The organism is Nonomuraea sp. NPDC051941 (assembly GCF_044593615.1).
Window position 1 is genome coordinate 1 of record NZ_JBIUCF010000028.1, and the last position, 55,389, is coordinate 55,389.

Consider the following 55,389-nt stretch of genomic DNA (forward strand, 5'->3'; position numbering starts at 1 on the left):
GCCCCCCCCCCCCCCCCCCCCCCCCCCCCCCCCCCCCCCCACCCCCCCCCCCCCCCCCCCCCCCCCCCCGCCCCCCCCCCCCCGGCCGCCCCGCCCGCGGGCGCCCCCCCCCCCCCCCCCCCCCCACCCCTCATCACGAGATCACCCGAAGATCAGTTGAAAAGGCCGGAAGGCATCCAGCCAGGCGTTCCGGGCAGCGGGGAGACGGGCTCCCTGAACGTCTGGACCTCGGCAGGTGGGACAGCTGGGCAACGGGTCCCCGGCGCCGGGAGGGTCCGCGAGATCAGGTAGGTGTCGACGGCCCCCGTGGTGCAGGCTCCACGCCCGTAGGCGATGTGGCCCCAGCCCTCGTACGTGAGCAGCCGGCCCGACCGGCCCAGCTGCTGGGTCGTGCTGAGCGCCCACGGATAGACGGTGGCCGGGTCGTGCAGGGAGTTGAGGACCAGCAGCGGCGTGTTCGTCCGCACCTTCAGGCGGTGCTGCGGGTTGGGGATCGGGTCCGGCTGGCCGAGGCACGAGATGACCGGACCGATCGCCAGGGGGCTGTAACGCATGTCGGGCGCGATCTTCGCCAGGCGGCGCAGGTGCTTGCTGAACTCCCGGTAGTCGCGTACGGGCAGCCGGAAGTCCAGGCAGAAGACCTGGAACGGGTTGGGGCTGACCTCCTGCGCCCGGTCGATCGCCAAGGGGAACGCGCCCGGGCGCGGGGTCTCGCCGGCCTCCAGATCGGCGAGCAGCTGGGAGAGCGGCTGCCAGTTGGCCGGATCGTAGAAGGCGCCCAGGGCGTTGTCGATCAGCATGAGCGCGGTCACCTTGGTGTCCGGCTCTCCCGGGACGGGCAGTTCGCCGCGGTCGGCGCGCTCCAGCAGCCCCTTCCAGATCGATCTGACGTCCTTGCCGTGCTGGACGCAGCGGTTGTCGCGGTCGCACCAGGCCACGAACTCGTTGAAGGCGTCCTGCGCGCCCCAGGTCTCCGTGTCCATGAAACCCCGCGTGTCCAGGCTGTGGTCCATCGTGCTGTCAAGCACGAAGGCGCGGACCCGCGACGGGTAACGCTCGGCGTACAGCTGGCCGAGGAGGGTGCCGTAGGAGCCGCCCCAGAAGGTCAGCTTGTCCTCGCCGAGCGCGGCGCGGAAGGCGTCGAGGTCCGCCGCGGTGCTGAGCGAGTCGACGTGGTCGAAGAGCGGGCCGGTACGGGCCCGGCAGTCGGCACGCAGGCGGTCGTTGTAGGCCAGCATCCTGTCGAAGTCGGCCTGGCTCTTCAGGAGCGGATCCGGGGCCTGCATCATCACGTCCGTGGAGCAGACCACGGGGTGGCTGCGGTTGGTGCCCCGCGGGTCGAGGCCGACGATGTCGAAGCGGCGCAGGATCTCGGGACTGAACGTGTGCGGGCTGCCGAAGACCAGCCGCACCCCGGATCCTCCCGGGCCGCCCGCTCCCAGCACGAGCGCGCCGATCCTGGCGGCGGGATCGGTGGCCTTGCGGCGCGCCACACCCACCTCGAACGTGCCGCTCGACGGCTGGTTCCAGTCGATGGGCACGGTGAGCGTTCCGCACTCGACGGCCGGCTCTTCCGGGCACGGCGCCCACGAGATCGTGTCCCGTGGCTGCGTGTCCTGCGTGGTGGCGGCCGAGACCGGCGTGAGTAAGGCCAGCGGCGAGACGAGTCCTAACAACAATGCGGTGAGTCTTCGCATGCTCTGATCTTCAACGGCCTCCGGACGACTGTGAATCGGGCGCAAGTATGGACCGGCGGCTCCTTCGCGAGGACGACGGCACTGGGTCTTTGGTCCCATGCACCGGTTTCCATTCATTCCGGAGGTATCGATTCTCATCAAAGGTCGGGCGCCTGGCGCCTGGCAGCGGACTCGCCCAGGCTGTGCGTTTCCACCCGGGCCAGTAGCTTCTCCCACGTTGTAGCGGGCACGCCGCGATACGCTCGCGGCGTGTCCGACGATGCCACCGCGCAACCTCCGTTACCGGAGCTCACCCGGATCCTGATCGGTCCGCCTGGCAAGGTGCTGCTTCCCCTGGTCGTCCTGCTCGCGCTGATCATCCTGAACCACTGGAGCCTGCCGGGCGGCGGTCCCTTCCCGCTGGTGTTGATGGGCTTGCTGCTGGGGCTCGCCACGGTCGTCGTCTGGACCGCGCGGTTCCTGGTGGGCCTGCTGCGTTCGGACGGCCGCGCCGGGCTGCGACGGCACTGGCTGCGCTGGGCGTGCGCGCCGGTCATCGGGGTGGCCGTGGCCGGCCTGGTGTATACCGACCTGCCGTTCGCTGCCCGGTTCGCGTTATCGGAGGCGAGCCTGGAGCAGCTCGCCCGGACGGTCGCCTCGGGGGACGAGTCCGCCGAGCACAACGATCAATGGGCGGGGCTCTATCCGCTGACGTCGATCGAGCGGATCGAGGGCGGGGCGCGGTTCCTGGTGAGCGACTCCGGGTTCCTCGACCGCTATGGCTTCGCGTGGAGCCCCGGTGGTGAGCCGCCGGACGAGTCCCACACCGGATACACGCATATCCGGGGCCCCTGGTACGTATGGGAGAGCCGGTTTTGAGAGTCCCCGGAACGCCCGGCTTCTGGGTCTACCTGGCTGCCGCGCAGCTGATTCCCGCCTGGTACGTCTCCGGGGAGATCGGCTGGCTCGTCGCGCCCGCCGTCGCGCTGCTCGCCATGATCGCCGCCGTGGTCCGGGCGTACCAGGACGCGGCGCACCTGCGAACCGCGGAGGATTCACCGCCGGACGAGCAGTAGGGGTGCCGTTGACCAACGTCTCCTGGCAGTACTCGGCGTGCGGGTCGTCGGAGTGGCGCCAGAGATCGAACAACCGGTCGCCACGTTCTGCGTGCCTACTCGGGGACGGGGAGCCGCGGCGCCGGGAACAGATCGCCGACCAGCAGCGTCGCCGCTTGCGTGGCGATGGCGAGGATGTCGTCGTCCGTGGCTTCGGTGCCCTGGGCGGCCAGCACGGCGTTGTGCACACTGAGCAGGGCCATCCGGACGCGCAGCCGGTCGGTCAGCGGCGCGTCGGGGCCGAGGAGGAGCTGTGTGGCCCTGCCTATCCGTTCCAGCGGGCCGCCGTCCCGCAGTGGCATCACCTTGCGCAGGGTGGCATGGTTGGCGGCGGCGAACCGCATGACCCGCAGCCCACGTATGCCGCTCAGAGCGATCCAGCGGCCCAGGAATTCGGAGGACAGCTCCGGGGTGAGCGCCTGGCCCGCGGCCCAGTCCAGGAGGTCGTCGAGGGCACGCATGTTGTCTTGGAAGAGGCTGAGGATGATCGCCTCTTTGCTGTCGAAATGGTAGTAGAGCGCCGCCTTGGTGATGCCGATCTGTTCGGCGATCTCGCGCATCGAGGTGGCGTCGTAGCCGCGCTCGGTGAACAGCGACAGCGCGGCCTGCTGGATCTCGGCCCGCGTCTGGCTGCCCTTGCGCCGCGGGGCCGTGGCCTGTTCCGTCTTTGACATCGCTCTTCTTGCTCCCAGGCTCAGCTCTCCGGAAAGTCTACACCCACTTGCTTACCGGCCGGTCAGCAAGTAGCTTGCTAACCGGCCGGTAGGTAATCACCTCCGGGGCGGAGCTTGGGCGTTCGATGGCCTGGCCTGGGATCGCCGTGGTCGAGGAAGGAAGGGCTGGCATGAGTTTGCGAGTTGTGGGAGCAGGATTTCCGCGTACGGGGACGACGTCGCTGAAGGCGGCGTTGGAACGGCTGCTCGGGGCGCCCTGCTACCACATGCAGGAGCTGTTCGGGCGGCCGGACGACGCCGCGGTCTGGCGCGACGCCTGCGCGGGTGTCATGCCTGACTGGCAGCGATTCCTCGCAGGATACGCCGCCGGGGTGGACTGGCCGATCTCGTGGTTCTGGCGGGAACTGTCCGCCGAGTTCCCGGACGCGCTGGTGCTGCTGTCCCGGCGGGAAAGTGCCGAGCGCTGGTACCAGAGCATGGACCGGACGGTGCTGGAAGGGGCGCGCCGCCTGACGCGCGGCGACTTCGCCGGCGCGCGGCCGCCGATGGACGCCCTCGGCACCCCCGAGCAGGCCCGCGCCATGGAGGAGATGATCCGGGCCCTGTTCGGCGGCGCGTTCGGCGACCCCCACGACCGCGACAAGGTCATCGCGGCCTACGAGCGGCACCTCGCTGAGGTCCGCGCCACCGTGCCGGCGCACCGGCTGCTGGAATGGCAGCCGGCCGACGGCTGGCAGCCCTTGTGCGCCGCACTCGACCTCCCGGTTCCCGACGAGCCGTTCCCGCACGAGAACACCACGGCCGACATGCGGGCCCGGATGGGCGACCTCGGCGGGCAATGACCTCGGCGACGCGTCAGATGCCGGCGAGGGGGACGGCCGTGCAATTGCTTACCGGCCGGTTAGCAAGTAAGCTTGCCGACCGACCGGTAAGTTCTATTGCATCGATGGGAGCGCAATGATGGCAGGAGACAGCGCGACGAGTCCCCCGGTGGCGGGGCAGCAGGCCGGACTGGGGTTCAGCCATCGCCAGATCCTCGTGACCATGAGCGGCCTGGTCATCGCCATGATGCTGGCGATGCTGGACAACATGATCGTCGCCCCTGCGCTGCCGACCATCGTCGGTGATCTGGGCGGCCTGAACCACCTGGCGTGGGTGACCACCGGCTACGTCCTGGCCTCCACCGTGGCCACGCCGATCTGGGGCAAGCTCGGCGACCTGTACGGCCGGCGCATCGTCTTCGTCGCCGCCGTGGCGCTCTTCCTGCTCGGCTCGGTCTTGTGCGGGATGTCACAGGACATGGCGCAGCTGATCGGCTTCCGCGCGCTGCAGGGCCTGGGAGCGGGCGGCCTGATGGTCGGCGTACTGTCGATCATCGGTGAGATGATCCCGCCGCGGGACCGCAGCAAGTACCAGGGCGTGATGATGGCCGCCATGCCGGTGGCGATGATCGGTGGCCCGCTCATCGGCGGCTTCATCACCGACAACCTGAGCTGGCGCTGGGCCTTCTACGTCAACCTGCCGCTCGGCGCCGTCACCCTGGTCCTGTGCTGGATCACCCTGGCCAAGCTGCCCAAGGGCACCGGCAAGGCCGTGATCGACTGGTGGGGCACCGCGCTGCTGACAGTGTGGATCACCGCGCTGGTGCTCATCACCAGCTGGGGCGGCACCCAGTATGACTGGAGCTCGCCGCAGATCCTTGGCCTGGCGGCGCTGGCAGTGGCCGGGTTCGTCGCCTTCGTGATCGTCCAGCGGCGGGCAGCCGAGCCGATCATGCCGCTGCGAGTCTTCAAGAGCCGCAACTTCTCCCTCGCCGGCGCCGTCGCCTTCATCTCGGGTTTCGCCATGTTCGGCGCCACGGGCTTCCTGCCGCAGTTCCAGCAGTTCGTCCAGGGCTCCTCAGCCACCAACAGCGGCCTGCTGCTCATGCCCATGATGATCGCCGCGATGATCGTCAGCCTGGCCGGTGGCTCACTGATCAGCAAGACCGGGCACTACAAATCGCTGCCCATCATCGGCTCCATCCTCGTCACCGTCGGCCTGGCACTGTTCGCCACCGTGGGCCTCGACACCACCACCACGATGACGGCCCTCTACATGGTGGTCCTGGGCGCCGGCATGGGCGCGCTGATGCAGACCAGCACCCTCATCGCCCAGAACAGCCTCGACCTGCGCGACATGGGCGCAGGCACCGGGGTGTCGACCTTCCTGCGCAACATGGGCAGCTCGCTCGGCGTCTCCCTGCTCGGCGCCGTCTACACCAGCCAACTGGCCGACTCCCTGGCAGCCGCCGGGCCGGCCGGGCAGGGCGTGGCCGCCTCCGCCGTCTCGATGACCCCGCAAGCGCTGCGTGCCCTGCCCGAAGCAGCCCGGCACCTGTTCCAGCAAGCCGTCACCGACGGCATCACCACCCTGTTCACCTGGGGCGCGGCGGTGACCGCCGTCGGCGTCATCCTGGCCCTGTTCATCCGCCAGGTCCCACTGCGCAGCGCCGCCGCACCGGCTGCCAGCCCCGACGCCGAGCCGGTCGCGGCCGGTAGGTGAGGCCATCCGCCGGCACCAGGCAAGGCCCACGACAGCGAGGCGATACGGCACCCGGTAGTCGTGCGGCCTTAGCGGTGCTAAATTTGCCTTAGCGACGCTAAGGGGGTGGCTGATGATCAGCGTGATGACGGCCGACGGGACCGAGGCGCGGGCTATCGATGAGGGGCAGGGGCCGATCGTTCTCGTTCTCCATCCCGGCCTCGACGACGGCTCGTCCTGGCGGGAGGTGGCCGCGCGGCTCGCCGCGCGCCATCGGGTCGTGCGGCTGCACCGGCGGCGGTACCGGCTCGATCTCGACGGCGCCTCCTGCACGGTCGCTCAGGAGGTCGAGCACGTCCTGGCCGTGGTGGCGGCACTGGGTGGCGGGCCGATGGTGCTCGTCGGGCATTCCTCGGGTGCCGTGATCGCGCTGGAGGCCCTGGTGGCCGACCCGTCGGCGTTCGCGGGGGCGGTCCTGTACGAGCCGCCCACGGTGATCGGGGTGCCGCTCGGCGGGCCGCACGGTGAGGTGCACGCGCGGGCTCGGGCGGCGATCGCGGCCGGTCGGCCGGGGAAGGCGTTGAGGGTTTTCCTGCGGCGTTCCGTGCGGGTTCCCGCGTGGGTGGCGTTACTGGCCGGGGTGTTCGTGACGGTGGTGCCGAGGATGCGGGCGCTCGTTCCGTCGCAGATCGAGGACAACGTGGGCATGGACTCGCTCGGCGTGCGGCTCGACGCCTACTCGGGGATCGAGGTGCCCACCGTGCTGCTCGGCGGTGATCGCAGTCCGGCGCATCTCGGGGAGCGGCTCGACGCGCTGGAGCGGGTGATGCCGCGGGTGGAGCGGGTGGTGATGCGCGGGCAGGGGCACGCCGCCCACGCCAGGGCTCCCGGTGAGGTCGCCGCCGTCATCGATGCCTTCGCCGCCAAGGTGCTCGGCCGACCCGGTCGCTGAGGTGCCGGAGTCGCGGAAGGTCCCGGCCGGTAGTCGAGGCTCAAGGGTCGCCGAGGTCTCGGCGGGCCGCTGCGATGGCTCCGTCAGCCCCGGCGGGTGCCGCGGTGGAGCCGGAGCAGGGCGCGCAGGGCCGCCAGGCTGGGGCGGGTGAGGCGGGTGTCCCCGTGGGTGGCGGTCCAGCCTGAACGATCCCGCTGGAACGACCACCCGGGGAACTCCCGCGTTGCCTCCTGAAGCAGTCGTTCCATGACGAACTCGGCACTCGGCGCTGTGGTCATGAACACAGCGTGTCACCCACAACCCGCTCCGTGACGAACTCCGGCCGCAGAACTCCCCGTTCATCCGGCCCGAACTCTCAGTTCGCGATGCCGTGGCGCTCGGCCAGGTAGCGGACCTCCGGCGCCCACGACGGCCGCGCGCGCCGCGCCAGGGACCGCACCATCTCCCTCAGCAGCAGCTTGTGGTCCAGCTCCTCCGGGCATTCGCGCTCGATCCGCAGGAGGTGGAGCAGGCTGGCGGCGTCGTCGCCCACGTCCTCGCAGGCGCGGGCGACCTGGCTGAGGTGGGTGGCGCGCCGCTCGATGGACGGCGTGTGCCGCAGGTCGATGTCGTCGGCGATCTGCAGCACCGCCTCCGGCCGCCCCAGGTCGTTCTCGATGCTGGCCATGTGGATGGCGACGTTGGTCGGCCCGAAGAAGGCCAGGTCGTAGACGTCGGCCCCGTCCTCGACGCGCTGAGCGAGCCGCGCCGCGGGCCCGCGGACGATCTCCCTGGCCTCGTCGTCGTCGCCCCCGCGCGCCGCGCCGATCGCGGTCAGCAGGTGCAGCGCGCCGAGCGCCTTGACGTGGCGGTCGTCGCCGTCGGCGACGTGGGGTTCCAGCATCTCGATGCCGCGACGGCCGATGTCGTACGCGATCTGGTGCATGTCGTCCGACAACATCGACTGCCCCAGGCTCCAGTACGCCCACGCCCGGATCAGCGGATCCCCCGACTCCTCCGCGAACCGCATGGCCCGGTCCGCGGCCAGATGCGCGAGATCGACCCGCCGCAGGTGCTTGAGCACCCCCCTGGCCAGCATGTACGCGTCGGACGCGACGCGGTGGGCCTGCGGCGTGTCCGCGAGCGCGAGGTTCTCGGCGTCGGAGATCAGGGACGGCAGGGACGCCATCAGGATCGAGTAGCGGTGCGCCGAGGTGAACCAGGCGCTGCGGGCCGCCGCCACCCGTTCGGAGAGCTGTTCGGCGTCGGGCGGCTCGATGTCGGGCTCCAGCGAGCGCCACGTGAACAACGCCCGCTCGATGTCGCTGATCTGCGGCCGGCTGGGCTCGTGCGAGTCGCGCGGGGTCTCCCCCAAGAGCACGGCGGTGCGTACGCCCAGCACTTTGGCGATCTCCCGCAGCAGGGGGAGCGAGGGAGTTCGTTTGCCGTGCTCGATCAGCTCGATGTGCCTGGGGGTGCAGCCGGACTGGGTCGCCAGCGCGGTGGTGCTCATGCCCCTTCGTTCGCGCTGGAGCCTGATCATCTGCCCGGTGGCTATTTCGGACATGGACGTGCGGCCTCCTGGGTGGGTCCCGACATCCCACAGGCTAGGGCTCCAGGAGATCGCCTGTCCTGGATTCAGCCCTGCTCAGAGGAGCTGCCGGGGCGCGCGTGATGCTCCAGGAGGCGGGTCAGCAGACCTGACAACTGCTCGCGTTCCGGTTGGCTCAAAGGCGCGAACAGCTCGTCCTGAAGGCTCGCGATGAGCGTGTGCAGCCGTCGTACCTGCTGGATCCCCTCGGGGGTGAGGGTGATGACGTTGCGGCGGCGGTCGGCGGGGTCGGGGGCGCGCTCGACGAAACCGCGCTCCGCGAGCTCGTTGATGACGGCGACCATGTCGCTGCGGTAGATGCCGGTGCGCCTGCTCAGCTCGGCCTGGCTCACCGGGCCCGCCTCGCGGAGCGCGACGAGCGCCGCGTAGTGCCACTTTCGGGCGTCGACGGCGGCCAGGCCCTCGTTGACCAGCCGGTCGGCGTGCATCGCGACCAGCGACAGCGTCCGGCTCGGCAGGAGCCGCAGCGCTGCGGGGGTGGCCCTGAGGTCGTCCGTCATGCTCCCGATGATAGTCCCTTGCGTTAGTGGCACTAACGATGTACGTTCGTTAGTGTCATAAACGTTAGTCGCACTTACGAAATGAGAACCGTCATGCCGACGATCGACGTGCTCGACTCGACCATGTACTTCGAGGACTCCGGCGGCTCCGGCCTGCCCTTCGTGTTCCTGCACGGGAACCCGGCCTCGTCCCATGCGTGGCGGAAGGTGCTGCAAGGGTTGGACGGCCGCCTGCTCGCCCCCGACCTCATCGGCATGGGGCGCTCGGGGAAGCCGGACATTCCCTACCGGTTCGGCGACCACGCCCGTTACCTCGACGCGTGGTTCGACGCGCTCGGGCTGGAGGAGGTGGTGCTCGTCGGGCATGACTGGGGTGGCGCGCTCGCGTTCGACTGGGCCGCCCGTCACCCCGAGCGGGTCCGGGGAGTGGCGTTCATGGAGAGCATCGTCCGCACGATGAGCTGGAGCGACCTGGGCGAGGCCCCGCGTGCCCGCGCCGAGATGCTGCGGAGCGCCCAGGGGGAGGCCCTGGCGCTCGACCAGAACTTCCTCGTGGAGACGGCGTTCTCGGGCGGCGTGCTGACGAGCCTGAGCGAGGAGGAGAAGGAGCCGTACCGGGCGCCGTACCCCACCAGGGAGAGCAGGCGGCCGCTGCTGGAGTGGGCGCGGTCCCTGCCGCTGGACGGCGAGCCCGCCGACGTGGCCGAGCGGGTCGAAGGTTACGGGAAGTGGCTCGCGGCCAGCTCTGACGTGCCCAAGCTGCTGCTGACCTTCGACTCCTCCCCGACGCTGCTGATCGGGCCCGAGGCGGCCGCCTGGTGCGCCGCGAACATGGCCGCCTTGGAGGTCGAGCACTGCGGCCCGGCCGGCCACCACGCCTCCGAGGACCAGCCGGAGGCCATCGCCACCGCGATCGCCGGCTGGGCGGCCCGCCACGGGTGGCGCGCGGGCACGTCCTGAGCGGGGGTCAGCGGAAGCGGCGGCGGCCGAGGCGGGAGAGGACCTCGCGCAGCGCGTCGGCCGCCTCGCGCACGACCTCGTCCGGGATCCCGCCCGCCACCTCCTCGGTGGCCCGCCCCGAGGCCACCAGCGCGGCCTCCGCCACGCGCTGCCCCTCTTCGGTGAGCTGCACCCAGCGGCTGCGCGCGTCGCCCGCGTCGGCCTCGCGCTCGACGTATCCCGCCGCCGCCAGCCGCTGCAGCACGTTGCTGATCCCGCCCGACGTCAGGAACAGCGCCTTCGACAGTTCGCTCGGCTTCATCCGGTACGCCGGCGCCCGGCTGAGCGCGGCCAGCACGTCGAACTCGGCATACGTCAGCCCCAGCTCGGCCAGCTCGGCCTTGATCACCTGATCGAACAGCAGATGGAGCCGCGCCGTCCGCTTGCTGAGCTCCAGGGCGGCGATGAGCGACGGCGACAGGCCCGCGTCCTTCCAGCGGGGGACCAGCGCGTCGACCTCATCGTGTGTCACGCCATCGAGGATACCTGTCACAATATTGCTTTCTGAAAAGCTTCTCACTAAGCTTTCGGTCATGACATCTACGATCTTGATCAGGAACGGCGTCGTCGTGGACAGCGAGCCCGAGCCCGTCGTGCTGGGTCAGGTGGACGTGCGGATCGAGGACGGCCTCATCGCCGAGGTGGGCCCCGGCCTGCCGGACGTCCCGGGTGCGGAGGTGATCGACGCGACCGGGCGGATCGTGCTCCCCGGCTTCGTCGACACCCACCGCCACACCTGGCAGGCGGGCATCAGGGCCGTCGCGCCCGACATCACGTTCGACACCTACCTGCGGCGGGTCCTCACCGAGCTCGCACCCCGCCACCGCCCCCAGGACGTCTACGCGGGCAACCTCGCGGGCGCGCTGGAGTGCCTGGACGCGGGCATCACCACGCTGCTCGACTGGTCGCACGTCCAGTTCAGCCCGGAGCACACCGACGCGGCCGTGCGGGGGCTGGGCGAGTCGGGCATCCGGGCCGTGTTCGGCTACTGCTACGGCGGCGATTCCGATGAACTGACCAAGGAGACCCGGCGGGTCCACGACTCGCTCTTCTGCTCGTCCGGGCTGGTCACGATGGTGGTCGCGGCGCTCGGCCCGGAGATCGTGGGGGAGGAGCGCTCGCTGGAGGAGTGGCGCGTGGCGGCCGAGCTCGGCCTTCCCGTCACCGCGCACCTGGGCGGCCACGGCCCGGAGAGCGCCGAGCGCGGGCTCGCGTTCCTGGAGGCCAACGGCCTCCTGGCCACCCCCACGACCTTCGTGCACGCGCTGCACTACACCGACGATGCGCTCCGGCGCATCGCGGCCGCCGGCGGCACCGCCTCGCTCGCCCCCGTGGACGAGATGAACCTGGGCCTCGGCTACCCCGCCACCGGCCGGCTGAGGGCGGCGGGGATCCCGACCGGCCTCGGCGCGGACACCGTGGTCTGCGCGCCGGGGGACCTGTTCAGCCTGATGCGGGCGGTCCACCTGCTCGAACGCGGCCGCCCCGACGGCGCCGGGATGGGTTTCACCACCCGCGACGCGCTGCGCATGGCCACCATCGAGGGCGCCCAGGTGCTGGGCCTCGCCGACGTCATCGGCTCGCTGCGGCCGGGCAAGCAGGCCGACCTCGTGCTGCTGCGTACGGACACGTTCGGCATGGCAGCGGCGCACGACCCGATCGGCGCCGTCGTGCTCAACGCCGACACCAGCGCCGTGGACACGGTGCTGGTCGGGGGCCGGGTGGTCAAGCGTGACGGGCGGCTGCTCCACCACGACGTGGCGGCGGTCCTCTCCACACTGATCGAATCCGCGGATATGGTGGCGAACCCCTGATCGTCGCCCCGGCGCCGGGGTAGTGGGTCCCCAGGAGGCGCGTCATGGCGAGCGTGATGAAGCGGATCGAGGCGGTCAAGGCCCGGGGCCGCCGCAAGGTGACACGCTGGCGGGAACGGCGTCCGGCGCTGGACCACGCGATCAGGGCGGTGCGGCGTTACCAGCACCAGTCCGGCGACACGCTGGCGGGCGCCGTCACCTACTACGCGTTCCTGTCGTTCTTCCCGCTCGTGGCGCTCTCGTACGCGGTGCTCGGGTTCGTGGTGGCGACCAGCGAGGCCACCAGGGACGCGCTGGAGAAGGCGATCGTCGAACGGCTGCCCGGCATCGCCACCCAGCTCAACCTCGACGCCATCGCCACGGCCAGGCAGACGGCCGGGGTCATCGGTCTGCTCGGTCTGCTCTACGCCGGGCTCGGCGCGCTGGACGCGCTGCGCGGGGCCCTGCGCGAGATGTCGATGACCACCGCGCCGCCGCTCGGCTTCCTCGTCGGCAAGCTGCGCGACCTGGCCTCGATCCTCCTGATCGGGGTCACGATGATCGCGTCCGTGCTGGTCGCCGGGTTCGCCACCACGGCCACGGACAAGGTCATGCAGTTCGTCTTCGGGAGCGAGTCGGAGCTGGCCACCTGGGGGCTGCGGCTCGCGGCCGTGGTGGCGAGCGTGGGGGCCGACTGGCTGCTGTTCCTGATCCTGCTCGGATGGGTGGACCGGCCGACCCGGCCGTTCCGGCTGATCGCCAGGGGGGCGCTGCTGGGCGCGATCGGGTTCGGGGTGCTCAAGCAGGCGGCGACGCTGCTGCTCGGGCAGACGCTGAGCAACCCGATCTACGGGACGTTCGCCGTCATCGTCGGGCTGCTCGTCTGGATCAACTTCTCGGCCAGGCTCGTGCTCTACGTCGCCGCCTGGACGGCCACCGCCGGCCGCTGCCCGCCGCCTTCTCCGACCCCGGTCCCGTCCTGGAACCCGGACGGCTGGGCCGTGCGCGAGGGTACGTCAGGAGCCTGAGCGGCCGCGCCGGCGGCGGATGCCGAACCCGAGCCAGACCAGCCCGAACAGCAGCCCCCCGCCGATCACCACGGATCCGATCGTCTTCGTGGAGTCGGTCTGCTTGGAGGCGGCCGTGTCCAGCAGCGGCGGCTGGGCCGCGGGCGTGACCTTGGAGGCCGGCGGAGCGGAGGAGCGCGGGGCGGCCTGGACCGCCGGGAGCGGGTCGACGAGCCGGCCGACCGGCTGGACCTTACCCCTGACCGAGAAGCCCCAGTCGAGCAGTTTGGCCACCTCCTCCCAGAAGTACCCCTCATGCCGCATGATGCTCACGACGATCGTGTGCCCGTCGCGGGTGGCCGCGCCGACGAAGCTGCCCAGGGCCTTCGAGGTCCAGCCGTTCTTGATGCCGATCATGCCCTTGTAGCGCCAGAGCAGCTTGTTGTGGTTGCTGATCTCGTAGTAGCCCTTGGGCGCGGGGAACTTGGACGTCTTCGTACTGATATATCCGCGGAAAGCGGGATTGGCGAGGCCGGCGCGGGCGATCAGCGCCAGATCGTACGCCGAGCTGCTCTGCCCCGGCTTGTCCAGCCCGCTGGGCGTCTTGGCCACGGTGTCGTACGCCTGCAACTGCTTGGCCGTGGCGTTCATGTCGCTCATGGTCTTGGCGACGCCGCCGTTCGTCTCGGCCAGGGCCATGGCCGCGTCGTTCCCCGACGACATCATCAGCGCCCTGAACAGGTCGTCGATCTTGTACGTCGCCTTGACCGACAGGCCGACCGCCGTGCCCTCCTGGTTGCAGGCGTTCTCGCTGGGCCGGATCCTGCGGTCCTTGTCGAGCTTGGGAATGAGCGTGAGCGCGGTCAGCGTCTTGAGCGTGCTGGCCGGCAGGTAGCGCCCGTGAGGGTCCTTGGCCGCGAGCACTTCACCCGTGTCCACGTCCGCGACGACGTACGACGTAGCCTGGGTTTTGGGCGGTTCCTTGACGCCCTCGGGCGTCACCAGGCCGCGGCTGCCCAGCGCCTCACCCCCGACCGGTGTCGTCGGAGCGGCATATGCGGTCCCGCCGGTGAGCGAGACCGAGGCGATGAGTGCCGTGACCGGCACGAGTTTCGTCCACATGGCGGTCTCAGCGTAGCTTCGAGTGAATGCCCATGTGGCGACACATCCCCCGTTGATCCACCTTCGATACTAGAGAGGCGCTCATGTCACGAAAGATCGCCGGATTCCTCATCATCCTCGGCGCATTCATGATCTTCGAGTGGGTGAACCTCGGGTTTAACTTGGCCGACGGGCATCCGACCAGCTTCTACGTGGTGCACGGAATCCTGATCGCGGTGAACATCATCCTCGCCATCGTGCTGGGGATCATCGGCTGGCGGGGGTTGCGCGGGAGTCGCGAGAAGGGGGTCACGGGCCGCACAGGAGACGCCGGGTGAGGGCGTGCAGCTCGTCCGCCTCCTCCCGGGAGTCGCCGATCGTGGTGAAGCCCAGCTTCCCGTGCTCGGGCACGGCGCCGAGCAGGTGGAAGACGTTCCCGGTACGCCGTTCCGCGTCGAACCCGACCCCGAGCCGATCGGCCATGCGCACGACCTCGCCGGGGCTGCGCCCGCGCAGGCAGGTCGATGAGCAGTTGTCGGTCGCGGTGTAGAACTTCGGCTGATTTCCGGACATGAGGAGGCCGGTGGCCGGATCGTACGTGGCCCCGGTCGTCAGCACGGCGGCGCCGAACGGATGCGTGGTGCCGCCGATCCGCAGGTTGATCTCGCACAGCAGCGCCGCGTACCCGGCGTCGGCCTTCAGCGCGAAGAAGTCCATGCCGAATATCCCCACCACGCCCCGATCGGCCAGCACCTGGGCGATCCGCGCGGCGGACGAACCCACCTCGGCCCGGTACTCGAGCGCCGCGGGGAACGTGCAGCCCTGGTAGACGTGGCCGTTGGGCCCGCCGAGGATCTGGTCGTGCGTGGCCAGCACCTGCGCGGTGCCGCCCGGCGTGATGCAGGCCAGCGCGCTCGGGTAGTACAGCGGCCGGTGCTCGATGAACTCCTCGACCACCGCCCCCCGGTCCCTGATCTTCGCGGTGAAATTGGCCCAGGTCTCGCCGGAGGCCGAGAAGCTGGTCAGCGACCGGTCGGCCTTGGTGACGATCGCGTTGCCGAGCCCGGAGTAGCTGTCGTTCAGCTTGACGATCACCCGCTCGCCCGGCAGAGCCTCGATCGCCTCCTCGATCTCCAGCACGTGCCGGACGTCGCCGAAGCCCCGCGCCATCGGTACGCCCGCCTCGTGGCCGACCTCGCGCGCCCCGCTCTTGGAGCCGTAATAGGCCAGGGCGGTGGCCGGTCCGTAGAGGGGGACGTTGAGTAACGAGGCGAGCTCCTCCTCGAGCTCGCTCAGGACGAACGGCACCAGCCAGGCGTCGCCCTCGATGGCCGCGCGCACTTGCTCCAGCGCGTCCGGGCGGGCGAGCAGGGCCTTGGTCAGCGGCTGAGACCAAGGGTCGTCGAGGCTGATCAGCGTGAGCCGTTTGGCCGCGTCATCCGGATCCGGCAGGAACGCGAAGTAGTAGTCGATGATGTCGGGATCGATGGGCGCGGAGGAGAGGTAGACCACCTTGACCCCGGGCTCGCGGAGCGTGAGCAGCAGGAACAGCAGCCGCTCCTCGTAGGATCTGGCCCCTGTGATCCGGCGGAGCTCATCCTGAGGAAGGGAGAGCGAGGGTACGACCACCAGGGTCCCCTCGCTCGGCTTGAAGATGCTCAACCCAGCATACTTCTCCCCGAACGGGATATTAGTGATCATATTGCGAGTGAAACACGCATTCTTCTCAAATGCAGCCATCGTCGAAGTGTGATGACCATGACAGAAGGTGACAGGATTCGGAATCGCTGACCACGTTTGAACTGGCAGCATCGGGTCATGATCTACTGATCCGTTGTGACCATTTCCGGATCACCTGAACGTTCACGGACCGTGACCACCTGGGGTTACGGACATGCTCACAGGAACTTTTGGAGTATCTGTCACCGCGAACTTGCGCCGGGGCGATAAAGTCGAAGCATCGCCATCGGGCTCACGGCCGACCGCTGTGCTCCCGGGCTGCAGCGGCGCTCGCGACTGACGAACGCAAAGCCCATGCTGACGATCTCGCGCACCCTAACCAATGGGTGTGTTTTTTGATCCGCCGAGTGTGCCGCTCGACCGGGAGGCCACGGCGGGATGACGAGCTTTCACAGCGGATGAGCCGCGGTGGTCAGACATATTGGTGCGCGCGGCATGGACGGGACGGTGACATATGCGGGGACGTGAGCTTCGGGGGGAACTCGACGCGTTCCTGGCGGAGACCGAGCAGGATCTCGTGGCGTTCCGCCGCGACCTGCACATGCACCCTGAGTTGGCCTTCGCGGAATATCGCACGACGCAGCGGATCGCCGAGCGGCTCATCGCCGCCGGGTTGACCCCCTCGGTGCTCCCGCGCGGCACCGGGCTGATCTGCGACGTGGGCAGCGGCGACGGGCCGACCGTCGCGCTGCGCGCCGACATCGACGCGCTGCCGCTGCAGGACGAGAAGGACGTGTCCTACCGCTCCACCGCGGCCGGTGTCTGCCACGCGTGCGGTCATGACGTGCACACCACGGTCCTGCTCGGCACCTCGCTCTTCCTCGCCCAGCAGGCCGCCGCCGGCCTGCTGCCCGGCCGGGTGCGGCTGATCTTCCAGCCCGCCGAGGAGCTGCCCGGCGGCGCGCTCGAGGTCATGGCCCAGGGCGGCATCAGCGGCGTCGACCGCATCTTCGGCCTCCACTGCGACCCGCGCGTGGACGTCGGCCAGGTCGGGCTCAAGGCCGGCCCGATCACCTCGGCCTGCGACAAGCTGGTCGTCAGGGTGTCGGGCCCCGGTGGGCACACCGCCCGCCCCCACCTGACCGCCGACCTGGTCTTCGCCCTGGCCAAGATCCTCACCGAGCTGCCCGCCGCCCTGTCGCGCCGGGTCGACCCGCGCTCCTCGCTGAGCCTGGTCTGGGGCAAGGTCGAGGCCGGCACGGCGGCCAACGCGATCCCCGACGACGGCCTGGCCGCCGGGACGGTCCGCTGCCTCGACGAGGGCGCCTGGCACGCCGCCCCCGACCTGATCAAGTCGCTGCTGGAGTCGGTGGCCGGCGCCTACGGCGTGGAGGCCGAGATGGACTACACGCGCGGCGTGCCGCCGGTCGTCAACGACGAGGTCAGCGTCGAGATGCTGGCCGAGGCCGCCGAGCGCGTGCTGGGCGCGGGCGCGGTGGTCCCGACCCAGCAGTCACTCGGCGGCGAGGACTTCGCCTGGTACCTCGAGTCGATCCCCGGCGCGTTCGCCCGCCTGGGCACGCGCTCGCCCGACGGCGTGACGTACGACATCCACCAGGGCACCTTCGACGTCGACGAGAAGGCGATCGCGATGGGTGTGCGCGTCATGGCCGCCACGGCGCTGACCGCGCTGTGGGAGGTCGGCCCGCTCGACACGGTCACCACCACCGCGATGGCCTAGTCCCTACAGCAGCTTGCCGAAGACCACGGGCAGTCGCAGCGACGACTGCCCGGGCGAGACCGTGACCTTCGTGCCCGGCGGGTACCGCAGGGTGTAGTCGACGTCGGTCGAGATGATCACGAGGCCCAGCCGGTGGCCCTTCTTGAACAGGTAGTCCGTCGGCTGGAAGTCCCACGTGAACGTGTACTCCTTGCCCGGGCGCAGGGCCTCGGTCCGGTCCGCGCGGTGCCGGTTGCGGACGTCCAGCCAGCCCCTGGTGACGATCTTGTACGGGGTGGTGGCGGTGCCGAGCGTCCTGAGCGTCGTGCAGCCCGTGTCACCCGGGACGCCCTCGCCGTAGCAGTAGGACTGGCCGGTCGAGACCAGGGAGCCGTTGGCGCGCACGTCCGTGCCGTAGTCCACCAGCAGGGCCGTCAGGTACGGCGAGGAGCCGTCCTTCAGCGAGGCCCGCACCGACACCGTCGGGGTGCCGGAGATCCGCACGTCGGCGGGCAGGTCGCCGGTCACGTACGCCAGCCGGTTCGGATCGGAGCCCGTGGCCTCCACCAGTTGCTCGGCAGTCCTGGACTTCTGGTCCACGAACGACTCCCTGGCCGAGCGCGGGCTGGGCAGCAGGCCCAGCTTCGAGCCCGAGCCCGTCCAGAGCGGCACCGTGGCCGCGCCGGGCAGCGGCCATGAGGCGTGCTGGGCCCACTGGCCGGGCGCGATCTCCACGTCGGCCTGCGGCTCGCGCATGATCCCCGAGTCGATCCCGTACAGCCAGTAGTCGAACCAGCCGTGCAGCTGGCGCAGCCACTCGACCGTGCGCAGGTTGAAGGGGTTCATGTGGGTGCCCTGGTGCAGCCAGATCTTGCGCGGCACGTGCCGCTTGGCCAGGGCGTACCACCACTGGGCGAACTGCTTGGTCTTGACGTTCCAGTCGTTGAGCCCGTGCACGAGGAAGACGCTGGCCTTGACCTTGCCGACGTCGTTCAGGTAGTTGCGGGCGTCCCACATCTGGCTGTAGTCGCCGGTGATCCGGTCCTGGGCCGTGGTGATCCCGTCGATCAGGGCGCCGCAGGCGGCCTGGCCGTCCTGCCTGGTCAGCACGTACTTGGCGAGCACGTCCAGGTCCTCGCCCTGGAAGCCGCCGGGCGCCAGCACGCCGCCGTTGGCCCGGTAGTAGTCGTACCAGCTGGAGATCGAGGCGATCGGCACGATCGTCTTCAGGCCCTCGACGCCGGTCGTGGCGACCGCGTTGGGCAGCGTGCCGTTGTACGAGACGCCGATCATGCCGACCTTGCCCGTCGACCAGGTGGCCTCGACCGGGTTGCCGGCGGCGTCGAAGCCCTTGGCGCGGCCGTTCAGCCAGTCGATCGCGGCCTTCGGGCCGGCCGTCTCGTTGCGGTCGCCGGAGGTGGGGCAGCCGGTGGCGCGGCCGCTGCCGAGGTTCTCCACCAGCGCGATGGCGTACCCGCGGGGCAGGAAGTAGTTGTCGTAGTAGCCGTCGAAGGGTTCGGCGGCCAGCTTGTTCCTGGCGGCGGCGAGGGCGGGCAGCGGGTTGCCGTTCGCGTCAACGTCCACGGGGTGGTTGGGAACGTCGTTGCCGCCGGCGTAGTACGGGCTGGCCTCCATGATGACCGGGACCTTCAGCCCCTGGTCGGTCTCCTTGGGGCGCAGGATGTCGACGGCGACCCGGTCGGGCTTGCCGTCGTTGTCGCTGTCGGTGCCCTCGACCTCGACGAACACCGTCTGCTTGACGGCGTCCGCGCGGGAGAAGACGGGCTGGGTGGCGTTGTTCTCGATCTTGACGGCCGGTGCGTCGGCCGTCGCGGGCGTGTTTCCACTCAGGGCCACGACGAGCAGTGTGGCCAGCGGCACTGTCAGGACCTTCCAAGGATGCATACGGGGCTCCGAGATCAGGTTTCCACCGTCTGTCGGAATCTCCGTCATGATCCGCGCCGGCACAAGGGGTCAAAGTTGGGCAAAACCTTCCGTGCGTCACGGATTGCTCCCGATTCGTCCTTCAGGTCACGGACGCGAGTGATGTCGATAACGGAGCGGTTGCGACCCTGTGCGCTGGTTTGGTTCGCCCTGGTCAAGCAACTATCTTCCGTGCAGGTGCCGTACGTGCTTCGCGCGCGCGATGAAGTATCGGCAGCGGCGAAGACGACGGGGAAAGGGAAGGGGTCGCCTTGCTCGGCAAGCGATTCAACAGGATGGCGATCGGCTCGGTAGCCGGGGTAATGCTCATGGCAGCGGCCGCCTGTGGCGGCAGTGGCGGGGGCACCACGGCCAGCGAGGCGCCGAGCAGCGCCGGCGCGAGCAGTGAGGCGTCGAAGGGCGGGCTGAAGGTCGGACTGGCGTTCGACGTCGGCGGCCGGGGCGACAAGTCCTTCAACGACGCGGCCTACGCCGGTCTGGAGAAGGCCAAGACGGACCTCAGCGCGGACATCAAGGAGCTGAGCCCGGCGGCCGACGGCTCCAACCGTGGCGACCTGCTGCGCCAGCTCGCCGACGCGGGTTACAACCCGATCATCGGCGTCGGCTTCGCGTACGGCGACGACATCAAGAAGACGGCGGCCGAGTACCCCGACATCCAGTTCGCGGTGGTCGACTCCGCCTCCAACGGGCCCAACGTGACCGGCCTGCTGTTCGCCGAGGAGCAGGGCTCCTACCTGGCGGGCGTCGCGGCGGCCACCAAGTCCAAGTCCAACCACGTGGGCTTCGTCGGCGGCGTCGAGAACGACCTGATCAAGAAGTTCGAGGCGGGCTTCGTGGCCGGCGTGAAGTCGGTCAAGCCGGACGCCAAGATCGACATCAAGTACCTCACCCCCGACGGTGACTTCTCCGGCTTCAAGGCCCCCGACAAGGGCAAGGTCGCGGCCGAGAAGATGTACCAGGACGGCGCCGACATCGTCTACCACGCCTCCGGCGACTCCGGCCTGGGCGTGTTCCAGGCGGCGGCCGCGGCCAAGAAGAAGGCCATCGGCGTCGACTCCGACCAGCGCCAGACGGTCAAGGAGACCGACCTGCAGAGCGTCATCATGACCTCGATGCTCAAGCGGGTCGACGTCGGCGTGTTCGAGTTCATCAAGGCCTTCCAGGGCGGCGCCAAGGGCGGCTCCAACATCACGTACGACCTCAAGGTCGATGGCGTGGGCCTGTCCACCACCGGCGGCGAGATCGACGACATCAAGGACAAGCTCGACGCGGCCAAGAAGGACATCGTCGACGGCAAAATCACGGTTCCGTCGAAGCCGTAATCGGGGTAGGAGTGACAGCTGAGGGCCCGGAGTCCCCACTTCGGGCCTTCTGTCTATCCCCCGCCCCCCGCTAGGAGAGGCGAAATGAGTGCTGACACCCTGGCCACGGCGAAACCCGCTGTAGAGCTGGAGGGCATCACCAAGCGTTTCCCCGGTGTCGTCGCGAACCACGACATCCGCATCACCGTCGAACCAGGGACGGTGCACGCCATCGTCGGGGAGAACGGCGCGGGCAAGTCAACGCTGATGAAGATCCTGTACGGCATGCAGAAGCCGGACGAGGGCACCATCAGGATCAACGGCGCCGAGGTCAGCTTCCGTACGCCGAGCGACGCCATCGGCGTCGGCATCGGCATGGTCCACCAGCACTTCATGCTGGCCGACAACCTCACCGTGCTGGAGAACGTCGTCCTCGGGGCCGAGCCGAAGAAGGCCGGCATGCTCGACATGGCCTCCGCCCGGAAACGCATAACCGAGCTGGCCGAGAGCCACGGCCTGCGGGTCGACCCCGACAAGCTCGTGGAGGACCTCGGCGTCGGCGACCGCCAGCGCGTCGAGATCCTCAAGGTCCTCTACCGAGGCGCGCGCATCCTCATCCTCGACGAGCCGACGGCCGTGCTCGTGCCGCAGGAGGTCGAGGAGCTCTTCCAGAACCTGCGCGAGCTCAAGGCCGAGGGCCTGACCGTCATCTTCATCTCCCACAAGCTCGACGAGGTGCTCGGCATCGCCGACGCGATCACCGTGATCCGGCGCGGCACCACGGTGGCGAGCGTGGACCCCCGCGAGGTCACGGCGCGCCAGCTCGCCGAGCTGATGGTGGGCAGCGAGCTGCCCACGCCCGAGACCCGCGAGTCCACGGTGACCGACGTCGTGACGCTGCGGGTCGCCCAGGTCACCATGGAGGCCGACGGCTACCACGCCGCCGCCGACCCGGCCAAGCTGCGCGAAGAAGGCAAACGGCTGCTCCTCGACGACGTGTCGTTCGAGATCCACCGGGGCGAGATCCTCGGCATCGCCGGTGTCGAGGGCAACGGCCAGTCCGAGCTGATCGAGGCGATCATGGGCATCCGGCCCGCGCACGGCAGCATCGAGCTGGACGGCCAGGACATCAGCCAATGGTCCACGCTCAAGCGCAGAGAGTCCGGCATCGGCTACATCCCGGAGGACCGGCACCGGCAGGGCCTGCTGCTGGAGGCCTCGCTGTGGGAGAACCGCGTGCTCGGCCACCAGACCAGGAAGCCCGCGCGCAGCGGCATCTGGATCAACCGGCGGGCCTCGAAGGCCGACACCGAGCGCATCGTCAAGGACTACGACGTACGCACGCCCGGCGTCGACACGCTGGCCCTGGCCCTGTCGGGCGGCAACCAGCAGAAGCTGATCGTGGGCCGCGAGATGAGCGGCGAGCCGAAGTTTCTCATCGCCGCCCACCCCACCAGAGGCGTGGACGTCGGCGCGCAGGCCGCCATCTGGGACCACCTGCGCAACGCCAGAGCCGCCGGGCTGGCCGTGCTGCTCATCTCCGCCGACCTCGACGAGCTGATCGGCCTGTCCGACACGCTCCAGGTGATCTACCGCGGGCGGCTCGTGGCCACGCTCGACCCTTCCGACATCACGCCCGAGCGGCTGGGCGGCTACATGACCGGCGCCATCGCCGGCACTGAGGAGACGTGATGCCCGCCGGGCTCAACCGGGCGCTGCTCACCGTGGCGGGCGCCGTCGTCGCCATCGTCCTCGCGATCGCGATCTCCAGCGTGGCGATCATCGCGGCGGGTGCCAGCCCGCTCGACGCGTTCGCCGCCTTCTTCGACTTCGGCGCGAGGCCGCAGGCCGTCTCCAACGGCATCGCGGCCTTCCTCAACCGGGCCGTGCCCCTGTTCATCGCCGGTCTCGCGGTGGCCGTCGGCTTCCGCATGAACCTCTTCAACATCGGCGTTGAGGGCCAGTACCGGCTCGCGGCCATCGTCGCCGCGTACGTGGGCTCGACGTTCGAGGCGCCCGCCCCGATCCAGATCGCGGTGATCATCGTGGTCGCCGCGGCCGTCGGCGGCCTCTACGCGCTGATCCCCGCGGTCATGAAGGTGACCAGGGGCGTGAACGAGGTCATCGCCACGATCATGCTGAACTACGTCGCGATCAACATCGCGTCCTACCTCGTACGCGGTCCCTTCGCGGGTCAGCGCGCCGCGGGCCAGCTCACCACGACCACGCCGCAACTGCCCGAGTCGGCCATGTTCCCCAGCCTGAACTTCCTGTTCGAGGGGTTCGGCCTGCTCCCGCCCACGCGCGGCGGTGGCCTGTGGGGCTTCCTGATCGTGGCGATCGTGCTCGGCGTGGTGATCTGGGTGGTGCTGGAGCGGACCCGGTTCGGCTTCAACGTCAAGGCCAGCGGCCTCAACGGCCCGGCCGCGCTCGCCTCCGGCGTGAACCCCAAGACCATGGTCATCGCGGCGATGGTGCTGTCCGGCGCCATCGCCGGGCTCATCGGCCTGCCCGAGATCCTCGGCGACAAGGGCGCGTTCAACTCCAACTTCACCGCCGGTCTGGGCTTCCTCGGCATCGCGGTGGCGCTGCTCGGCAGGAACAAGCCCGTCGGCATCGCGGTCGCCGCGTTGCTGTTCGCCTTCCTCGACCGGGCGCAGGGCCCCCTGCAGATCGCGAACGTCCCGCCGTCCGTCATCACGATCATCCAGGGCGTCACCGTCCTGCTGGTCGTCGTGGCCAACGAGGTGACGACCCGCCTCGCGCTCAGACTCGAGGAGCGCCGGGCCGCCCAGCAGCTCAGCAGCAAGACCCCGGTTGAGGTGGCAGCATGACCAGGCTAAGCAAGTACCACCTGGCGCTCATCGGAGTCGCCGCGCTCATCCTGCTGATGTCGCTGGTACGCGTCGTGTCCGGCCAGAACGACATCACCTCGTCCGGCATGTTCGCCGCCGCCCTGATGCTGGCGGTGCCGATCGCCCTGGCCGGCCTCGGCGGCCTGTGGGCCGAGCGGGCCGGCGTGGTCAACATCGGCCTCGAAGGCATGATGGTGCTCGGCACCTGGTTCGCCGGCTGGGCCGGATACCAGTGGGGCGCCTGGGCCGCGCTGCTGGCCGGGCTGCTCGGCGGCGCGCTCGGCGGCCTCATCCACGCCATCGCGACCGTGACGTTCGGCGTCGACCACATCATCAGCGGCGTCGCGATCAACCTGCTCGGCCCCGGCATCACCCGCTTCCTGTCCGAGGTGTTCTACAAGGACGGCACCGCCGCGGCGGACGCGGGCGCGGGCTTCACCGGCTCACCGGCGATCACCTCGCCCGCGCCGACGCCCAGCCTGCCGCTGCTCTCCGACGGGCCGGACCTCCTGGGCAAGCTGGAAGGGACTCACTGGTTCCTCCTCTCGGACCTGGCGGGCATCCTGCGCGGGCTCACGCACGAAGTGAACGTGCTGGTCATCCTGGCGGTCCTGCTGCTGCCCCTGACGTTCTTCGTGCTCTGGCACACCCCGTTCGGGTTGCGCCTGCGCTCGGTGGGCGAGAACCCGTGGGCGGCCGAGTCGCTGGGCGTGAACGTCTACCGGATCAAGTACTTCGCGGTCGTCATGTCCGGCGCGTTCGCCGGGCTCGGGGGCGTGTTCCTGGTCTTCGTCTCCTCCAAGTACGTCGAGGGCCAGACGCAAGGGCGCGGCTTCATCGGCCTGGCCGCCATGATCTTCGGCAACTGGCGCCCGGGCGGACTCGCCATCGGCTCCTCGCTGTTCGGCTACGCCAGCGGGCTCCAGCTGCGCAGCACCACTGGGGCGATCACCTCGTTCTTCCTGTTCGGCGCCATGCTGCTGCTCATCTACCTGATCGTCAGGGTCCGCCGGATGTTGTCACCCGGCCGGCCCGCCGAGCTCGAGGCCAGGAGCGCCAGGGAATATACGCTGATGGCGGTCGCCGCCGCGGGCATGGTCGTGCTCTTCTGGCTCTGGCGGACCGTCGACCAGCTGCCGAGCGAGTTCGTCTTCATCACACCACACGTGCTCACGCTGATCGTGCTCCTGGTGGCTTCGCAGCGACTGCGAATGCCCAAGGCCGACGGCGTGCGCTACCGCCGGGGAGAACAACATTGAGCACCATCAACTGGGATGGCCTGCGTTTCGAGGCCACGCAGGCCATGCACAACGCGTACGCGCCGTACTCGAAGTTCCCCGTGGGGGCGGCGGCGCTGGTGGACGACGGGCGGATCGTCACGGGCTGCAACGTCGAGAACGCCTCCTACGGCGTGGGCCTGTGCGCCGAGTGCGGCCTGGTGTCGGCGCTGCAGGCGACGGGCGGCGGCCGGCTGGTGGCCTTCACCTGCGTGGACGGGCACGGTGAGCTGCTGATGCCGTGCGGGCGCTGCCGTCAGCTGCTGTACGAGTTCGGCGGTGAGGACCTGCTGGTCGAGACCGTGGACGGGCCGAAGCGGATGGCGGAGATCCTGCCGTACGCGTTCGGCCCCCAGGACCTCAGCCGGAGCGCCTGAATGGACGCGATCGAGGTCATCCGCGCCAAGCGTGACGGCGGCGAGCTGACCACGGCCCAGATCGACTGGGTGATCGACTCCTACACGCGCGGCGGCGTGGCCGACGAGCAGATGTCCGCGCTGGCCATGGCCATCCTCCTGAACGGCATGAACCGCCGCGAGATCGCCGACTGGACCCAGGCCATGATCCGCTCGGGCGAGCGCATGGACTGGTCCGCGCTCGACCGGCCCACCGCCGACAAGCACTCGACCGGCGGCGTCGGCGACAAGATCACGCTGCCGCTGGCGCCCCTGGTGGCGGCGTGCGGGGCGTACGTGCCGCAGCTCTCGGGCCGCGGCCTCGGGCACACCGGCGGCACGCTCGACAAGCTCGAGTCGATCCCCGGCTGGCGGGCCTCGCTCTCCAACGGCGAGATGCTGCAGGTCCTGCGCTCGGCGGGCGCGGTCGTGTGCGCGGCCGGGTCGGGGCTGGCACCCGCCGACAAGAAGCTGTACGCGCTGCGCGACGTCACCGGCACCGTCGAGTCGATCCCGCTGATCGCCTCGTCGATCATGTCCAAGAAGATCGCCGAAGGCACCGGCTCGCTCGTCCTCGACGTGAAGGTGGGCTCGGGGGCGTTCATGAAGACCCCCGAGACGGCTCGGGAACTGGCCGAGACCATGGTGGCCCTCGGGACGGACGCCGGGGTGCGCACCGTGGCCCTGCTGACCGCGATGGACCGGCCGCTGGGCCTGGCCGTGGGGAACGCGCTGGAGGTCGCGGAGTCGGTCGAGGTGCTCGCCGGAGGCGGGCCCGCCGACGTGGTGGAGCTGACGGTACGGCTGGCGCGCGAGATGCTGGAGGCGGCCGGGGTGTCGTCCGGCAAGGACCCCGCCAAGGCCCTCGCCGACGGGTCGGCCATGGACGCGTGGCGGCGGATGATCCTGGCGCAGGGCGGCGATCCGGACGCCCTGCTTCCCCAGGCGGCCGAGACCCTGACCGTGGAGGCGCCCGCGTCCGGGGTGGTGACCCGGCTGGACGCGTACGCCGTGGGCCTGGCCGCCTGGCGCCTGGGCGCCGGACGGGCGCGCAAGGAGGACCCGGTGTCGCTCGGGGCCGGGATCACCCTGCACGCCAAGCCCGGGGACCTGGTGCGGGAAGGGCAGCCGCTGATGACGCTGCACGCGGACGAGACGGCTCGGTTCGAGCGCGCTCTGGAGGCGCTGGAGGGCGGCTACGCGGTGGGCTCGGCGGGCGAGGAACACCTCCCCTTGGTCATCGACCGCATCACCGCCTCCTGACCTCCCCACCCCCGGCGGCCGCCGCGCCGCGCATCCAACCCCCGAAGGACGCCGGCCACGATCGGCGGGGTCGTCCATGAGGTCCTTCCCGGGGGGAAGGCGTCGGGTGTCAGCGGGCCAGGGCCGGGGCGTCGGCGAAGATCTCCGCGAGGACCGCGCGCTGTGTCGGGAGGGCCTCGGCGTGGCGGGCGCGGCCCTCGTCCGTGATGCACACGAACACACCCCGCCGGTCCGCGTCGCAGACCCCGCGTGACACGAGCGCGGCCTTCTCCAGGCGGGCCACCACCCGGGACAGGGCGCTCTGGCTCAGGTGGACCTCGTCGCAGAGCTCCTGGATGCGCAGCTTCCGGTCATGATGGACGATCCGGTCGAGCACCTCGAACTCGCTGGGCCCCAGCCCATGTCGATCCCCCAGCTCGCGCTCCAGGGCGCACATGCCCTTGGCGTGCTTGGCCAGGACGTAATGCCAGGTGTCGACCACGAACTCCTCGTCCATGTCGCGGAGGTTACCACTTCGCTAAAACTTATGCAACGGCATTAAATGCGTTTGCATTAGATGCATCCGCATGTATCGTTCTGTCCCATGTCCTCTTCCTCATCCCGTTGGGGCGCGCTCGCCGTGCTCTGCGCAGTGATCTTCCTTGACGCCCTTGACGTCTCGATGGTCGGTGTCGCCCTGCCTGCCATTCAGCACGATCTGGGCCTGAGTACGTCATCTCTGCAGTGGGTGGTCAGCGGCTACGTGCTCGGCTACGGCGGTCTTCTGTTGCTCGGGGGCAGGACCGCCGACCTGCTCGGGCGGCGCAGGGTGTTCCTGGTCGCTTTGGGTGTCTTCGCCGTCGCGTCGTTGCTTGGTGGCATTGTGGACGACGGCGGGCTGCTGATCGCGGCCCGGTTCGTCAAGGGTGTGGCCGCCGCGTTCACCGCCCCCGCGGCCTTGTCGATCATCACGACGACTTTTCCTGAGGGGCCCGAGCGCAACAAGGCGTTGAGCATCTTCACCGCCTGCGGCGCGAGCGGTTACTCGCTCGGCCTCGTGCTGTCCGGCCTGCTCACCGAGATCGGCTGGCGCTGGACGCTGCTGATGCCGGTCCCCGTGGCGATCCTCGCCCTGCTGGTCGCGCCGAGGGTGCTGCGCGGCCGCGACGAGCGGGCCGAGGGCGGTCACGACCTGATCGGCGCTGCGCTGATCACCGCGTCCATGCTGCTGCTGGTGTTCACGGTCGTGCAGGCGCCGGAGGCCGGGTGGGCCTCGCTGCAGACCATCGGCTCGCTGGTGGCGGTGGCCGTGCTGCTCGGCCTGTTCGTCTTCACCGAGCGGCGGATGCGGCACCCGCTGGTGCGCCTCGGCATCCTGCGCTCCGGCCACATCGTCCGCGCCAACCTGGGGCTGCTCATCCTCATGGGCTCGTACGTGGCCTTCCAGTTCGTGGCGATGCAGTACTTCCAGAACCTCCTCGGCTGGTCGGCCCTGGGCACCGCCCTGGCGTTCCTGCCCGCCGGCCTGCTGGTCGCGCTCACCTCGACCAAGATGGGCGACTTCGCCGACAGGTTCGGCACCGGCAAGCTGATCGTCATCGGCTCCGCCGCGCTGGCCGGCGGGTACGCGATGTTCCTCGGCATCGACCGCACCCCCAGCCTGGGCGGCATGGTGATCCCGGGCATGCTCCTGATGGGCATCGCGTTCGCGCTGTCGTTCCCCTCGCTGAACATCCAGGCCACCACCGGCGTGGACGACGACGAGCAGGGGCTGGCCTCCGGGCTGCTCAACACCTCCGGCCAGGTGGGCGGCGCGATCGTGCTGGCCGTGGTCACCGCCGTGCTCACCTCGGGCGGCGGTGAGACGCTCTCGATCGGCTCGCTGCGCTCGGCGATCGTGGTCTCGCTGGTGCTGGCCCTGGTCGGGCTGGCGATCTCGGCGACCGGGCTGCGCGCCCGCAAGGCCCAGGCCGTCGAGAGCGAGAGCGTCAAGGCCTACGAGACCGTCTGATCAGCGGCGTTTGTCACAGAAAGGGCTCCGTCGTCCCGGCGGGGCCCTTTCTCGTCATTTCAGCGCGCCGATAGGGGAGTCGTAGCCGATCCACTCCTCGCCCCCGAAGTCGGCGCTCTTGCCCGACCGGACGTTCACCTTGGTCAGGTAGGCGTCCTCGTCGTCCTCGTCGGGCTGGCGTACCAGGACCTCGTCGGCGCTGAGCCAGCGCTCGACCGCGATCACCCCGTAGTCGTCGAGCGCCGTGCGGGAGCCGAAGACGCGGCCGGTGCGGGCGTTCATGGTGACGAGCCGCTCGTCGGCCGACACCAGGGCCAGCGTGCGGCCGTCCGGGGAGAGCGCGGCACCGTACTCGAGGAGGCCGGGGTCGACGCGGTAACCGCCCGCGCGGCCCCTCGCGCCCTGCAGCCTGAGGGTGGCGACCGACGCGTGGCCCGGTACGTCGTCCACGTCCATCTCGTCGCTGACCACCCGCGTGCCGTCGTTCCCCACGGCCAGGATCTTGATCTTGGTTCCGCTGACGTGCCGGGTCGCGCCGGTGTCGAAGTCGAGCATCGCACCGTCGGCCGCGCCGAAGTCGAGGGCGAAGTACCGGCCGTTGGGCGAGGAGGTGATGTGAGGGAGCGTCTCCTCGTGCTTGATGTCGATCTTCTTGACGACGCCCGTCGGCAGGTCGTGCACGACGTACGAGCCGTCGCGGTGCCGGTAGGCCAGGCGGTGGCCGTCCTGGCTGATGGCGAGGGGCAGGGCGACGAGCGTGTCCTCGTCGTAGCCGGCCCGCGCGGCCTGCAGCCGCCACTCCTTGCCCGACAGGGTCGTCAGCCGCCACTGGCCGCAGGGTTGCGGGTCGCCGGGGTCGGAGGAGGCGCCCTCGCAGTAGTCCGTGTACGCGTACCGGACGGCGTCGCCCAGCTTGTCCGGCATCGCCATGGGGACCTCGTCCTGCGGCGTGAGGGCGGTGCTGCCGTCGTCGGCCGCCTTCTCCAGGTTGCCCGCCAGGGTGCTCGCCGCGATCACGACCAGGGCCGCGAACGCGCCGACGGCGCCTGCCGACGCGGCCGCCCACAGGGTGACGCGGAGCCTGCGCCGCCTGCCGATGCGGGTCAGGACGGGCTCGGAGAGGTTGGTGTGCGGCATGCCGGCCGCGATCCGGACCAGGGCGGCACGCAGGCCTGGCTCGTCGGTGTCCGACCCCTGGGTGGGGACTGCCCACGGGGTGGCTTCCGTCTCATGAGCGGTGCCCGGCGGATCCTCCGGGGCGACCCACGGCGCCTGGTCCGCCGCCTCCCGCACGTCACCGTCCGGCTCCGAGGGCGCGTCCTCGTCCGGCTCCGAGGGTGCGTCACCATCCGGCTTCGGGGGCGGGGCGTCACCTGGCTCCGAGGGCTCCGAGGGCTCCGGCGTTTCGTCGCGCGTGAAGAGGTCGGGGTGCGCGGCCCGGAGGAGGACGAGGGCCTGGTGTGCCTCCTCGTCCAGGGCGGCGGTCCACAGGCCCGTCACCATGGCCACCTGCTCCGGCGGCAGCGCGTCGTGGTAGCGCGCCACGAGCACGGCTCGCGCCGTGGGCGGCAGCGTGGCCAGCGCGTGGTCCTCGGGTGCGGGCGGTGGCGCGGCGGCCAGGAAGCGCGCGTACAACTCACGCAGCACCTCCACGGCCGGCTGGCCCCAGCGGATGGTGGACCAGCGGCGGCACGCCGTGACCAGCGCCTCGACCGCCAGTTCGCGGGCCCGGTCCGCGTCACCCGTCAGCAGGTACGCGGTCCGCGCGAACGACGGCGAGTAGTTGGTCAGAAAGATCGGTAAATCGCCAGACTTTTTCACGTATATAACTCCTCGTGGGGTGATCAGGGTACTCGGCAGGGCGGGAAGCCCGGTCGCATGCGGGACCGCAGGCCGGGCATCTTGGAGGTATGCGCCCGTCATCCCCGCGAGCGGGCTCCCGGCTTCTCGCCTCGCTCGCCTGCCTGGCCCTGCTCACCGCCTGCGGCCAGGCCGTCCAGACCGCCCTGCCGCAGCAGCAGCCCGCCGCCACCCGGACGGACCGGCCGGGGCCCGACACGCCGACGAGCACGGCCGAGGTGGACGTCCAGCGCGACGGGATCGAGCCCGCCGTCGTCACGGGCGTCCGGTTCGCCGGTCACGACACGTACGACCGCCTGGTCATCGACCTCAAGGGCAAGGTCCCGGGCTACAGCGTCGAGTGGGTGGACGAATTCGTCGAGGACGGCTCGGGCAAGCCCATGGACGTGAACGGCGGCGCGTACCTTCAGGTCACGCTCGTCCCCGCGAACGCCCACGACACGAAGGGCAAGCCCACCTGGAAGGGCGGCCCCGTCTTCCCCACCGGTCTGCTCAACCTCACCGACGTCGTCAGGACCGGCGACTTCGAGGGACACGTCGGCATCGGCCTGGTGCTGGCCAGGAAGGCCGCGTTCCAGGTCAAGGAGCAGGGCGGTCCCAGCCGCCTGATCATCGACGTGGCACACTGACGTCGTGGTGAGAAAGATCGAGGGCCCGGCCCGCATACCCGTACCCGGCGGCAAGCTCATCGACGAGCACATCGGCCGCGTCAGCAGCGGCGACGACGGGATCTCCATAGCGCACATGACCGCCCCTCCCGGCTGGGAGGAGCCGCCTCAGCGGCCGCAGTTCATCGAATACACGGTGGTGCTGCGCGGCCTGGTGATGGTGGAGCACGCCGAGGGCACGACCGAGGTCGCGGCCGGGCAGTCGGTGGTGACGTCGCCGGGGGAGAGGGTCCGTTACAGCGCAGGTCCCGAGGGTGCCGAGTACATCGCGGTGTGCCTGCCGGCCTTCTCCGCCGAGAGCGCAGGGCGCGACTGAGCCGTACGCGAGGGACGCCCTATCATGGCCAGATGAGTCCCACGCTTGACGAGATCCGGCGGGCTCCCAAGGTGCTGCTGCACGATCACCTCGACGGCGGGCTCCGCGCCGAGACGATCGTCGAGCTGGCCAGGGAGACCGGCTACGATCGGCTGCCCACCGACGACCCCGACCGCCTGCGCCACTGGTTCGAGGAGGCGGCCGACTCCGGCTCGCTCGAGCGCTACCTGGAGACGTTCGCCCACACCGTGGGGGTCATGCAGACGCGCGAGTCGCTCGTCCGCGTGGCCGCCGAGTGCGCTCAGGACCTCGCGGCCGACGGCGTGGTCTACGCCGAGGTGCGGTACGCGCCCGAGCAGCACACCACGCGCGGGCTGAGCCTCGACCAGGTGGTCGAGGCGGTGCTCGAAGGGTTCAAGCAGGGCTCGGAGGGGCGCGGGATCCGGGTCGGCACGCTCCTGACGGCCATGCGGCACCAGGCGCGGTCCATGGAGATCGCCGAGCTGGCCGTGCGCTACCGCGACGTGGGCGTGGTGGGGTTCGACATCGCGGGGGCCGAGGCGGGCTACCCGCCCACGCGGCATCTCGACGCGTTCGAATACCTCCAGCGGGAGAACGCCCACTTCACCATCCACGCGGGCGAGGCGTTCGGGCTGCCGTCGATCTGGCAGGCGATCCAGTGGTGCGGCGCCGACCGGCTCGGCCACGGCGTACGGATCATCGACGACATCTCCGTGTCCGAGGACGGCTCCGCCAAGCTGGGACGGCTGGCCGCGTACGTGCGTGACAAGCGCATCCCGCTGGAGATGTGTCCCACCTCCAACCTGCAGACCGGGGCCGCCCCGTCGATCGCCCAGCACCCCATCGGGCTGCTGCGGCGGCTGCACTTCAGGGTCACGGTCAACACCGACAACCGGCTGATGAGCTCGACGAGCGTGTCGCAGGAGTTCGCCAAGCTGGTGGAGGCGTTCGGCTACGGCTGGGACGACCTGCAGTGGTTCACGGTCAACGCGATGAAGTCGGCGTTCCTGCCGTTCGACGAGCGGCTGGCGCTGATCAACGGGGTTATCAAGCCGGGGTTCGCGCAGCTCAAGTGGCAGCCGTGAAACAGACCTACCGGTCCAAGACCGCGTTCGTGCTCGCCTGGGTGTGGCTGGCCTTCGTCGCGTTCAACGTCTGGGACCTGATCGCCCACTACACCGGTAAGTCGTCGCTGGTGGCGCTGGCCGTGCTCGGCGCGCTGACCGCGCTGGTCTACGTGATCGCGATGCGCCCCGCCACCGTGTTCACGGAGGCGGGGCTGATCGGGCGCAACCCGCTGCGCACGACGTTCCTGCCGTGGGCCTCGATCGAGGACGTGACGGTGTCCCACTCGATCAACGTCGAGTACGGCGAGGAGCGGGTGCTGCGGTTGTGGACGCCGATGAGCAGCGCGCGGGAGCGGGCCAGGGCGCAGCGGCGCGGGGCGCCCAGGCAGCAGCGCGGACGCTTCAGCACCGAGCCCACGCTGTCGAAGGCCGAGCAGGCGGCCGTGGAGGCGTTCGCGGGGAAGACGCACGCCGACTGGGTGGGCGACCAGATCCGCGACCGCGCCGAGTCGGCCAGGCGCCGCGAGGAAGAGGCGGCGCCGGCCCGGGTCACGTGGTCCTACGACTCCATCGCGGTGCTGGCGGCGGCCGTGGTCCTGCTGGTGGTGGCGATCGTCATCGCCTAGCCCGGTTGACGAAGCGGGACATGCCCTCCTGGGCGATGCCCGACTCCTCGACCTGCTCGGCGGCCTCCGTCTCCCTCTCGAAGGCGCGCTCGACCTCGTCCCGGGACGGCCTGAGAAGTGCCAGGTGGACCGCCGTGGCCGTGCCCGGCCGGGTCCAGTGGCGTACGCGTTCGATCGCCGCATCCAGCAGCCGCTCCTGGGGGACGATCTCGTCCAGCAGGCCCGTGGCCAGGGCCTGCTCGGCGGTCATCCGGGTCGAGTCGAGCACCAGCTTCAGCGCCCTGGCGCCCACCAGGCGGGGGAGCAGGTAGCTGGCGGCGTTCGAGACGGACAGGCCGATGTGGTTCTCCGGCAGGAAGTACTCGGTCGCCGGGGTGCCGATGCGGGTGTCGAAGCACAGCGTCCACTCGGCGGCCCCGCCCACGGCCAGGCCGTTGACCGCCGCCACGACCGGGACCCGCGTCTCCAGCACCGCCCTGGTCATGTCGTGGAAGAGCTCCACCTCCTCGACCAGCGACTTGCCGGCGGCCTCGTGGATGTCCTCCCCGGCCGAGAACGCCCGGCCGGTGCCGGTGACCACGACGCCCCTGACGTCCTCGCCGCACGCGCGGATCGCGGCCGCGAGGTCGCGGCGCATGCCCGCGGTGAGGGCGTTGAGCTTCTCGGGGCGCGCGAGCGTGATGAGGGCCACCCCGTCGCGTTCGGTCACTTCGATCATGCTCTCTCCTTGGGGATCGCGATGGCGGGGGCGGCGCGCTGGTCTCTTTTTGGATCGAGGAGGTGGCGCTTCTCGATGCGGGACGACGGGGTGAGCGTGAACTCCGCCACGAACTCCACGTACTCCGGGATCTTGAAGCGGGCCAGCCGCTCCCTGGCGTGGCCGATGATGCTCCCGGCCGTCCCGGCGTCGGGGACGTGTCCCGGGCGGAGCTGGATGAACGCCTTGGGCAGCTCGCCGAACAGGTCGTCCGGAACGGGCACCAGCGCGGCCTGGAGGACCGCGGGGTGCTCGGTGAGCACGCCCTCCACCTCGGCGCACGAGATGTTCTCGCCACCCCTGCGCACCATGTCCTTCAACCGCCCGGAATGGTGGATGTAGCCGTGCTCGTCGCGGAAGCCGAGGTCGCCCGTGTGGTACCAGCCGCCCCTGAACGCGTGGGCGGTGGCCTCCGGGTGGTTCCAGTAGCCGTTCATCATGGGCGTGCCTCTGACCAGGATCTCGCCGGTCTCGTCGTCCAGCGTGACCTCCTTGCCCGGGTACGCGAGCCCCATGGCGCCGGTGCCGACCGTCTCCACGGCGTCGATGGGCACCCCCAGGTCGGGGCCGCTCTCCGTGGATCCGTACAGCTCGCGCCATGGCGCGCCCCAGCGCTCCTCGAACGCCCGGTGCAGGTCCGGCCGGATGCCCGAGCAGAGCACGAGGCGCATCCGGTTGTCGCGGTCGTGGGGATGGGGCGGCTGCTTGTGCAGGAGGAGGGGCATCGAGCCGAGTACGTACGTGAGCGTCGCCCCGTGCTCCCGGACCGAGGCCCAGAAGCCGGAGGCGGAGAAGCGGGGGAGCACGACGAGGGGGATGCCGCCGACGAGGCAGAAGAGGGTGGCCCACTGGGGGTCCATGTACGAGTACGGCTGGGCGATCAGCATGACGTCGTCGTCGCGCAGGCGGACCTGGTCGGCGATGAGCCGGGCGGTCCTGAGCCAGTAGGCGTGGGTGAGCATGCAGGCCTTGGGGAAGCCGGTGGTCCCCGACGTGTACTGAAAATTCGCGATTTCGTGGGTCAAAGCCTGGCGCTTGCCACAGTGCTCCCCACGGTGCTCCCCACGGTGCTCCGCACGGTGCTCGGCGTCGAGGACGTAGACCGTACCCGGGATGTGCGGGGCGTGCTCGTCGGTGGTCAGGGTGGCCACGGCGCCCGAGTCGCGCAGGACGTGCTCCAGGTCGGCGGCCCGGTAGCGGACGTTCACCGGCACGGTGACCGCGCCCGCCTTGAGCACGGCCAGCCAGCTCAGCGGCCAGCCGGGGACGTTGTCCATCATGATCGCCACCCGGTCGCCCGGCCGGACGCCCTTGTCGATCAGCGCGGCGGCCAGGCCGTCGGACCGGGCGTCGGCCTCGGCGAAGGTGAGCGAGGTGTCGGGGAAGCGGAGGAACTCGCGCGTGCCGTACGTGCTAGCGGCGTGCCTCATCAGGTCGGGGATCGTTGCGTGCATCCGGCGGCTCCCAGGGGAAGTCGGGCAGCAGGGAGAGGTCGAGGGTGGCCCCGGCCGGGGCGGGCGCGCGGACGGCGGCCAGGCCGATCGTGACGAACTCGGCGCACACCTGCTCCAGCGTGGAGTCCCCGTCGGGGCGGTACCACTCGCTGGTGCCGGTGCACATGGACATCAGGGCGAGGCGGGTCAGCTTCTGGTCGGCGACGCGGAACACACCCTGGGCGACGCCGTCCGCGAGGGCGTCCTTCCAGTGGGCCTCGTACGCGTCGCGCAGGGCGATGATCTCGTCGTGGGCGGCGGAGCCGGGGGTGAGGGAGCGGAGTTCGCCGTCCATGACGCGGCTGGTCATGGGGCTGAGCGCGTGGACGGAGGTGAGGGAGCCGATCAGCAGGGCCAGGCGGTCGGTGGGGTTGTGGACGTTTTCCAGCATGCGTTCCGTGGCGTCGATCAGCCCTTGCTGGCCGACGCGCATGAGATCGGCGAGCAGGGACTCCTTGCTCGTCACGTGGTGATATATCCCGGCATTGGTCATGCTGACCGCTTTGGCCAGGTCGCGGATGCTCGTGGCCGCATAACCCTGCCGGGCGAACAGCAGCACCGCCGCCGTCCTGATCCGCCGGTTCGCATCCTCGCTGGCAGTCCTACCGAACGTTCGGTCGACCATGATGGGAAAAATACCCCATGTCTTACGAAATCGCCATAGGTTGACCCTGACACCGTGTCAGGCCGTAGACCTGGAGCCGTCATGTTCAGCATCGGAGATTTCGCCAGGCTCGGACTGGTCTCGGTACGCATGTTGCGTCACTACGACGCCATCGGCCTGTTGCGCCCCGCGCACGTGGACCCCGTCAGCGGCTACCGGTCCTACCAGGCCGCGCAGCTGTCCCGGCTCAACCGCATCGTCGCGATCAAGGACCTCGGCTTCACGCTGGAGCAGGTCAGCGCCATCCTCGACGAGAAGGTGAGCACGGAGGAGCTGCACGGCATGGTACGGCTGCGCCGCGCCCAGCTCGAAGCCCAGATCAGCGCCGACCTGGCCAGGCTCCGAGGCGTCGAGGCGCGACTGCGCACCATCGCGACGGAAGGGCACATGAGGACAGCCGAAGTCGTGCTCAAGAGGGTGGACCCGGTCCGGGTCGCCGAGCTCAGCGCCAGGGCGGCCAGCTACGAGGGGGAGGACATCGGCCCGGTCATCAAGCCGCTGTTCCGGGAGATCTGCCGCCGGGTGGAGGCCGCCGGGGTGAGCGTCGTGGCTCCCGGCCTGGCCTATTACGTGCCGGACGACGACGGCTCCGTCATGGTGCACACGTGCCTGCCGGTTTCCGTACCGCCCGGCCCCTACGACTTCGAGATCGTCGACCTGCCTCCCATCGAGACCGCGGCCGCGATCATCCACGAGGGGCCGATGGAGGCGGTGGGGCCGACGTTCCAGGCGCTGGCCCACTGGATCGAGGAGAACGGCTATCGCTCCCTGGGCCTGGCCAGGGAGATCTCTCTGCACTGCCCGGAAGACCTGGATGAGTGGGTCACCGAGCTCCAGATCGAAGTGACGTCGGCGTAGCCGATGAGTTTCGACCGCGCGCCCGGTCTGAAGGACGAAGGAGGAACACGACATGCCACAGATCGTCGAATTTCCCGAGCGCCCCTACATCGGGATCCGCAAGACCATCACCATGACCAGCTTCGGCCTGGTCGGGGACCGCATCGGTGGGCTCATCGGCTGGCTCGCCGAGCGCGGGGTGTCCCCGGCCGACGCCCCGTTCTTCAGGTACGACAGCATCAACATGCCGGAGGACCGGCTGGTGGTGCAGGCGGGAGTGCCCGTTCCGGCGCCGGTGGCGGGTGAGGGCGAGATCTTCGCCGACGTCCTGCCCGCGGGCCGCTACGTCACCACCTCCCACCACGGCCACCCGGACCAGCTGATGGGCGTCACCGCCGGGATGCTGAAGTGGGCCGAGGAGCAGGCCCTGACCTGGGACATGACCGAGAAGGACGGGACGGAGCACTGGGGCTGCCGCCTGGAGTTCTACAAGACCAACCCCATGGTCGAGCCCGACCTGAACAACTGGGACACCGACCTCCAGTTCCGCCTGGCCTGACCTTCGAGGGAGAGCGGGGTCCGGAGCGGACCCCGTGCTGCGATCAGTCGTCGATGGCCTGGTAGAGCGTGGTCCAGAAGTCGTTCATCACCCGCGCCGGGTCCGGGACGGTGTATCCGACCTGGGTGAGCAGGATTCCGGTGAGCCGCTTGGCCGGGTCGGCGTAGGTCGAGGTGCCGCTTCCGCCGTCCCAGCCGAACTGGCCGACGGAGGCGTAGTCGCCCCGGTACGTGCGCACCGCCATCCCCAGGCCCCAGCCGCCCTGCTGCCCCTGGCCGAAGGACACGTGGACGCTGTTGACCGCCAGCGCGTGCCGGGCGGCCTGCTGCTCGGCCGTGAGCCGGTTGGTGGTCATCAGCTCCACCGCGGGCCGCGACAGGATCCGCTCGCCGCCGTGCATGCCGCCGTTGAGCAGCATCCGGAAGTAGGCGTGGTAGTCGTCGGCGGTGGAGACCAGCCCACCGCCGCCGCCCTGGAACGCCGGAGCCTGGTTCCACCGTCCGCCCTTGGCCTCGTCCCACACGAGGAACTCGCCGGTCTGCGGGTCGGGGGCGTACAGGTCCGGCAGCCGGTCGATCTTGTCGTCGGGCACGTGGAAGCCGGTGTCGGTCATCCCCAGCGGCTCGAAGATGCGCTCGCGCAGGAACTCCTCGAACGACCGGCCCGTGACCCGGGAGACCAGCACACCGACCAGATCGCTGCTGATCTGGTACTGCCAGCACTCGCCGGGCTGATGCATCAGCGGCAGCTCGCCCAGGCGGCGCATCCACTCATCCTGCTCGGGCACCGGCACCGGCAGATTGGGCGTGAGACCCCGCTCGAAGATCGCGTTCAGGATCGGCGTGCCCAGCGCCGTCATGTCCATGCCGAGCCCGAACGTGGAGGTCAGCACGTCTCGCACGGTGATCGGCCGGCGCGCCGGCACGGTGTCGTCCAGCGGCCCGTCGATCCGCTTGAGCACCTGGTGGTCGGCCAGCTCCGGCAGCCACGCGTCCACCACGTCGTCCAGCCGCAACCGGCACTCGTCCAGGAGTACCATCGCCGCCGCGATCGAGACCGGCTTGGACGTGGAGGCCATCCGGAAGATCGTGTCCCGGCGCATCGGCGCGCCGCCGTCATGACGCATCGTCCCGATCGCCTCGACGTGCGTCTCATCGCCCCGGCTGACCAGGGCGACCAGCCCGGGGATCTTCCCGGACTCGACATGCCGCGTCAGCACCTCACGCAGCCTGCGCAGCCCCGCTTCGGAGAAGCCGCTGTTGCTGTGTTCCATCATGAATCTCCTTGCGCACATTGTTCGGGAATCTCTGAACGACTGCGACACTACATTGCGTTCACTGATCGGTCAATACGCAAAGATGGACTGTTTGCCTGGCTAGAGCGGTCAATCTGGATCTGCTTTGCAATGACAATGGAGCTGAACGCAAAAGGTGATCAAGATGTGGATTGCAATGAGAATCCGCGCGAATGCATACTGTGCAGGCGGGGCCGCACGGCGAGCGACAGGAGACGAGCACCGATGCCCGGAGGCAGACTCACCAACGAGGACCGTCAGCACATCGCCGCGGGGCTGGCCGAGGGGCTCGGATACGCGGAGATCGGCCGGCGTCTGGAGCGGCCCGCCTCGACCATCATGCGGGAGGTCACCCGCAACGGCGGACCCGACGATTACGGGGCGGAGCGGGCGCACGAGGCCACCCGGCATCGCGCGCGCCGTAACAAGCAGGCTCAGCCTCCGGCGTCGCCGATCCCCGACGGCGGCCACGGGCGTGACCCGCAAGAGGTGCGGGACTTCACGGAGTCCTTCACCGCCCTCCTCGTCCAGCAGGGGCTGCCCCAGATGATGGCGAGGGTGCTGGCCTGCCTGTACACCACCGACTCCGGCACCCTCACCGCCGCCGACCTGGTCCAGCGGCTACGCGTCAGCCCGGCGTCGGTCTCGCACGCCGTCGCCTTCCTCGAACAGCAGGGAATGCTCAGGCGGGAACGGGTCCCCGGCAGGCGGCGCGAACGCTATGTCATCGACGACGAGATCTGGCTCCGGTCCATGCTCGCCGGCCTGCAGATGAACGAGGCACTGGCGGCCGCGTCGCGGCGCGGAGCCGAGGTTCTCGGGGCGGCGACCCCGGCGGGCGTCCGCTTCGAGTCCTCCGCCGAGCTCCTTCACCTCGTGAGCGAGGCCTTCCGGCAGGTCATGGAGCAGTGGCGGCAGGGCCAGGCCGCCCGGCACCCGGGCACCCTGACCCCACAGGACGAAACTCCTCCAGGTCCGCGGTAGCTTCAGAGACCCAGGCAGGCGGCCAGGTCGGCCTTCAGAGCTGCGAGATCGCGAGCCGCCTGCTCGCGGGCCTGCGCGACCTCCCCCGTCACCGGCACCACGACCTCCAGATAGCACTTCAGCTTGGGCTCCGTGCCCGAAGGGCGGACGACCACGCGGCCGTCCCCCGACAGCAGGTATCGCAGCCCGTCCGTGGGCGGCAGGCCGCCGTCGCCCTTCGCCAGGTCGTCCGTACGCGTCACCGCCCGGCCGCCCAGCGCGGTGGGAGGGTGGGCGCGCAGGCGGGTCATGGCGTCGGCGATCAGCGACAGGTCGGACACCCGGAAGGAGAGCTGGGACGTCGCGTGCAGCCCGTAGCGGCGGGCCTGGTCGTCCAGGAGGTCCAGCAGCGTACGGCCGGAGCGCTTGGCCGCCGCGGCGACGGCCGCGACCGTGAGGGCCGCGCCTATCCCGTCCTTGTCCCGGACCGGCAGGCCCGCGTCGGAGCCGACGCTGTAGCCGATGGCCTCCTCGTAGCCGAAGACCAGCCCCGGACCCGCCTTGATGATCCACTTGAAGCCCGTCAGCGTCTCGCCGTAGCGGACCCCGTGCGCCCGGGCGATCTTGCCCAGCAGGGTCGAGGAGACGATGGTGGTGGCCACCATGCGGTCGCCGACGGTCTGCGTGATCACGTGCTCGGCCAGCAGGCCGCCGACCTCGTCGCCGGTCAGCATGCGGCACGTCCCGTCCGGCAGCGGGACCCCCACCGCGCACCTGTCGGCGTCGGGGTCGTTGGCCAGGACCAGGTCGGCGTCCAGCTTGGCGGCCAGCGCGATGGCCAGGTCCATCGCGCCGGGCTCCTCCGGATTGGGGAAGGAGACCGTCGGGAAGTCGGGGTCGGGGTCGCGCTGCTCCTCGACGGCCACCGGGGTCTCGAAGCCGGCGGCCAGGAACGCGCCGGTGAGCGTGGCGGCGCCCACGCCGTGCAGGGGCGTGTACGCCACGCGCAGGTCGCGGGCCTCACCCAGGGGCAGGGCGGTCACGGCGGCGAGGTAGTCGTCGACGATGCCCTCGCCGAGCTCCGTCAGCGTGCCGGGACCGTTCAGCGGGAGCCGGTCCACCCGGCCGACGGCGTCGATGGCCGCCGAGATCTCGCCGTCGACCGGGGGCACGATCTGGGAGCCGTCGCCCCAGTAGACCTTGTAGCCGTTGTCGCGCGGCGGGTTGTGGCTGGCGGTGACCGTGACCCCGGCGTCCGCGTCGAGGTGGCGTACGGCGAAGGCCAGCACGGGCGTGGGCAGCGGACCCGGCAGGAGGGACGCGTGCAGTCCGGCGCCCGTCAGGACGGCGGCCGTGTCACGGGCGAACACGTCGGACTTGTGGCGGGCGTCGTAGCCGACGACCACGTGCTTGCCCGGCCCGAGGACCCGGGCCAGGCCCGCGGCGGCGCGCATAACGGTGACGCGGTTCATCCGGTTGGGGCCCGCCCCCAGCTCTCCCCGCAGGCCCGCCGTGCCGAACTCCAGCTTGGCCCCGAACCGGTCGCGCAGGGCCTCCAGGTCGCCGCCGTCCAGGAGCCGGGAGAGCTCGTCGCGGGTCTCCGGGTCCGGGTCCTGGGCCAGCCACTCCCGCGCCGCAAGCACCAGATCCTCGCTCACAGCCGGTCCACCACCTTGGCCAGCAGGACGCCCATGCGGGCCGCCGTGGACCGGCCGACCTCCAGGACCTCCTCGTGGTTGAGCGGCTCGCCCGCCAGCCCCGCGCCGGGGTTGGTGACCAGGGAGACGCCGAGCACCTCCAGCTTCGCCTCCCGGGCGGCGATGGCCTCCAGGACGGTGGACATGCCCACCATGTCGCCGCCCAGCGTGCGCAGCATGCGGATCTCGGCCGGCGTCTCGTACGTGGGCCCGCGGAAGGCCACGTAGACCCCTTCGGAGAGGCTCGGGTCGACCTCGCGCACCAGCTCGCGCAGGCGGCGCGAGTAGACCTCGGTGAGGTCGATGAACGTGGTGCCGGTGATCGGGTTGGCCCCGGTCAGGTTGATGTGGTCGCTGATCAGGACCGGGTCGCCGACGTTCTGCGTCTCGGGGCGCAGGCCGCCGGCGGCGTTGGTGAGCACGAGCGTGCGTACGCCGGCCGCGGCCGCCGTACGCACTCCGTGGACGACCGCGTCCACCCCGAGCCCTTCGTAGAGGTGCGTGCGCCCGAGGAACACCAGCGCGTGCCGTCCCGCCGAGGTGCGCACGACGCGGATCTTCCCGCCGTGCCCCGCCACGGCGGGCGCGCGGAAACCGGGCAAATCGGTGAACGGGACCTCGCTCACCGTCTCGCCGATGGCATCGGCGGCGGGCACCCACCCCGACCCCATGACGAGAGCCACGTCGAAGGTGCCGAGGCCGGTCGCGCTCTTGAGAGCCGCGGCGGCCTCATCTGCCAGGGTGTATGCGTCGTTGGTCACAACTCAGTAGTTTAGGAGGAGCCTGTCCAGCACCCGCACCCCGAACTGCAGGGCGTCCACCGGCACCCGCTCGTCCACGCCGTGGAACATCGAGGCGAAGTCCATGTCGGCGGGCAGCCGCAGCGGCACGAAGCCGAACCCGCGCACCCCCAGGTCCGCGAAGAACGTCTTGTTGTCGGTGCCGCCCGACATGCAGTACGGGATCGCCCGCGCCGCCGGATCCTCGGCCTTGAGCGCCGCGATCATCGACTCGACCAGCGCCCCGTCGAACGTGGTCTCCAGCGCGATGTCGTGGTGCACGAACTCGCGCCGGATCTTCGGCCCGAGCAGCGAGTCGACGGTCTTGAAGAAGTCCTCCTCGAACCCGGGCAGGAAGCGCCCGTCGACCACCGCCGTGGCCTGGCCGGGGATGACGTTCGACTTGTAACCGGCGTCGAGCTGGGTCGGGTTGGTGGTGTTGCGCAGCGTCGCGCCGACGAAGCGGACGAGCGGCCCGATCTTGTCCAGGATCGGCTGCGGGTCGTCCTCGTCGAACGGGATCCCGAACGCGTCCGCGACCTCGGTGAGGAACTGCCGCACGGTCGGCGTGTACGTGAGCGGCCAGTCGTGGTCGCCGATCCTGGCCACGGCCTTGGCGATCTCGGTCACGGCGTTGTCGGAGTTGAGCATCGAGCCGTGCCCGGCCGTGCCGTCGGCGATGAGCTTCATCCAGGCCAGGCCCTTCTGGGCCGTCTCGATCAGGTAGAGCCGCAGGGACGGGTCCACCTCCAGCGAGTAGCCGCCGACCTCGCTGATCGACTCGGTGACGCCCTCGAACAGCTCGGGGTGGTTCGCGGTGAGGTACTTGGCGCCGTACACGCCGCCGGCCTCCTCGTCGGCCACCCACGCGAACACGAGGTCGCGGCGCGGCCGGCGCCCGTCGCGCTTGAGCTGGCGCAGCACGGCCAGCATCATCGCGTCCATGTCCTTCATGTCCACGGCGCCGCGGCCCCAGATGTAGCCGTCGCGCACCTCGCCGCCGAAGGGGTCGACGGACCAGTCGGCCGCGTTGGCGGGCACGACGTCCAGGTGCCCGTGCACGAGCAGGGCGGGCAGGGACGGGTCGGTGCCCTCGACCCGGGTGATCACGTTGCCGCGGCCGGGCTCGCTCTCGATGTACTTCGAGTCGATCCCGACCTCGGCCAGCCTGGCCATGACGACCTCGGCCGCGGCCCGCTCGCCGGGGCCCGTGCCGTCCCCGTAGTTGCTGCTGTCCACGCGGATCAGCTCTGCGCAAAGGTCGGCGACTTCGTTCTCGGCAGGTGTCATGGCGTCTTCTCCCAACGATGATCCAACGTGAGCAATCCGGACTTGTGGAGGTGGCCGCGCTTGTAGGCGCGGGTGATCAGGGTGAGGTCGCTGTCGGCGATCTCGTCATACTGCCCGACGACGCCGGTCATGAAGCGGTAGAGGTCGGCCTCGTGCGCGGCCACGACCTGCACGATGAGGGAATGGGTGCCCGAGGTGGCGGCGCAGTAACGCACGCTCGGGTGCCCGGCCAGCCGCTGCCCGACCAGGTCCAGCCCGTACGGCCGGACCTTCAGCCACAGCATGGCCTCGACCTCGAGCCCGAGCAGCGCGGGCTCCACCTCGGCCCGCGGCAGCAGCAGCCGCCGTTCGATCAGCGAGGTCACCCGCCTGCGCGCGGTCGGCACGGAGACGTCGAGGCGCTCGGCGACGGTGGTGAAGGCGATCCTGCCGTCGGCGGCGAGCAGCCGGGCGATCTCCTCCTCCAGAGGCGACAGGCCCTCCTCGTCGGGCAGGCACTCGGGGGGCGGCGCGGGTCGCAGTTCGAGCACCTCCTCCTCGCTGAGGTACGGCGCGTGCCACTCGGCCACGGTCCTGAACGTGTGGAGCACGACCTGAGCCTGCGTCTGCCGCACGCCGTAGATTTCGGACATCTGCGTGGACAGTACGTGATGCAGATCCTCGCGGGACGGGGAGACCAGCTCACAGCCGATGTCGGCGGCGCCGGTCAGCGCGTAGACCGAGCGCGTGTCGGGCCGGTCGGCCAGCGCCTCGGCCACCTTGCCCGCCGTGCCGGGGCGCACCTGGACGTGCAGGTGGACGGGCCGCCCGTGACCGGTGCGCAGGTCGTCGTAGATGGCCGTGACCCGGACGATCCCCTCGGAGATCAGGCGCTGCAGCCTCCTGGCGACCGTACGTTCGTGCTCGCCGACGACCCTGCCGATCTCGCCCCACGAGGCGCGCGGGCTGACCTGGAGCGCGGCGACGAGGCGCCGGTCGAGAACGTCCACCTGCAACCTGTTCTATGTCGGGTTTGTAAATATCTGGCCAGAGATTTGACTGTTTCGGTCGTCCAACTGCACAGTAAGCCATCTCCGCACTTTGCAGCAAAGGAGCCCCCCGTGGCGACCTCCCCCGTGGCGCATTCGCCAGTCGGCATTCCCAAGAGTCGTGTCCGCCAGCTGACGGCGGCCAGCATCGGCAACGTCGTGGAATGGTACGACTGGTACGCCTACACCGCCCTCGCGACCGTCTTCTCCGTCCAGGTCTTCCCGAAGGACGCCGGGGGCCTGGTGCCCTTGCTGAGCACGTACGGTGTCTTCGCCGTCGGCTTCTTCATGCGCCCGCTGGGCGGCCTGCTGGTCGGCTCGTTCGCCGACAGGTTCGGGCGCAAGGCCGCGATGACGTTCACGATCGTGCTTATGGGCGCCGGTTCGCTGCTGGTGGGCGTGACTCCGACGTACGAGGCCGTGGGCCTGCTGGCGCCGGTCCTCCTCACCCTGGCCCGCCTCATCCAGGGGCTGTCGGTGGGCGGCGAGTTCGCCGCCGCGACCACGTTCCTGGTGGAGTCGGCTCCGACCGGCCGCCGTGGCCTGTTCTCGAGCTTCCAGTACGTCAGCACCACCATCGGTCAGCTGCTGGCCCTCGGGCTGTCCGCACTGCTGGCCGCCAACCTGGACAAGGCCGACCTGTCCTCCTATGGCTGGCGCATCCCGTTCATCGTGGGCGCCGTGCTCAGCCTCGTCGGCCTGTGGATCCGCAAGGGCGCGGACGAGACCTCGGCCGTCGCGGAGGAGATCCAGCGCGGTGAGGTCAAGCGGCCGAAGCTGTTCGAGTTCCTGGTGGGCTACCCGAAGGAGGCCGCCACGATCGTCGGCATCACCGTCGCGGGCACCGTGGCGTACTACACCTGGACGACCTTCCTGCCGACCTACGCGCAGATCACGGTCGGCTTCGACGTGGCGGAGTCGCTCGAGATCGGCACGATCTCGCTGCTGTTCTTCATGGTGCTGCAGCCGCTGCTCGGCATGCTGTCGGACCGCATCGGGCGCAAGCCCATGCTGATCACCTTCGGCGCCGCCTTCGTGATCCTGCCGGTGCCGCTGCTCAGCATGCTGGGCAACTCGTTCGGGAGCCTGTTGACCGTGCAGCTGATCGGCATGCTGTTCCTCGGCTGCTTCACCTCGATCTCGGCTGCGGTGAACTCCGAGCTCTTCCCGACGAGGGTGCGCGCGGCCGGCGCGGGCTTCCCGTACTCGCTGACCGTGGCGCTCTTCGGCGGCACCGCCCCGCTCATCGGCACCGCGCTCAAGGACGCCGGGAACGTCGGGGTGTTCCCCTATTACATGTCAGCGCTGGCGCTGATCTCGACGCTGGTCTACATCTTCGTGCTGAAGGAGACCAAGGACCAGCCGCTGCGTTAACCGCCGTACGAGGTGCAGGGGCGCTCCCGCAACTCCTTGACGTAGTCGTCGGGGGCGCCCGCCCGCTCCGCCGCCTCGGCCAGGCTGCCGAGGTAGCGGGCCGACGGCAGGCCGCCCTCGTAGCCGTCGAGCACGTAGAACCAGGCCACGACCTCCCCGTCGAGGGTCTGCACCCGCAGCCGCACCTTGTGGTACGCCCCGCGCAGCGCGCCCTCCCACTGGTCGAGCGAGGTCTCCTCCCAGTCGGGCACGTCGTACAGCACCACGAACACGTGCTCGTCGGGATCCTCGACGATCGTGGCGATCGCGCCCTCCCAGGTGGGGTCGCTGCCGCCGAAGGTCAGCCGCCAGCCCGTCAGCCAGCCGACGCCCCAGATGGGGGAGTGCGGCGCGCGCATGGCCATCTGCTCCGGGTCCATGTTCGAGCCGTACGCGGCATAAAGCCTGGGCTCATTCGGCTTTCCTGCAGGACCTGAAAGCCACGCCACGGTCCACCCCTCTCGGCGGGTGCTGCACGTCATCCAGCTACCGCGCCATCCTGCCACGCTGGGCGGCCGAGTCGGTCCATCACTACGGATGTGGGGACGACGTGTCACCCCTCCGTCACCGAGCGGCATGATACCAGCCATCATGATCTTGAACCTTTTATCAGGCGTGTGCGGGTGGCAACGGCCCAGTTGCAGCCTTACCGAGACCATGCGGGACAATGGGTTACGTGACGAGGATCGTGATCATCGGTGGCGGACCAGGCGGCTACGAAGCGGCGCTGGTGGCCGCGCAGCTAGGCGCGCAAGTCACCATGATCGAGCAGGACGGCCCGGGCGGCGCGTGCGTGCTGACCGACTGCGTGCCGTCCAAGACGCTGATCGCGACCTCGGTCCGCAAGCAGGCGCTGCTCGACGCGCCGTCCCTGGGCGTGGCGTTCTCCGGCGGGCCCGACGGTGACGCGGGCGTGGTCGGGGTCGATCTGCCGCTGGTCAACAAGCGCGTGAAGGAGCTGGCCCAGGCCCAGTCCGCCGACATCGCCACCCGGGTCGAGGCCGAGGGCGTCGAGATCATCAGAGCGCGCGGGCGGCTGGTCGACCCGCAGGTGGTCCGGGCGGGCGACCGTACGATCAAGGCCGAGGTCGTGATCGTGGCCACCGGCGCGACGCCGCGCGTGCTGCCCGGCGCCGAGCCCGACGGCGAGCGCATCCTCACCTGGCGCCAGCTCTACGACCTGGAGGAGCTGCCCGAGCACCTGATCGTGGTCGGCTCGGGCGTGACGGGCGCGGAGTTCGCGGGCGCGTACCGCTCGCTCGGCTCGGAGGTCACGCTGGTCTCCAGCCGCGACCGGATGATGCCCAACGAGGACGCCGACGGCGCCGAGGTCCTCGAAGAGGTCTACCGCCGCCGCGGCATGAACGTCATGGGCCGCTCGCGCGCCGCCTCCGTCAAGCGCACGGCCGACGGCGTGGTCGTGACCCTGGAGGACGGCCGCACGGCCGAGGGGACCCACGCGCTGATGACGGTCGGCATGATCCCCAACACCGCCGGCATCGGCCTGGAGGAGGCCGGGATCCAGCTCGACAAGGGCGGCTTCATCAAGGTCGACAAGGTCTCGCGCACGTCCGCGCCCGGCGTCTACGCGGCCGGCGACTGCACGGGCGTGCTCATGCTGGCCTCGGTGGCGGCCATGCAGGGGCGCATCGCCGTCTGGCACGCGCTCGGGGAGGCCGTCCAGCCGCTGCGGCTGGCCACGGTGGCCTCCAACATCTTCACCGATCCGGAGATCGCGGCCGTCGGGGTCGCCCAGCGGTCCATCGAGGCGGGCGAGATCGAGGCCAACGTCGTCAAGCTGCCCCTGGCCACCAACGCGCGGGCGAAGATGCAGGGGTTCAACGACGGCTTCGTCAAGCTGTTCTGCCGCCCGCACACCGGGATCGTGCTGGGCGGCGTCGTGGTGGCGCCGCGCGCTTCCGAGCTGATCCTGGCGGTGTCGGTGGCGGTGCAGCAGCGGCTGACCGTCGACCAGCTCGCGCACACGTTCGCCGTCTACCCGTCGCTCTCGGGCTCCATCACCGAGGCCGCCCGCCGCCTCATGCAGCCGGGCCACGCCATCTGACCCCTTCAGCTCTCCTTGGCGAGGCGATCGGCCTGCGCGCGGCCCACTTCGGCGGCTCGGCGCAGGTAGTCGGCGATGACGGTCAGCTCCGGGCCGCTGTACCGCTCCAGCACCTCGCTGAACGCCTTGCCCGGTAGGTCCCAGGCCGCGCCGATCCTCTCCCGCGCCGAGGGCGCCAAAGCGACCAGGGCCCGCCTGCGATCGTCCGGGTCCGGGCGCCGCACCACCAGGCCCGCCTTCTCCAGCCGATCCACCAGGCGGGTGGCGGAGCCGGGCGTCAGGCCCGTCAGCCGTGCGATCTCGCCGGTGCTGACCGGCCCCGACTCCAGATCCAGCAGCGCCACGCACTGCAGGTCGGTGGAGTGAATCTGCAGATGGTCGGCCAATGCCTGGTTGAACAGCACGTACGCCGCGTAGTGCCGCTGGCTCTCATCCATGATCTGCTTCAGCGTTTCGGCTCGGTTTGACACCCGACAGTCCCATGCCTCACATTTATTTGCGTCACACAACTTTTGCGTGATGCAGTTTTTGTGTCACGCTCACATCTTAAGGCATGTACTGATATGACCATCCTTGTTACCGGCGCTCGCGGCGCCGTGGCCACCGAGCTCATCGCCCTCCTGCGTCAGCGCGGCCTGCCCGTCCGCCCCGCCTCAAGCCGTCCGACCGACCCGTCGATCGCCACCTGCGACCTCGCCGACCCGGCCACCTTCCCCGGTGTCCTCGCGGGCGTCAGCTCGATTTTCCTGTACGCCGAGCCCTCGCACATCGACGCCTTCGTGAAGGAGGCCGTCACCGCCGGAGTGGAGCACATCGTGTTGCTCTCGTCGTCCGCCGTGCTCGCCCCGGACGCCGAAACCCACCCGCTGGCCAAGCCCCACCTCGACGTCGAGCGGGCCCTGACCGCCGCCCCCGTCCGGAGCACGCTGCTGCGTCCTGGCGCCTTCGCCGGTAACGCCCTGGCCTGGTCCTGGCCCGCCAAGGCCGGTGCCCCGGTGAGCCTGCCCTACCCGGGGTCCTACAACGATCCCGTCCATGAGGCCGACCTCGCCGAAGCGGCCGCCGCCGTCCTGGCCGACCCCGCCCTGAGCGGCAGGGCGTACACGCTGACCGGCCCCGAGTCGATCACCTGCGCCGGGCAGATCGACATCCTCAGCCGCGTGACCGGCCAGGACATCGCCATCCGGAACGTCACCCGCGAGGAGTGGAAGACGGAGATGGCCGACTACGTGTCCGGACCCGTCGCCGACGCGCTGCTGGACTGGCAGCGCGCGAACGACGGCGTTCCGACCGAGCTCACCACGGACCTCGAGCGGCTGATCGGACGGCCCGGCCGCACGTTCGCCACCTGGGCGCAGGAGCACGCGGCCGCCTTCAAGCCCTGACGACAGCGCAGGCGTCAGCTCTGCGAACGGATTGAACAAGAGGGCGTCATTGCAGGGTGAGCGGGGTCTCCGATGCGATGCGGGTCAGCTTGTGCGGGTTGCGGACGTAGTAGAGGCCGGTGATGCGTCCGTCCTCGACATCGATCGCGACGACGCCGTCGATCTCGCCGTCCACGCGGAGAATGAGTGCCGGGCTGCCGTTGACCACGGTGGGCTCACCGGTGAGCGCGACGCCGGCCTTGCCGGGGCCGCCGACGACGAACCGGGCCACCTTGCCGGCGCTGACGATGGGCCGCGGCGCGGCCTGCCTGACGCCGCCGCCGTCGCTCACCAGGACGACCTCGGGGGCGAGCACGTCCAGCAGGCCCTGCAGGTCACCGGCTTCGAGCGCGCGCCGGAACGACTCCAGTGCCGCCCGGGTCTGCTCCGGGGAGACCGCCTCGCGCGGGCGGCGGGCTTCGACGTGCCGGCGGGCCCGGTAGGCGATCTGGCGGACGGCCGCGGGGCTCTTGCCGACGGCGGCCGCGATCTCCTCGTAGCCGACATCGAAGGCCTCGCGCAGCACGAAGACGGCGCGCTCGGTCGGCGACAGCGTCTCCAGGACGAGCATGAGCGCCATCGACACACTCTCGGCGAGCTCGACGTCCTCGGCCACGTCCGGCGCGGTGAGCAGCGGCTCGGGCAGCCAGGGGCCGACGTACGCCTCCTTGCGGAGCTTCATGCTGCGCAGGCGGTTGAGCGACTGCCGGGTGGTGATCCGGATCAGGTAGGCGCGCCGGTCGCGCACCTGCTCCAGGTCGGCCTTGACCCAGCGCAGCCAGGTTTCCTGCAGGACGTCCTCGGCGTCGGCCGCCGAGCCGAGCATCTCGTAGGCGACGGTGAAGAGCAGGTTGCGGTAGGTGAGGAAGGTCTCGGTCGCCGGGCTGGTGGCGTGCTCGCTCATCTGTCGTCTTTCTCCTACGTGGCAGGGCGCTGGGTGCCGTGCGCCTGTGCCGAAAGATCCTGCCAGTCGGCCCAGGTCTTGAGCCGGTCGGCGTAGGCCTGCTGGACCATCGGGTAGAAGCCCTGGCCGAAGAGCACCCGCAGGGGCGGGTTGGCGGAGTCGACGAGCTTGAGGAGTGCCTGGGCCGCGGCGGCCGGGTCGCCGGCGGGCTGCTTTCCGGCGACCGCGCCGAGGCGTTGGCGCAGACCGTCGTAGGCCGGGTCGGTCCGGGCCATGTGGCCGTTGGCGAGCGGGTCCGGGTTCTTGCCGGACCTGGTGGCGAAGCCGCCGGGCTCGATGATGGTCACCTTGACGCCGAAGTCGGCCACCTCGCCGGCGAGGGCTTCGTTCAGGCCCTCGAGGGCCCACTTGGAGGCGTGGTACGCGCCGCCGAGCGGCATGGCGATGACCCCGGCCGCCGACGACAGCTGGATGATGTGCCCGGAGCGCTGCTCGCGCAGGTAGGGCAGAGCGGCCTGGACCACCCACACCGCGCCGAACAGGTTCGTCTCCATCTGGTCGCGCAATTGCTGCTCGGTCAGCTCCTCGATGGCGCCGATCTGGGCGTAGCCGGCGTTGTTCACGATGACGTCCAGACGGCCGAAGTGCTCCTTGGCCCGCTTCACGCTGTCGAGGACGGCGGCCCTGTCGGTCACGTCCATCTCCAGCGGGAGCACCGCGTCGCCGTAGGCATCGACCAGCTCGTCAAGGCTTCCGGTGGTCCGCGCGGTCGCGGCCACCTTGTCGCCCCGGGACAGGGCGGCCTCGACGAAGCTGCGGCCGAGGCCGCGCGACGAACCGGTGACGAACCAGACCTTGCTCATGATGTCTTCCCGTTCTTTCCGCTGTCTGCTGTCCCCCCCAAGACACACGGCGAGGCACAGACGTAACACCCATCCGATGTGACCTGTGTCTCCCTGGACTTGCGGATGCGGTAGGGCGATACCGTTGACGTTTGTTGGTATGGACAGCAAACTAATTCACGAGTTTTGCGCAGCCGTTTGTAAGGAGCTTCCATGCCCTATCGCCCCCCATTGGTCACGCACGAGTACTTCGTCGCGGACCCGCCCGAGCTTCCGGTTCGCGGACGAGGCGAGGGTGGTCTGTCGGCGGTGACCGCCGCGGAGCTGGTCGCGGCCGACGGCGCCGAGGTGATGGTGAAAGCGGTCACCACGGCGGAGGAGACGCTGGTCGTCCAGGTGGGTGTGGCCGGTGAGGGAGTCATCCGGGTGCGGTTGTCGGAGGACGCGACCGCCCGGCCGCGCTCGGAAGGGGCCATCTCCCTCGTGACCCCCGGCACGTATCCAGGGGCACGTGCCGGGGTCGCGCCGGGCGAGCCGATCGTGATCGACGCGGGCTCGCTGCGGGCCGAGATCAGCTTGGCGCCGTGGCACCTGAAGTTCACGGACGCGACCGGTAGGACGCTGGTCGAGCAGGATCGGGGGCACACCGACATCAGCGGACGGCTGCGTACGCTGCCCTTCGGCCGCTCCAGCGTCAACGGCGCCCCCGTCGCCTACCACGAGAGCTTCGCCGCCGCGCCCGACGAGGCCTTCAGCGGGTTCGGGGAGTCGTTCACACGGTTGGACAAGCGCGGCCAGCGCCCGCTCATGTGGAACTTCGACGCGTTCGGCGCCGAGTCGCAGCGCGCGTACAAGAACATCCCCCTGTACGTCTCCAGCAAGGGCTACGGGGTCCTCGTCGACAGCGGGGCCCCGACGGAGTTCGACGTGTGCCAGTCCACGCACAGCGTCGTGCAGATCCTCGTGCCGGACGACGTGATGGACTACTACGTGATCGCCGGGCCGACGCCGGCGGAGGTCCTGGACCGTTACGACCTGCTGACCAGCCGCCCGTCGCTGCCGCCGAAGTGGGCGTTCGGGACGTGGATCTCGTCGGGGTTCTGCGTGGACAGCCAGGAGCGGGTGCTGGCCAGGGCGCGGACGATCAGGGAGCGCGGCATCCCGTGCGACGTGCTGCACCTGGACACCTACTGGCAGAGCGACGGGCACTGGTCTGACCTGCAGTGGGACCCCGTGAACTTCCCCGACCCGGACGCGATGCTGGCCGAGCTCAAGGGGATGGGGTTCCGGGTCTGCCTGTGGATGAATCCGTATATCTCCCACCTGAGCCCCGCCTTCGCGCAGGCATCTGATGCCGGATATTTCTTGAAGAATCTGGCGGGGGAGACGTATGTCGCCGACTGCTGGCACGGGTCGTTCCCGGCGTGCGGGATCGTGGACCTCATCAACCCGCAGGCCGTCGCCTGGTTCCAGGGCCTGCTGCGCGACCTCCTGCGCCAGGGCGTGGACACGTTCAAGACCGACTTCGCCGAGGGCGTGCCCGCCGACTCCGTGGCCTTCAACGGGATGAGCGGCACCGACCTGCACAACGTCTACACCCTGCTGTTCAACGACGCCGTCGCCGCCGTGACCCGCGAGGTGCACGGCCACGACCTGGTCTGGGCCCGCTCCTCGTACCTCGGCGGCCAGCGCCACAGCGCCCAGTGGGGCGGCGACACCTACACCAGCTACGCCGCCATGGGCAGCACGATCAGGGGCGGCCTCGCGCACGGCCTGTCCGGCGTGCCGTTCTGGAGCCACGACGCCGGCGGCTTCACCGGCCGGCCCACCGACGACCTGTACGTGCGCTGGACCCAGTTCGGCGCGCTCTCCCCGCTGCTGCGCCTGCACGGCACGACCACCCGCGAGCCGTGGGAGTTCCCGGCCGTCGAGGAGCAGGCCGTCGGCGCGCTGAAGCTGCGTTACCGGCTGATGCCCTACATCTACACGGCGGCCGTCGAGGCGGCCCGCACCGGCGCGCCCATGATGCGGGCCCTGTGCGTGGACCACCCGGACGACCCGGTGGCCTGGCAGGCCGACCTGCAGTACCTGCTCGGCCGGGACCTGCTCGTCGCCCCCATGACCGCGCCCGAGGGCTCCCGCCAGGTGTACCTGCCGCGCGGCACGTGGGTCGACTACTGGACGGGCGAGGTGCTCGAAGGCTCCCGCTATGTCACGGTCGGCAAGCCGCTCGACCAGATCCCCCTCTTCGTCCGGCACGGCGCGCTCATCCCGGTGGTCACCGACCCAGGGGACACGGTGGACGTGCCGGCCGAGATCACCCTCGTCGCCTTCGGGGGCGGCGACGGGACTGCGGAAATCCACGACACGGACGGCGTGACGGTCGCCGTCGCCACCAGGGACGGCGATGTGCTGCGCGTCGCCGTCACCGGCCCGAAGCGCGTCACCGGGATCGAGATCGCCCCGGTGGCCGGCGCTCCCGCGCGGGCCGAAATCTCGTAACACCCCCTGGAGGGATCATGGTGAAGTCAAGAGCCGCGGCGGTGCTGGCCGTCGCGGTCCTGGTTCTGTCGGCGTGCGGCTCGGGAGGCTCGGAGACCCCGTCCGCCCAGAGCAGCAGTCAGCCGCGCACTCTCAAACTCTGGCACTACGAGTCGGCCGACAGCGCCATGGGCAAGGCGTGGACCGAGGCGATCAAGAAGTTCGAGGCGTCCCACCCGAACGTGAAGATCAAGTTCGAGGCCAAGGGCTTCGAGCAGATCCAGAAGACGGCGAGCATGGTCCTCAACTCCGACGAGGCGCCCGACATCATGGAGTACAACAAGGGCAACGCCACCGCCGGTCTGCTGTCCAAGCAGGGGCTGCTCACCGACCTGAGCGAGGAGGCCGCCAAGCGCGGCTGGGACAAGCTGCTGCCCGGCGGCCTGCAGACCACCGCCAAGTACGACGACCGCGGCGTCATGGGCTCCGGCAAGTGGTACGGCGTGCCGAACTACGGCGAGTTCGTGATGGTCTATTACAACAAGGACCTGTTCGACAAGCACAAGGTCCAGGTGCCGACGACGTTCGAGCAGTTCACGGCCGCGATGGACACGTTCGTCAAGGCAGGGGTGACCCCCCTCGCCACGGCCGGCGCCGAGTACCCGGCCCAGCAGATCTTCTACCAGCTCGCGCTGACCAAGGCGCAGAAGCCGTGGCTGGATGCCTTCCAGTCCTACAAGGGCAAGGTCGACTTCCACGGTCCCGAGTTCACCTACGGCGCCGACACGTTCGCCGACTGGGTGAAGAAGGGCTACATCGCCAAGAACTCGTCGGGGATCAAGGCCGAGGACATGGGCGTGTCGTTCATCAACGGCAAGTTCCCCATGATGATCAGTGGTAGCTGGTGGTACGGCCGCTTCGCCTCGGAGATCAAGAAGTTCGAGTGGGGCCACTTCCTCTTCCCCGGCGCCACGATGGCCCCGGGCTCCAGCGGCAACATCTGGGTCGTGCCCGAGAAGTCGGAGAACAAGGACCTGGCCTACGACTTCATCGACATCACGATGAGCAAGGACATCCAGAACCTCCTGGGCAACTCCGGCGGCGTCCCCGTGGCCGCGGACCCGGCCGCGATCACCGATGCGAAGAGCAAGGAGCTCATCGAGACGTTCAACAAGCTCACCAGTCAGGACGGTCTGGCCTTCTATCCCGACTGGCCCGCGCCCGGCTACTACGACGTCCTCGTCGCCGGGGTCCAGAACCTCATCAACGGCAGCAAGGCCCCGGCCGCGGTGCTGGACGAGATCGCCAAGCCGTACGAGGACAACCTCGCCGACATCGGTAATTAGATGAGAGTTCGCACGAGGGGGTACTGGCTCTACCTGGCCCCCAGCCTGCTGCTGTTCCTGGTCGTCATCGTCGTGCCGTTCCTCATGAACGTGGGCGCGAGCTTCACCCGCTGGTCGGGGGTGGGCACGCCCAGGTGGATCGGGTTCGACAACTACACCAGGCTGCTGAAGGACGAGCGGTTCTGGCAGTCGTTCCAGCACAACGTGGGCCTGATCGTGGCCATGGCCATCGTGCCGACCGCGATCGGCCTCGTGCTGGCGGCCGCCCTGTTCGACTACATCGGCAAGAAGTTCGGGCCGCGCACGGCCTCGGCGCTGCGGGCCATGTACTACCTGCCGCAGGTGCTGCCGGTGGCCGTGGCCGGCGTGGTGTGGGGCTGGATGCTGCACCCGTCGTACGGCGCGATCAACCAGATCTTCGGCCTCGACCTCGACTGGCTCGGAGATCCCGACCTGGCGCTGGCCACGGTCATGGCGGTCATGGTCTGGTTCCAGCTCGGCTACCCGGTGGTGATCTTCATGGCGGGCCTGCAGCGCGTGGACCCGGCCTACTACGAGGCGGCCGAGATCGACGGGGCCTCGTGGTGGCGCCGGTTCTGGCACATCACGATCCCGCAGATCCGGCCGGAGATCTTCGTG

The 55,389-nt window shown here is 70.0% G+C and carries 53 protein-coding genes (1 of these 53 only partly in view); 30 read left to right on the forward strand and 23 right to left on the reverse strand.

Annotated features, from left to right (window positions below; all coding sequences use genetic code 11):
• Positions 1-152 precede the first annotated feature (152 nt).
• Positions 153-1,697, reverse strand: coding sequence for an alpha/beta hydrolase (locus ACIHFD_RS38105; protein ID WP_397371118.1), 1,545 nt, complete (start codon positions 1,695-1,697; stop codon positions 153-155).
• 249 nt (positions 1,698-1,946) lie between these two features.
• Between ACIHFD_RS38105 and ACIHFD_RS38110 the strand changes: the two genes are divergently transcribed.
• Positions 1,947-2,555 carry a hypothetical protein gene (locus tag ACIHFD_RS38110; protein ID WP_397371119.1) on the forward strand — a complete coding sequence of 203 codons (609 nt, stop codon included), beginning with the start codon at positions 1,947-1,949 and terminating at the stop codon, positions 2,553-2,555.
• Positions 2,552-2,752, forward strand: coding sequence for a hypothetical protein (locus ACIHFD_RS38115; RefSeq protein ID WP_397371120.1), 201 nt, complete (start codon positions 2,552-2,554; stop codon positions 2,750-2,752). Before ACIHFD_RS38110 ends, ACIHFD_RS38115 begins: the two co-directional genes overlap by 4 nt.
• Positions 2,753-2,847: 95 nt before the next feature.
• Here the strand turns inward: ACIHFD_RS38115 and ACIHFD_RS38120 are convergent, their stop codons facing one another.
• The gene (locus ACIHFD_RS38120; protein WP_397371121.1) at positions 2,848-3,465 is read right to left on the reverse strand and encodes a TetR/AcrR family transcriptional regulator; all 618 of its coding nucleotides are present in this window, start codon (positions 3,463-3,465) and stop codon (positions 2,848-2,850) included.
• A gap of 170 nt (positions 3,466-3,635) precedes the next feature.
• On the opposite strand from ACIHFD_RS38120, the gene ACIHFD_RS38125 reads away from it, so the two are divergent.
• The 3 genes from ACIHFD_RS38125 to ACIHFD_RS38135 all read left to right on the forward strand — a co-directional run bounded on the left by ACIHFD_RS38125 (position 3,636) and on the right by ACIHFD_RS38135 (position 6,940).
• Complete coding sequence (locus tag ACIHFD_RS38125) at positions 3,636-4,307, forward strand: sulfotransferase family protein (RefSeq protein WP_397371122.1); 672 nt, start codon at positions 3,636-3,638, stop codon at positions 4,305-4,307.
• 115 nt (positions 4,308-4,422) lie between these two features.
• Positions 4,423-6,009, forward strand: a complete 1,587-nt coding sequence (locus ACIHFD_RS38130; RefSeq protein ID WP_397371123.1) for an MDR family MFS transporter — start codon at positions 4,423-4,425, stop codon at positions 6,007-6,009.
• Positions 6,010-6,121: 112 nt separating this feature from the next.
• A complete protein-coding gene (locus tag ACIHFD_RS38135) occupies positions 6,122-6,940 on the forward strand; it encodes an alpha/beta fold hydrolase (protein ID WP_397371124.1) in 819 nt (272 codons plus the stop codon).
• Between the two features lie 83 nt (positions 6,941-7,023).
• Here ACIHFD_RS38135 and ACIHFD_RS38140 read toward each other — a convergent pair whose 3' ends face one another.
• The 3 genes from ACIHFD_RS38140 to ACIHFD_RS38150 all read right to left on the reverse strand — a co-directional run bounded on the left by ACIHFD_RS38140 (position 7,024) and on the right by ACIHFD_RS38150 (position 9,031).
• Positions 7,024-7,218 (reverse strand): hypothetical protein, encoded by a 195-nt coding sequence (locus ACIHFD_RS38140; protein ID WP_397371125.1) that lies wholly within the window; start codon positions 7,216-7,218, stop codon positions 7,024-7,026.
• 77 nt (positions 7,219-7,295) lie between these two features.
• Positions 7,296-8,486 carry a helix-turn-helix domain-containing protein gene (locus ACIHFD_RS38145; protein ID WP_397371126.1) on the reverse strand — a complete coding sequence of 397 codons (1,191 nt, stop codon included), beginning with the start codon at positions 8,484-8,486 and terminating at the stop codon, positions 7,296-7,298.
• 71 nt (positions 8,487-8,557) lie between these two features.
• Positions 8,558-9,031: a MarR family winged helix-turn-helix transcriptional regulator gene (locus tag ACIHFD_RS38150; protein ID WP_397371127.1), complete on the reverse strand. Its 474-nt coding sequence runs from the start codon at positions 9,029-9,031 to the stop codon at positions 8,558-8,560.
• 93 nt (positions 9,032-9,124) lie between these two features.
• Between ACIHFD_RS38150 and ACIHFD_RS38155 the strand changes: the two genes are divergently transcribed.
• Positions 9,125-9,991 carry a haloalkane dehalogenase gene (locus ACIHFD_RS38155; RefSeq protein WP_397371128.1) on the forward strand — a complete coding sequence of 289 codons (867 nt, stop codon included), beginning with the start codon at positions 9,125-9,127 and terminating at the stop codon, positions 9,989-9,991.
• A 7-nt stretch (positions 9,992-9,998) separates the two neighbouring features.
• On the opposite strand, the gene ACIHFD_RS38160 is transcribed toward ACIHFD_RS38155, so the two are convergent.
• Complete coding sequence (locus ACIHFD_RS38160) at positions 9,999-10,502, reverse strand: MarR family transcriptional regulator (protein ID WP_350731282.1); 504 nt, start codon at positions 10,500-10,502, stop codon at positions 9,999-10,001.
• A gap of 61 nt (positions 10,503-10,563) precedes the next feature.
• On the opposite strand from ACIHFD_RS38160, the gene ACIHFD_RS38165 reads away from it, so the two are divergent.
• Together ACIHFD_RS38165 and ACIHFD_RS38170 are read left to right on the forward strand one after the other, a co-directional pair.
• Positions 10,564-11,844, forward strand: a complete 1,281-nt coding sequence (locus tag ACIHFD_RS38165; RefSeq protein WP_397371129.1) for an amidohydrolase family protein — start codon at positions 10,564-10,566, stop codon at positions 11,842-11,844.
• 44 nt (positions 11,845-11,888) lie between these two features.
• Positions 11,889-12,851: a YihY/virulence factor BrkB family protein gene (locus tag ACIHFD_RS38170; protein ID WP_397371130.1), complete on the forward strand. Its 963-nt coding sequence runs from the start codon at positions 11,889-11,891 to the stop codon at positions 12,849-12,851.
• Here the strand turns inward: ACIHFD_RS38170 and ACIHFD_RS38175 are convergent.
• Positions 12,840-13,952 carry a D-alanyl-D-alanine carboxypeptidase family protein gene (locus ACIHFD_RS38175; protein ID WP_397371131.1) on the reverse strand — a complete coding sequence of 371 codons (1,113 nt, stop codon included), beginning with the start codon at positions 13,950-13,952 and terminating at the stop codon, positions 12,840-12,842. The two genes, ACIHFD_RS38170 and ACIHFD_RS38175, sit on opposite strands and share 12 nt — an antisense overlap.
• 83 nt (positions 13,953-14,035) lie before the next feature.
• Between ACIHFD_RS38175 and ACIHFD_RS38180 the strand changes: the two genes are divergently transcribed.
• Positions 14,036-14,269, forward strand: a complete 234-nt coding sequence (locus ACIHFD_RS38180) for an SCO4848 family membrane protein (RefSeq protein ID WP_350731290.1) — start codon at positions 14,036-14,038, stop codon at positions 14,267-14,269.
• On the opposite strand, the gene ACIHFD_RS38185 is transcribed toward ACIHFD_RS38180, so the two are convergent.
• On the reverse strand, positions 14,241-15,593 hold the full coding sequence (locus tag ACIHFD_RS38185) for a peptide ligase PGM1-related protein (protein WP_397371132.1): 1,353 nt from the start codon (positions 15,591-15,593) through the stop codon (positions 14,241-14,243). The two genes, ACIHFD_RS38180 and ACIHFD_RS38185, sit on opposite strands and share 29 nt — an antisense overlap.
• Positions 15,594-16,125: 532 nt before the next feature.
• Between ACIHFD_RS38185 and ACIHFD_RS38190 the strand changes: the two genes are divergently transcribed.
• A complete protein-coding gene (locus ACIHFD_RS38190; RefSeq protein WP_397371133.1) occupies positions 16,126-17,352 on the forward strand; it encodes a M20 family metallopeptidase in 1,227 nt (408 codons plus the stop codon).
• Between the two features lie 3 nt (positions 17,353-17,355).
• Here ACIHFD_RS38190 and ACIHFD_RS38195 read toward each other — a convergent pair whose 3' ends face one another.
• The gene (locus tag ACIHFD_RS38195; protein ID WP_397371134.1) at positions 17,356-19,236 is read right to left on the reverse strand and encodes a Xaa-Pro dipeptidyl-peptidase; all 1,881 of its coding nucleotides are present in this window, start codon (positions 19,234-19,236) and stop codon (positions 17,356-17,358) included.
• Positions 19,237-19,526: 290 nt separating this feature from the next.
• Here ACIHFD_RS38195 and ACIHFD_RS38200 point away from each other — a divergent pair, with 290 nt between their 5' ends.
• The 6 genes from ACIHFD_RS38200 (at position 19,527) to ACIHFD_RS38225 (ending at position 26,366) form a co-directional block, all read left to right on the forward strand.
• Positions 19,527-20,597: a BMP family protein gene (locus ACIHFD_RS38200; protein WP_397371135.1), complete on the forward strand. Its 1,071-nt coding sequence runs from the start codon at positions 19,527-19,529 to the stop codon at positions 20,595-20,597.
• A gap of 84 nt (positions 20,598-20,681) precedes the next feature.
• Positions 20,682-22,268 (forward strand): ABC transporter ATP-binding protein, encoded by a 1,587-nt coding sequence (locus tag ACIHFD_RS38205; RefSeq protein WP_397371136.1) that lies wholly within the window; start codon positions 20,682-20,684, stop codon positions 22,266-22,268.
• Complete coding sequence (locus tag ACIHFD_RS38210; protein ID WP_397371137.1) at positions 22,268-23,410, forward strand: ABC transporter permease; 1,143 nt, start codon at positions 22,268-22,270, stop codon at positions 23,408-23,410. The genes ACIHFD_RS38205 and ACIHFD_RS38210 overlap by 1 nt, the downstream gene beginning before the upstream one ends.
• On the forward strand, positions 23,407-24,690 hold the full coding sequence (locus ACIHFD_RS38215; RefSeq protein WP_397371138.1) for an ABC transporter permease: 1,284 nt from the start codon (positions 23,407-23,409) through the stop codon (positions 24,688-24,690). Before ACIHFD_RS38210 ends, ACIHFD_RS38215 begins: the two co-directional genes overlap by 4 nt.
• Positions 24,687-25,085, forward strand: coding sequence for a cytidine deaminase (locus tag ACIHFD_RS38220; RefSeq protein ID WP_350731303.1), 399 nt, complete (start codon positions 24,687-24,689; stop codon positions 25,083-25,085). The genes ACIHFD_RS38215 and ACIHFD_RS38220 overlap by 4 nt, the downstream gene beginning before the upstream one ends.
• Positions 25,086-26,366, forward strand: coding sequence for a thymidine phosphorylase (locus ACIHFD_RS38225; protein ID WP_397371139.1), 1,281 nt, complete (start codon positions 25,086-25,088; stop codon positions 26,364-26,366).
• Between the two features lie 109 nt (positions 26,367-26,475).
• Here ACIHFD_RS38225 and ACIHFD_RS38230 read toward each other — a convergent pair whose 3' ends face one another.
• Positions 26,476-26,862, reverse strand: coding sequence for a MarR family transcriptional regulator (locus ACIHFD_RS38230; RefSeq protein WP_350731306.1), 387 nt, complete (start codon positions 26,860-26,862; stop codon positions 26,476-26,478).
• Between the two features lie 87 nt (positions 26,863-26,949).
• On the opposite strand from ACIHFD_RS38230, the gene ACIHFD_RS38235 reads away from it, so the two are divergent.
• Complete coding sequence (locus ACIHFD_RS38235; protein WP_355190490.1) at positions 26,950-28,356, forward strand: MFS transporter; 1,407 nt, start codon at positions 26,950-26,952, stop codon at positions 28,354-28,356.
• A gap of 54 nt (positions 28,357-28,410) precedes the next feature.
• Here the strand turns inward: ACIHFD_RS38235 and ACIHFD_RS38240 are convergent, their stop codons facing one another.
• Entirely contained in the window at positions 28,411-30,177 is a 1,767-nt protein-coding gene (locus ACIHFD_RS38240; protein WP_397371140.1) for a hypothetical protein, read from the reverse strand.
• Positions 30,178-30,266: 89 nt separating this feature from the next.
• On the opposite strand from ACIHFD_RS38240, the gene ACIHFD_RS38245 reads away from it, so the two are divergent.
• Genes ACIHFD_RS38245 through ACIHFD_RS38260 form a run of 4 tightly spaced genes read left to right on the forward strand, consistent with a single transcriptional unit; the run spans position 30,267 to position 32,914 of the window.
• Positions 30,267-30,845, forward strand: coding sequence for a hypothetical protein (locus tag ACIHFD_RS38245; protein WP_397371141.1), 579 nt, complete (start codon positions 30,267-30,269; stop codon positions 30,843-30,845).
• A 4-nt stretch (positions 30,846-30,849) separates the two neighbouring features.
• The gene (locus tag ACIHFD_RS38250; RefSeq protein ID WP_350731311.1) at positions 30,850-31,200 is read left to right on the forward strand and encodes a cupin; all 351 of its coding nucleotides are present in this window, start codon (positions 30,850-30,852) and stop codon (positions 31,198-31,200) included.
• 32 nt (positions 31,201-31,232) lie between these two features.
• Positions 31,233-32,306: an adenosine deaminase gene (locus tag ACIHFD_RS38255; protein ID WP_350731313.1), complete on the forward strand. Its 1,074-nt coding sequence runs from the start codon at positions 31,233-31,235 to the stop codon at positions 32,304-32,306.
• The gene (locus ACIHFD_RS38260; RefSeq protein ID WP_397371142.1) at positions 32,303-32,914 is read left to right on the forward strand and encodes a PH domain-containing protein; all 612 of its coding nucleotides are present in this window, start codon (positions 32,303-32,305) and stop codon (positions 32,912-32,914) included. The genes ACIHFD_RS38255 and ACIHFD_RS38260 overlap by 4 nt, the downstream gene beginning before the upstream one ends.
• Here the strand turns inward: ACIHFD_RS38260 and ACIHFD_RS38265 are convergent.
• Genes ACIHFD_RS38265 through ACIHFD_RS38275 form a run of 3 tightly spaced genes read right to left on the reverse strand, consistent with a single transcriptional unit; the run spans position 32,904 to position 35,789 of the window.
• Positions 32,904-33,632, reverse strand: a complete 729-nt coding sequence (locus ACIHFD_RS38265; protein WP_397371143.1) for an enoyl-CoA hydratase/isomerase family protein — start codon at positions 33,630-33,632, stop codon at positions 32,904-32,906. The genes ACIHFD_RS38260 and ACIHFD_RS38265 overlap by 11 nt on opposite strands.
• Positions 33,629-35,125: an AMP-binding protein gene (locus ACIHFD_RS38270; RefSeq protein ID WP_397371144.1), complete on the reverse strand. Its 1,497-nt coding sequence runs from the start codon at positions 35,123-35,125 to the stop codon at positions 33,629-33,631. Before ACIHFD_RS38270 ends, ACIHFD_RS38265 begins: the two co-directional genes overlap by 4 nt.
• A complete protein-coding gene (locus tag ACIHFD_RS38275; RefSeq protein ID WP_397371145.1) occupies positions 35,085-35,789 on the reverse strand; it encodes a TetR/AcrR family transcriptional regulator in 705 nt (234 codons plus the stop codon). The genes ACIHFD_RS38270 and ACIHFD_RS38275 overlap by 41 nt, the downstream gene beginning before the upstream one ends.
• 81 nt (positions 35,790-35,870) lie before the next feature.
• Here ACIHFD_RS38275 and ACIHFD_RS38280 point away from each other — a divergent pair, with 81 nt between their 5' ends.
• Complete coding sequence (locus ACIHFD_RS38280; protein WP_397371146.1) at positions 35,871-36,686, forward strand: MerR family transcriptional regulator; 816 nt, start codon at positions 35,871-35,873, stop codon at positions 36,684-36,686.
• Between the two features lie 52 nt (positions 36,687-36,738).
• A complete protein-coding gene (locus ACIHFD_RS38285; protein WP_397371147.1) occupies positions 36,739-37,224 on the forward strand; it encodes a GyrI-like domain-containing protein in 486 nt (161 codons plus the stop codon).
• Positions 37,225-37,267: 43 nt separating this feature from the next.
• Here the strand turns inward: ACIHFD_RS38285 and ACIHFD_RS38290 are convergent, their stop codons facing one another.
• Positions 37,268-38,497 carry a serine hydrolase domain-containing protein gene (locus tag ACIHFD_RS38290; protein WP_397371234.1) on the reverse strand — a complete coding sequence of 410 codons (1,230 nt, stop codon included), beginning with the start codon at positions 38,495-38,497 and terminating at the stop codon, positions 37,268-37,270.
• Between the two features lie 246 nt (positions 38,498-38,743).
• Between ACIHFD_RS38290 and ACIHFD_RS38295 the strand changes: the two genes are divergently transcribed.
• On the forward strand, positions 38,744-39,502 hold the full coding sequence (locus ACIHFD_RS38295; RefSeq protein ID WP_397371148.1) for a helix-turn-helix domain-containing protein: 759 nt from the start codon (positions 38,744-38,746) through the stop codon (positions 39,500-39,502).
• A gap of 2 nt (positions 39,503-39,504) precedes the next feature.
• On the opposite strand, the gene ACIHFD_RS38300 is transcribed toward ACIHFD_RS38295, so the two are convergent.
• From ACIHFD_RS38300 to ACIHFD_RS38315, 4 genes are read right to left on the reverse strand one after another with little or no spacing between them, the layout of a single operon-like run.
• Positions 39,505-41,139, reverse strand: a complete 1,635-nt coding sequence (locus tag ACIHFD_RS38300) for a phospho-sugar mutase (protein ID WP_397371149.1) — start codon at positions 41,137-41,139, stop codon at positions 39,505-39,507.
• Positions 41,136-41,939, reverse strand: a complete 804-nt coding sequence (locus tag ACIHFD_RS38305) for a purine-nucleoside phosphorylase (protein WP_363962342.1) — start codon at positions 41,937-41,939, stop codon at positions 41,136-41,138. The genes ACIHFD_RS38300 and ACIHFD_RS38305 overlap by 4 nt, the downstream gene beginning before the upstream one ends.
• A gap of 3 nt (positions 41,940-41,942) precedes the next feature.
• Entirely contained in the window at positions 41,943-43,247 is a 1,305-nt protein-coding gene (locus ACIHFD_RS38310) for a M20/M25/M40 family metallo-hydrolase (protein WP_397371150.1), read from the reverse strand.
• Positions 43,244-44,236 carry an Lrp/AsnC family transcriptional regulator gene (locus ACIHFD_RS38315; RefSeq protein WP_350731335.1) on the reverse strand — a complete coding sequence of 331 codons (993 nt, stop codon included), beginning with the start codon at positions 44,234-44,236 and terminating at the stop codon, positions 43,244-43,246. The genes ACIHFD_RS38310 and ACIHFD_RS38315 overlap by 4 nt, the downstream gene beginning before the upstream one ends.
• A 111-nt stretch (positions 44,237-44,347) precedes the next feature.
• On the opposite strand from ACIHFD_RS38315, the gene ACIHFD_RS38320 reads away from it, so the two are divergent.
• Positions 44,348-45,649, forward strand: a complete 1,302-nt coding sequence (locus ACIHFD_RS38320) for an MFS transporter (protein ID WP_397371151.1) — start codon at positions 44,348-44,350, stop codon at positions 45,647-45,649.
• On the opposite strand, the gene ACIHFD_RS38325 is transcribed toward ACIHFD_RS38320, so the two are convergent.
• Complete coding sequence (locus ACIHFD_RS38325) at positions 45,646-46,137, reverse strand: gamma-glutamylcyclotransferase (RefSeq protein ID WP_313044612.1); 492 nt, start codon at positions 46,135-46,137, stop codon at positions 45,646-45,648. The genes ACIHFD_RS38320 and ACIHFD_RS38325 overlap by 4 nt on opposite strands.
• A 227-nt stretch (positions 46,138-46,364) precedes the next feature.
• Between ACIHFD_RS38325 and ACIHFD_RS38330 the strand changes: the two genes are divergently transcribed.
• Entirely contained in the window at positions 46,365-47,753 is a 1,389-nt protein-coding gene (locus ACIHFD_RS38330) for an NAD(P)H-quinone dehydrogenase (RefSeq protein WP_397371152.1), read from the forward strand.
• Between the two features lie 5 nt (positions 47,754-47,758).
• On the opposite strand, the gene ACIHFD_RS38335 is transcribed toward ACIHFD_RS38330, so the two are convergent.
• Entirely contained in the window at positions 47,759-48,190 is a 432-nt protein-coding gene (locus ACIHFD_RS38335) for a MarR family winged helix-turn-helix transcriptional regulator (protein ID WP_397371153.1), read from the reverse strand.
• 126 nt (positions 48,191-48,316) lie between these two features.
• On the opposite strand from ACIHFD_RS38335, the gene ACIHFD_RS38340 reads away from it, so the two are divergent.
• Positions 48,317-49,138, forward strand: a complete 822-nt coding sequence (locus tag ACIHFD_RS38340) for an NmrA family NAD(P)-binding protein (RefSeq protein WP_397371154.1) — start codon at positions 48,317-48,319, stop codon at positions 49,136-49,138.
• Positions 49,139-49,184: 46 nt separating this feature from the next.
• Here ACIHFD_RS38340 and ACIHFD_RS38345 read toward each other — a convergent pair whose 3' ends face one another.
• Together ACIHFD_RS38345 and ACIHFD_RS38350 are read right to left on the reverse strand one after the other, a co-directional pair.
• Complete coding sequence (locus ACIHFD_RS38345) at positions 49,185-50,081, reverse strand: RNA polymerase sigma-70 factor (protein ID WP_397371155.1); 897 nt, start codon at positions 50,079-50,081, stop codon at positions 49,185-49,187.
• Between the two features lie 14 nt (positions 50,082-50,095).
• Positions 50,096-50,944 (reverse strand): SDR family NAD(P)-dependent oxidoreductase, encoded by an 849-nt coding sequence (locus ACIHFD_RS38350; protein ID WP_397371156.1) that lies wholly within the window; start codon positions 50,942-50,944, stop codon positions 50,096-50,098.
• 192 nt (positions 50,945-51,136) lie between these two features.
• Between ACIHFD_RS38350 and ACIHFD_RS38355 the strand changes: the two genes are divergently transcribed.
• The 3 genes in view from ACIHFD_RS38355 to ACIHFD_RS38365 are tightly spaced (at most 17 nt apart) and all read left to right on the forward strand, a layout consistent with a single transcriptional unit that may run on beyond the window.
• Entirely contained in the window at positions 51,137-53,425 is a 2,289-nt protein-coding gene (locus ACIHFD_RS38355) for a TIM-barrel domain-containing protein (protein ID WP_397371157.1), read from the forward strand.
• A 17-nt stretch (positions 53,426-53,442) separates the two neighbouring features.
• On the forward strand, positions 53,443-54,750 hold the full coding sequence (locus ACIHFD_RS38360) for an ABC transporter substrate-binding protein (RefSeq protein ID WP_397371158.1): 1,308 nt from the start codon (positions 53,443-53,445) through the stop codon (positions 54,748-54,750).
• Positions 54,751-55,389: the 5' portion of a sugar ABC transporter permease gene (locus ACIHFD_RS38365; protein ID WP_350731352.1), read on the forward strand. Its footprint extends 225 nt past the window's final position; 639 of the gene's 864 nt are visible here — the first part of the coding sequence; the start codon lies at positions 54,751-54,753; its stop codon lies off the right edge, out of view. It begins immediately after the preceding gene.

Coding starts and splice junctions, on each gene's coding strand:
- ACIHFD_RS38105 (WP_397371118.1), bottom strand. CDS start 1,697: ATGCGAAGACTCACCGCATTGTTGTTAGGACTCGTCTCGCCGCTGGCC.
- ACIHFD_RS38120 (WP_397371121.1), bottom strand. CDS start 3,465: ATGTCAAAGACGGAACAGGCCACGGCCCCGCGGCGCAAGGGCAGCCAG.
- ACIHFD_RS38125 (WP_397371122.1), top strand. CDS start 3,636: ATGAGTTTGCGAGTTGTGGGAGCAGGATTTCCGCGTACGGGGACGACG.
- ACIHFD_RS38130 (WP_397371123.1), top strand. CDS start 4,423: ATGATGGCAGGAGACAGCGCGACGAGTCCCCCGGTGGCGGGGCAGCAG.
- ACIHFD_RS38135 (WP_397371124.1), top strand. CDS start 6,122: ATGATCAGCGTGATGACGGCCGACGGGACCGAGGCGCGGGCTATCGAT.
- ACIHFD_RS38140 (WP_397371125.1), bottom strand. CDS start 7,218: ATGACCACAGCGCCGAGTGCCGAGTTCGTCATGGAACGACTGCTTCAG.
- ACIHFD_RS38145 (WP_397371126.1), bottom strand. CDS start 8,486: ATGTCCGAAATAGCCACCGGGCAGATGATCAGGCTCCAGCGCGAACGA.
- ACIHFD_RS38150 (WP_397371127.1), bottom strand. CDS start 9,031: ATGACGGACGACCTCAGGGCCACCCCCGCAGCGCTGCGGCTCCTGCCG.
- ACIHFD_RS38155 (WP_397371128.1), top strand. CDS start 9,125: ATGCCGACGATCGACGTGCTCGACTCGACCATGTACTTCGAGGACTCC.
- ACIHFD_RS38165 (WP_397371129.1), top strand. CDS start 10,564: ATGACATCTACGATCTTGATCAGGAACGGCGTCGTCGTGGACAGCGAG.
- ACIHFD_RS38170 (WP_397371130.1), top strand. CDS start 11,889: ATGGCGAGCGTGATGAAGCGGATCGAGGCGGTCAAGGCCCGGGGCCGC.
- ACIHFD_RS38175 (WP_397371131.1), bottom strand. CDS start 13,952: ATGTGGACGAAACTCGTGCCGGTCACGGCACTCATCGCCTCGGTCTCG.
- ACIHFD_RS38180 (WP_350731290.1), top strand. CDS start 14,036: ATGTCACGAAAGATCGCCGGATTCCTCATCATCCTCGGCGCATTCATG.
- ACIHFD_RS38190 (WP_397371133.1), top strand. CDS start 16,126: ATGCGGGGACGTGAGCTTCGGGGGGAACTCGACGCGTTCCTGGCGGAG.
- ACIHFD_RS38195 (WP_397371134.1), bottom strand. CDS start 19,236: ATGCATCCTTGGAAGGTCCTGACAGTGCCGCTGGCCACACTGCTCGTC.
- ACIHFD_RS38205 (WP_397371136.1), top strand. CDS start 20,682: ATGAGTGCTGACACCCTGGCCACGGCGAAACCCGCTGTAGAGCTGGAG.
- ACIHFD_RS38210 (WP_397371137.1), top strand. CDS start 22,268: ATGCCCGCCGGGCTCAACCGGGCGCTGCTCACCGTGGCGGGCGCCGTC.
- ACIHFD_RS38215 (WP_397371138.1), top strand. CDS start 23,407: ATGACCAGGCTAAGCAAGTACCACCTGGCGCTCATCGGAGTCGCCGCG.
- ACIHFD_RS38225 (WP_397371139.1), top strand. CDS start 25,086: ATGGACGCGATCGAGGTCATCCGCGCCAAGCGTGACGGCGGCGAGCTG.
- ACIHFD_RS38230 (WP_350731306.1), bottom strand. CDS start 26,862: ATGGACGAGGAGTTCGTGGTCGACACCTGGCATTACGTCCTGGCCAAG.
- ACIHFD_RS38235 (WP_355190490.1), top strand. CDS start 26,950: ATGTCCTCTTCCTCATCCCGTTGGGGCGCGCTCGCCGTGCTCTGCGCA.
- ACIHFD_RS38245 (WP_397371141.1), top strand. CDS start 30,267: ATGCGCCCGTCATCCCCGCGAGCGGGCTCCCGGCTTCTCGCCTCGCTC.
- ACIHFD_RS38255 (WP_350731313.1), top strand. CDS start 31,233: ATGAGTCCCACGCTTGACGAGATCCGGCGGGCTCCCAAGGTGCTGCTG.
- ACIHFD_RS38265 (WP_397371143.1), bottom strand. CDS start 33,632: ATGATCGAAGTGACCGAACGCGACGGGGTGGCCCTCATCACGCTCGCG.
- ACIHFD_RS38270 (WP_397371144.1), bottom strand. CDS start 35,125: ATGCACGCAACGATCCCCGACCTGATGAGGCACGCCGCTAGCACGTAC.
- ACIHFD_RS38275 (WP_397371145.1), bottom strand. CDS start 35,789: ATGGTCGACCGAACGTTCGGTAGGACTGCCAGCGAGGATGCGAACCGG.
- ACIHFD_RS38280 (WP_397371146.1), top strand. CDS start 35,871: ATGTTCAGCATCGGAGATTTCGCCAGGCTCGGACTGGTCTCGGTACGC.
- ACIHFD_RS38285 (WP_397371147.1), top strand. CDS start 36,739: ATGCCACAGATCGTCGAATTTCCCGAGCGCCCCTACATCGGGATCCGC.
- ACIHFD_RS38290 (WP_397371234.1), bottom strand. CDS start 38,497: ATGGAACACAGCAACAGCGGCTTCTCCGAAGCGGGGCTGCGCAGGCTG.
- ACIHFD_RS38295 (WP_397371148.1), top strand. CDS start 38,744: ATGCCCGGAGGCAGACTCACCAACGAGGACCGTCAGCACATCGCCGCG.
- ACIHFD_RS38310 (WP_397371150.1), bottom strand. CDS start 43,247: ATGACACCTGCCGAGAACGAAGTCGCCGACCTTTGCGCAGAGCTGATC.
- ACIHFD_RS38335 (WP_397371153.1), bottom strand. CDS start 48,190: ATGGATGAGAGCCAGCGGCACTACGCGGCGTACGTGCTGTTCAACCAG.
- ACIHFD_RS38340 (WP_397371154.1), top strand. CDS start 48,317: ATGACCATCCTTGTTACCGGCGCTCGCGGCGCCGTGGCCACCGAGCTC.
- ACIHFD_RS38345 (WP_397371155.1), bottom strand. CDS start 50,081: ATGAGCGAGCACGCCACCAGCCCGGCGACCGAGACCTTCCTCACCTAC.
- ACIHFD_RS38350 (WP_397371156.1), bottom strand. CDS start 50,944: ATGAGCAAGGTCTGGTTCGTCACCGGTTCGTCGCGCGGCCTCGGCCGC.
- ACIHFD_RS38355 (WP_397371157.1), top strand. CDS start 51,137: ATGCCCTATCGCCCCCCATTGGTCACGCACGAGTACTTCGTCGCGGAC.
- ACIHFD_RS38360 (WP_397371158.1), top strand. CDS start 53,443: ATGGTGAAGTCAAGAGCCGCGGCGGTGCTGGCCGTCGCGGTCCTGGTT.